General features: G+C 44.1%; 43 protein-coding genes. 11 read left to right on the top strand and 32 right to left on the bottom strand.

Translation table 11 applies throughout. The annotated features are described in order from the left end of the window. Positions 1–255: 255 nt before the first annotated feature. The 7 genes from AB6E54_RS20280 to dusA form a co-directional block, all read right to left on the bottom strand. Positions 256–1032: a phosphoadenylyl-sulfate reductase gene (locus tag AB6E54_RS20280; RefSeq protein ID WP_017059954.1), complete on the bottom strand. Its 777-nt coding sequence runs from the start codon at positions 1030–1032 to the stop codon at positions 256–258. Continuing rightward, positions 1025–2752, bottom strand: coding sequence for an assimilatory sulfite reductase (NADPH) hemoprotein subunit (gene cysI, locus AB6E54_RS20285; protein ID WP_065584776.1), 1728 nt, complete (start codon positions 2750–2752; stop codon positions 1025–1027). The genes AB6E54_RS20280 and cysI overlap by 8 nt, the downstream gene beginning before the upstream one ends. Then, on the bottom strand, positions 2752–4617 hold the full coding sequence (locus AB6E54_RS20290) for an assimilatory sulfite reductase (NADPH) flavoprotein subunit (RefSeq protein WP_065584778.1): 1866 nt from the start codon (positions 4615–4617) through the stop codon (positions 2752–2754). Before AB6E54_RS20290 ends, cysI begins: the two co-directional genes overlap by 1 nt. A 123-nt stretch (positions 4618–4740) precedes the next feature. Continuing rightward, positions 4741–4971, bottom strand: coding sequence for a hypothetical protein (locus tag AB6E54_RS20295; RefSeq protein WP_004735813.1), 231 nt, complete (start codon positions 4969–4971; stop codon positions 4741–4743). Positions 4972–5163: 192 nt separating this feature from the next. After that, on the bottom strand, positions 5164–5835 hold the full coding sequence (locus AB6E54_RS20300) for a TIGR04219 family outer membrane beta-barrel protein (protein WP_102333451.1): 672 nt from the start codon (positions 5833–5835) through the stop codon (positions 5164–5166). 135 nt (positions 5836–5970) lie between these two features. After that, positions 5971–6192, bottom strand: a complete 222-nt coding sequence (gene pspG, locus AB6E54_RS20305) for an envelope stress response protein PspG (protein ID WP_017059950.1) — start codon at positions 6190–6192, stop codon at positions 5971–5973. A gap of 206 nt (positions 6193–6398) precedes the next feature. Beyond that, positions 6399–7400 carry a tRNA dihydrouridine(20/20a) synthase DusA gene (gene dusA / locus AB6E54_RS20310; RefSeq protein WP_017069030.1) on the bottom strand — a complete coding sequence of 334 codons (1002 nt, stop codon included), beginning with the start codon at positions 7398–7400 and terminating at the stop codon, positions 6399–6401. A 110-nt stretch (positions 7401–7510) separates the two neighbouring features. Here dusA and AB6E54_RS20315 point away from each other — a divergent pair, with 110 nt between their 5' ends. The 4 genes from AB6E54_RS20315 (at position 7511) to AB6E54_RS20330 (ending at position 10116) form a co-directional block, all read left to right on the top strand. Further along, positions 7511–8572 carry a site-specific integrase gene (locus AB6E54_RS20315; RefSeq protein WP_372107182.1) on the top strand — a complete coding sequence of 354 codons (1062 nt, stop codon included), beginning with the start codon at positions 7511–7513 and terminating at the stop codon, positions 8570–8572. Positions 8573–8845: 273 nt separating this feature from the next. Beyond that, entirely contained in the window at positions 8846–9412 is a 567-nt protein-coding gene (locus AB6E54_RS20320) for a hypothetical protein (protein WP_233894044.1), read from the top strand. Positions 9413–9428: 16 nt separating this feature from the next. Next, complete coding sequence (locus tag AB6E54_RS20325) at positions 9429–9692, top strand: hypothetical protein (RefSeq protein ID WP_233894046.1); 264 nt, start codon at positions 9429–9431, stop codon at positions 9690–9692. 4 nt (positions 9693–9696) lie between these two features. Then, positions 9697–10116 carry a protein-export chaperone SecB gene (locus AB6E54_RS20330; protein ID WP_233894048.1) on the top strand — a complete coding sequence of 140 codons (420 nt, stop codon included), beginning with the start codon at positions 9697–9699 and terminating at the stop codon, positions 10114–10116. 81 nt (positions 10117–10197) lie between these two features. Here AB6E54_RS20330 and AB6E54_RS20335 read toward each other — a convergent pair whose 3' ends face one another. From AB6E54_RS20335 to AB6E54_RS20360, 6 genes are all read right to left on the bottom strand, one after another. Next, positions 10198–10350 carry a hypothetical protein gene (locus tag AB6E54_RS20335; protein WP_372107185.1) on the bottom strand — a complete coding sequence of 51 codons (153 nt, stop codon included), beginning with the start codon at positions 10348–10350 and terminating at the stop codon, positions 10198–10200. Beyond that, positions 10350–10481 (bottom strand): hypothetical protein, encoded by a 132-nt coding sequence (locus AB6E54_RS20340; protein WP_346763020.1) that lies wholly within the window; start codon positions 10479–10481, stop codon positions 10350–10352. Before AB6E54_RS20340 ends, AB6E54_RS20335 begins: the two co-directional genes overlap by 1 nt. A gap of 85 nt (positions 10482–10566) precedes the next feature. Continuing rightward, on the bottom strand, positions 10567–12930 hold the full coding sequence (locus AB6E54_RS20345; RefSeq protein ID WP_372107187.1) for a hypothetical protein: 2364 nt from the start codon (positions 12928–12930) through the stop codon (positions 10567–10569). Positions 12931–12973: 43 nt separating this feature from the next. Further along, positions 12974–14449 carry a glycerophosphodiester phosphodiesterase gene (locus AB6E54_RS20350; RefSeq protein WP_136974909.1) on the bottom strand — a complete coding sequence of 492 codons (1476 nt, stop codon included), beginning with the start codon at positions 14447–14449 and terminating at the stop codon, positions 12974–12976. Between the two features lie 216 nt (positions 14450–14665). Then, positions 14666–15820, bottom strand: coding sequence for a hypothetical protein (locus tag AB6E54_RS20355; RefSeq protein ID WP_017059943.1), 1155 nt, complete (start codon positions 15818–15820; stop codon positions 14666–14668). 24 nt (positions 15821–15844) lie between these two features. After that, entirely contained in the window at positions 15845–16054 is a 210-nt protein-coding gene (locus tag AB6E54_RS20360; protein WP_017059942.1) for a hypothetical protein, read from the bottom strand. A 433-nt stretch (positions 16055–16487) separates the two neighbouring features. Between AB6E54_RS20360 and zur the strand changes: the two genes are divergently transcribed. After that, positions 16488–16946, top strand: coding sequence for a zinc uptake transcriptional repressor Zur (gene zur / locus AB6E54_RS20365; protein WP_017059941.1), 459 nt, complete (start codon positions 16488–16490; stop codon positions 16944–16946). 17 nt (positions 16947–16963) lie between these two features. Further along, positions 16964–17425: a chemotaxis protein CheX gene (locus AB6E54_RS20370; protein WP_017059940.1), complete on the top strand. Its 462-nt coding sequence runs from the start codon at positions 16964–16966 to the stop codon at positions 17423–17425. 153 nt (positions 17426–17578) lie between these two features. Here AB6E54_RS20370 and pgi read toward each other — a convergent pair whose 3' ends face one another. Then, positions 17579–19231: a glucose-6-phosphate isomerase gene (gene pgi / locus AB6E54_RS20375; RefSeq protein ID WP_017065622.1), complete on the bottom strand. Its 1653-nt coding sequence runs from the start codon at positions 19229–19231 to the stop codon at positions 17579–17581. Between the two features lie 326 nt (positions 19232–19557). On the opposite strand from pgi, the gene AB6E54_RS20380 reads away from it, so the two are divergent. After that, a complete protein-coding gene (locus tag AB6E54_RS20380; protein ID WP_017059938.1) occupies positions 19558–19977 on the top strand; it encodes a secondary thiamine-phosphate synthase enzyme YjbQ in 420 nt (139 codons plus the stop codon). A gap of 117 nt (positions 19978–20094) precedes the next feature. On the opposite strand, the gene AB6E54_RS20385 is transcribed toward AB6E54_RS20380, so the two are convergent. The 3 genes from AB6E54_RS20385 to AB6E54_RS20395 are packed head-to-tail and all read right to left on the bottom strand — an operon-like array spanning position 20095 to position 23807. Continuing rightward, positions 20095–21300: a BamA/TamA family outer membrane protein gene (locus AB6E54_RS20385; protein WP_065584773.1), complete on the bottom strand. Its 1206-nt coding sequence runs from the start codon at positions 21298–21300 to the stop codon at positions 20095–20097. Between the two features lie 23 nt (positions 21301–21323). Next, the gene (alr, locus tag AB6E54_RS20390) at positions 21324–22409 is read right to left on the bottom strand and encodes an alanine racemase (protein WP_017065624.1); all 1086 of its coding nucleotides are present in this window, start codon (positions 22407–22409) and stop codon (positions 21324–21326) included. A gap of 6 nt (positions 22410–22415) precedes the next feature. Continuing rightward, entirely contained in the window at positions 22416–23807 is a 1392-nt protein-coding gene (locus tag AB6E54_RS20395) for a replicative DNA helicase (RefSeq protein ID WP_016767560.1), read from the bottom strand. A 176-nt stretch (positions 23808–23983) separates the two neighbouring features. Here AB6E54_RS20395 and AB6E54_RS20400 point away from each other — a divergent pair, with 176 nt between their 5' ends. Further along, positions 23984–24868, top strand: a complete 885-nt coding sequence (locus AB6E54_RS20400) for a DUF481 domain-containing protein (RefSeq protein WP_372107189.1) — start codon at positions 23984–23986, stop codon at positions 24866–24868. A gap of 180 nt (positions 24869–25048) precedes the next feature. On the opposite strand, the gene rplI is transcribed toward AB6E54_RS20400, so the two are convergent. From rplI to rnr, 5 genes are all read right to left on the bottom strand, one after another. Further along, entirely contained in the window at positions 25049–25501 is a 453-nt protein-coding gene (gene rplI / locus AB6E54_RS20405) for a 50S ribosomal protein L9 (protein ID WP_010434182.1), read from the bottom strand. Between the two features lie 38 nt (positions 25502–25539). Next, positions 25540–25767 (bottom strand): 30S ribosomal protein S18, encoded by a 228-nt coding sequence (rpsR, locus tag AB6E54_RS20410; protein ID WP_000090472.1) that lies wholly within the window; start codon positions 25765–25767, stop codon positions 25540–25542. 112 nt (positions 25768–25879) lie between these two features. Then, entirely contained in the window at positions 25880–26269 is a 390-nt protein-coding gene (gene rpsF / locus AB6E54_RS20415; RefSeq protein WP_004741278.1) for a 30S ribosomal protein S6, read from the bottom strand. Positions 26270–26546: 277 nt separating this feature from the next. Continuing rightward, positions 26547–27287 carry a 23S rRNA (guanosine(2251)-2'-O)-methyltransferase RlmB gene (gene rlmB / locus AB6E54_RS20420; protein ID WP_017063180.1) on the bottom strand — a complete coding sequence of 247 codons (741 nt, stop codon included), beginning with the start codon at positions 27285–27287 and terminating at the stop codon, positions 26547–26549. A 176-nt stretch (positions 27288–27463) separates the two neighbouring features. Beyond that, a complete protein-coding gene (gene rnr, locus AB6E54_RS20425; RefSeq protein ID WP_017059933.1) occupies positions 27464–29965 on the bottom strand; it encodes a ribonuclease R in 2502 nt (833 codons plus the stop codon). 247 nt (positions 29966–30212) lie between these two features. Here rnr and AB6E54_RS20430 point away from each other — a divergent pair, with 247 nt between their 5' ends. Next, a complete protein-coding gene (locus tag AB6E54_RS20430; RefSeq protein WP_372107191.1) occupies positions 30213–31622 on the top strand; it encodes an amidohydrolase in 1410 nt (469 codons plus the stop codon). Positions 31623–31765: 143 nt separating this feature from the next. On the opposite strand, the gene motX is transcribed toward AB6E54_RS20430, so the two are convergent. Further along, entirely contained in the window at positions 31766–32401 is a 636-nt protein-coding gene (gene motX / locus AB6E54_RS20435; RefSeq protein WP_017063177.1) for a flagellar protein MotX, read from the bottom strand. Between the two features lie 298 nt (positions 32402–32699). Next, complete coding sequence (locus tag AB6E54_RS20440; protein WP_010434108.1) at positions 32700–34016, bottom strand: adenylosuccinate synthase; 1317 nt, start codon at positions 34014–34016, stop codon at positions 32700–32702. Between the two features lie 172 nt (positions 34017–34188). On the opposite strand from AB6E54_RS20440, the gene AB6E54_RS20445 reads away from it, so the two are divergent. Beyond that, the gene (locus AB6E54_RS20445; RefSeq protein WP_010434105.1) at positions 34189–34377 is read left to right on the top strand and encodes a DUF2065 domain-containing protein; all 189 of its coding nucleotides are present in this window, start codon (positions 34189–34191) and stop codon (positions 34375–34377) included. 172 nt (positions 34378–34549) lie between these two features. Here AB6E54_RS20445 and hflC read toward each other — a convergent pair whose 3' ends face one another. The 8 genes from hflC to tsaE all read right to left on the bottom strand — a co-directional run bounded on the left by hflC (position 34550) and on the right by tsaE (position 44085). Then, the gene (gene hflC, locus AB6E54_RS20450) at positions 34550–35527 is read right to left on the bottom strand and encodes a protease modulator HflC (protein ID WP_017059930.1); all 978 of its coding nucleotides are present in this window, start codon (positions 35525–35527) and stop codon (positions 34550–34552) included. A gap of 2 nt (positions 35528–35529) precedes the next feature. After that, on the bottom strand, positions 35530–36732 hold the full coding sequence (gene hflK / locus AB6E54_RS20455; RefSeq protein WP_017063176.1) for an FtsH protease activity modulator HflK: 1203 nt from the start codon (positions 36730–36732) through the stop codon (positions 35530–35532). Between the two features lie 27 nt (positions 36733–36759). After that, positions 36760–38067: a ribosome rescue GTPase HflX gene (gene hflX, locus AB6E54_RS20460; RefSeq protein WP_017059928.1), complete on the bottom strand. Its 1308-nt coding sequence runs from the start codon at positions 38065–38067 to the stop codon at positions 36760–36762. 44 nt (positions 38068–38111) lie between these two features. Then, a complete protein-coding gene (hfq, locus tag AB6E54_RS20465; protein ID WP_017059927.1) occupies positions 38112–38375 on the bottom strand; it encodes an RNA chaperone Hfq in 264 nt (87 codons plus the stop codon). A 193-nt stretch (positions 38376–38568) separates the two neighbouring features. After that, entirely contained in the window at positions 38569–39501 is a 933-nt protein-coding gene (gene miaA, locus AB6E54_RS20470) for a tRNA (adenosine(37)-N6)-dimethylallyltransferase MiaA (RefSeq protein ID WP_017059926.1), read from the bottom strand. Positions 39502–39598: 97 nt separating this feature from the next. After that, positions 39599–41809, bottom strand: coding sequence for a DNA mismatch repair endonuclease MutL (gene mutL, locus AB6E54_RS20475; protein ID WP_372169014.1), 2211 nt, complete (start codon positions 41807–41809; stop codon positions 39599–39601). A gap of 102 nt (positions 41810–41911) precedes the next feature. Next, positions 41912–43627 (bottom strand): N-acetylmuramoyl-L-alanine amidase, encoded by a 1716-nt coding sequence (locus AB6E54_RS20480; RefSeq protein ID WP_017067933.1) that lies wholly within the window; start codon positions 43625–43627, stop codon positions 41912–41914. Then, positions 43621–44085: a tRNA (adenosine(37)-N6)-threonylcarbamoyltransferase complex ATPase subunit type 1 TsaE gene (gene tsaE, locus AB6E54_RS20485; protein ID WP_017059923.1), complete on the bottom strand. Its 465-nt coding sequence runs from the start codon at positions 44083–44085 to the stop codon at positions 43621–43623. Before tsaE ends, AB6E54_RS20480 begins: the two co-directional genes overlap by 7 nt. A gap of 240 nt (positions 44086–44325) precedes the next feature. On the opposite strand from tsaE, the gene queG reads away from it, so the two are divergent. Beyond that, positions 44326–45504, top strand: coding sequence for a tRNA epoxyqueuosine(34) reductase QueG (queG, locus tag AB6E54_RS20490; RefSeq protein ID WP_372107194.1), 1179 nt, complete (start codon positions 44326–44328; stop codon positions 45502–45504). Positions 45505–46193: the final 689 nt, after the last annotated feature.

Genomic DNA, 46193 nt, shown 5'->3' on the forward strand with positions numbered 1-46193 from the left:
TCTCGCTGAAGCCTTGTGGCGTCTGCCGTGTCAGTGAGGCGGCATTATAGAGATGTTCATCACATTGGCAAGTGTTTATTAAAGAAAGATGCAAAAATAACGATTACATGGCGAATAAACACTCAAAGCCTTATTTGTGCAAGTTTAACTACAGAGTACTTACAAAATAACCACAGACTTATCCACAATTGATCTAATTTTCATCCTAGAAAACAAAAAAGCTGCCTCATGGCAGCTTTTTAAATGGCAACGAGTCTAAATCCCAGAACCATATTGCTCTCCATCATCTTCATGGAGACCACATTCGCGTTTCAACCCATTAAAACGAGTTTCCTCTTCAGTCATACCCGGTTCCCACTTCTTAGTTGTATGTGTATCTCCAACAGAAAGGTAACCCTGCTCTCGAAGCGGGTGATAACCGAGACCATGCTCTTCTAGGTAATAGTGAACATCTTTATTCGTCCAATCGATTACCGGCAAAAATTTAAACACACCATTTTGGATAGATAAGATTGGCAAATTTGCACGCGATTGAGATTGCTCTCTTCTTAAACCGGAAAACCATGTCCCAGCCTCGAGCTCATCCAACGCTCTTCTCATCGGTTCAACTTTATTAAGCTTGTTGTACTTCTCTATCCCTTCTATACCTTGATCCCAAAGTTTTCCATATTGCGCTTCTTGCCAATTAGGGCTCTGTTGGGCGCGAAAGACTTGAAGGTTTAGAGTCAACTTCTGACTTAACTCATCAATAAAGCGATAGGTCTCCGGAAATAGATACCCTGTGTCAGTCAAAATAACCGGAATATCTGGTTTTGCTTGGGTCACTAGGTGCAACATCAATGCTGCTTGGATTCCGAAACTAGAAGACACAACATGTGTCCCTTCTAAATTATCTAAAGCCCACTTAACTCTTTCTAATGCGGTTAGCTGCTCTAACTCTGCGTTGATTTGTCCAAGACGAAGTATTTGCTCCGTCTTAGTCAATGCGAGTAGCTCTGCTAACTTCAATTTTGAAGCGACAGAATTATGCATGCAGATCCCTCTTGGAAATGATCACCTCTTCGATGATGCCAGCTCGGATTGTAAAATCACCGAACCCTTCTTTGTCGTTGCGTTCTGTAGCCCAACGTCCCACCAGCGCATCAATCTCTTCTAAGATCTGAGCTGATGTGATGTTCTCTTTATACATCTTAGGGATACGAGTTCCGGCCTTGTTGCCACCTAGGTGCATGTTGTAACGCCCCGGAGCCTTACCCACTAAACCAAGTTCAGCCAACATTGCACGACCACAACCGTTTGGACAACCTGTGATTCGAAGGATGATGTTATCTTCTTCTGGTAATCCATGTTTTTTCAGAATGTCTTCAACATCCGTTACAAACTCAGGAAGAAAGCGCTCAGCTTCTGCCATTGCTAAAGGACATGTTGGGAAAGCCACACACGCCATTGAGTTTTTACGTTGCTCTGAAACAGCATCATCCATCAAGCCATATTGACGCGCCAGTTTTTCAATCTTGGCCTTTTGACTCGTCGACACACCCGCAACAATTAGGTTTTGGTTTGCAGTCATGCGGAAGTCACCTTTGTGGATCTTCGCTATTTCAGCAACACCTGTTTTCAGAGCTTTACCCGGAAAATCAAGTAAACGACCATTCTCGATGAATAACGCCAAGTGGTGCTTACCATCAATGCCTTCCGCCCAACCAATGCGATCACCACGGCCAGTAAACTCATAAGGACGGCTTTCAGAAAATTCTACGCCTGCACGCTTTTCTACTTCTGCTTTGAATACATCAATACCAACACGGTCTAGTGTGTATTTGGTTTTTGCATTCTTACGGTTTGAACGGTTACCCCAGTCACGCTGAGTCGTTACCACCGCCGCTGCTACATCTAACGTTTTATCTAATGGCACAAAACCAAAGTCGTCAGCTTTACGTGCATAAGTAGAGGTATCACCATGTGTCATAGCAAGACCGCCACCGACTAACACATTAAAGCCCACCAGCTTTCCGTCTTCAGCAATAGCAACAAAGTTAAGATCGTTAGCATGGACGTCCACATCATTTTGCGGAGGAATGACAACCGTCGTCTTGAACTTACGCGGTAGGTAGTTGCTACCAAGGATAGGTTCTTCATCCGTTGTTTCTAGTTTTTCACCATCTAACCAGATTTCTGCATAAGCACGAGTCTTCGGTAATAGATGTTCACTGATCTTTTTCGCCCACTCGTAAGCTTCTTGATGAAGTTCAGATTCAACCGGGTTTGTCGTACATAGAACATTTCGGTTTACATCACCCGCTGTCGCAATTGAATCAATGCCAATGCTATTTAGCGTTTGGTGCATCAACTTAATGTTCGGCTTCAAGACACCGTGGAACTGAAACGTTTGACGAGTTGTTAGACGAATTGAACCGTAAGAGGTACTTTCGTCTGCGAACTTATCAATCGCCAACCACTGCTTAGGGGTAATGATGCCACCAGGCATACGAGCACGAAGCATGACGTTATGTAACGGTTCGAGCTTTTGTTTGGTACGTTCGTTGCGAATATCACGGTCGTCTTGTTGATACATACCGTGGAAACGAATCAACTGAAAGTTATCAGCAGTAAAGCCACCTGTTATGCGGTCTTGGAGATCTTGTTCAATCGTACCGCGTAGGTTATTACTTTCACGCTTAAGACGCTCATTGTCAGCCAAAGGTCCAAGTACTTGACCTAGCACTTCTTGCTCTATTACTTGCTTGCTCATTAGTACACATCCCTTTGGTAACGTTTCGCTTTACGTAAATCATTAATATATTGTTCAGCTTGCTCGCGGCTCTGGTTGCCATGCTTTTCCGCTATCGAAACTAACGCTTCATGAACATCTTTAGCCATTCGAGTCGCATCGCCACAGACATAGAGGTACGCGCCCTCTTGCAGCCATTGCCACACCTGCTCTGCTTGTTCGATTAAACGGTCCTGAACATAAACCTTTTCTTTTTGGTCACGGCTAAAGGCAACATCGAGCTTAGTTAGCGCGCCAGACTTGAGGTACTTTTGCCATTCAACTTGGTATAAGAAATCTTGAGTAAAGGTACGGTCACCAAAGAACAACCAGCTTTTTCCTTCAGCATCATTGTTTTCACGCTCTTGAACAAAACTGCGGAACGGTGCGATACCGGTACCCGGGCCGACCATGATGATTGGTGTATTGTCGTCTTGTGGTAATTTGAAGTTATTGTTGTTCTCAACAAACACCTTCACTTCACCACCCTCTTCAAGACGTTGAGCTAAGAAGCTAGAAGCTCCGCCTAAACGAGACTCTTCGCCTTTTTGGTATTCAACCAAACCAACCGTCAAGTGAACTTCTTCATCTACTTCTGCTTGGCTTGATGCAATAGAATAGAGACGCGGTGTCAGCTTACGTAACAGGCCAATTAACTCATCAGCCGATAGCTTAGTTTTCTTCTCAGCTAAAACATCGACAACTTGAGTATTACCCGCGTATTCACGAAGCTTGTCTTTATCTTCCACCAGCTTGATTAACTTCTTGCTGCCCGATAACTCAGCAAACTTAGTCACAAGTTGAGGGTTTGAAGTGGTAATCTCAAATTTACTCACTAGCGCACTATGGATAGATAGATTCTCACCATCGACATCGACACTTTCGATACCCGATAACCCAACCTTAGAAAGAATCTGATTTGCGAGTTCTGAACTGTTTTCATACCATACGCCTAGCGCATCGCCGGGTTGGTAGGTAATGCCCGACTCATCAAGATCAATCTCGATATGACGAACATCTTTACCCGAGTCACGACCCGTGATCTTTTGACTGGTTAATAGTGTCGCTGTATATGGATTTTGTTTGGTGTATTGCGAATGACCGGCAGCTGCTTGGCCTACTGGTAACTGAACGATATCAGCCTCGGCACCTGTCGATAGCGTCTCTTTTACTTGCTCTAATGCTTTAGCGCGCCATTCCGTTGCTGATTCTTCGTAATCAACATCACAATCAAGGCGATCGACAAACGATTTCGCACCAAGCTTAGCGAGGAAGTTATCGAAGTCTTTAGCCGTTTGGCAGAAGAACTCATAGCTTGAGTCACCTAAACCAATCACACCGTATTGTAGGTTTGATAATTTTGGCGCTTTCTTCGATTGAAGGAATTCATGCAACTCAATCGCGTTATCAGGGGCTTCGCCCTCACCATTGGTTGAAGCGACGAAAATGACGTGTGTCTCTTTGGCTAAGTTCTTACCTTTATAATCACTCGCATCGAAAAGCTCGACGGCGATACCTAAGGCTTTTGCTTCTGCCTCGAGCGATTCAGCGACGCCTTTAGCATTACCGGTTTGAGAAGCGAAGATAATGCTGAGCTTACCCGCTGGCTTAGCCGCTACTGCAGCGGCCGCTTGAGCGATTGGCGCAGCAGCACCGACAGGCTGAGCTTGGCTCACTCCCCAAAGGTAACCACTGACCCATGCCAGTTGCTGTGAAGACAGTTCAGAAACAGTTTGCTGAAGATGACCCAATTGTTGGTCATTAAGTGGTGCTGCTAGCCCAGGTAACTCATTAGCCCCAGACTGTGCATTATTATTTTGTGAAGACTCTTTCTTATTTAAAGACATGGTCACGACATCCCTAATCATTGCGTGACGATAGATTAACCACTCCTTTTAATAACAAGAAAGAATAGAAAAGTATGTTTTATAACTTTTTGGAAGTAAAAACCGATTGAAACGCAAATTGACTTACTGGTTTTCAATACGCACTTGCTGAAAGCCAACCGCCATTGCCGATTTAGATGCTAGGTCTAAATCCGCGTAATGGCACTCTTCACCATGAACATCAGTAAGCAGAACAAAGCCACCTCCCATATGGCGAAACTCCACAACCCAAGACCCTTCTTGAATTGAGGGCTCTATGATCGCTTCAACTAACAGATTTTCTCTATATAAATTTCGTAATTCATTGAGTGTCATATTCCATCCCTTGCTTTGACCTCACTACATAGACCTTATAAGAATAGACGCAAATTGGCTCTCTGTATTAAGGATGGTCGAAAGTGATGAATGTGCTAACTAATTCCAGAAAGATATAATCAATAGATATAAAAAAACGCCACTTAATAAAGTGGCGTTCTTAAAATTCGTTCTAAATTTGCTTTATATGGCCTAGAAGCGCACTTCAGCACCAGCAAACCAACCATCGACCATGACAAAGCTCTTGCCTAGTTCTGAGCTAAAGAACTCATCCGAATCTAAATCGATAACACGGTAACCACCACGCAGGGCAATTTCAGATTCTGATACTGGAATTCGGTACTGAACACCCGCCATCAAGTCAGTGCTCTTAATACCACTGCTATCACCGAACTCCATCGTACCAATGATATCGAAGTTAGTGTCCGGCACATTGATCTCTGCGTTACCGTAGAAGCTCCACGTGAACTCATCAAACGTCGATGTTTTCGCACCTGTTGCTTTTGGTTCAATGTAATTCGAGTTTGAGTATTGAGTAAACGTCACACCCGCATCGAAGTTCATCTGCTTGTGATCTAACAACGTGTAATAGAAGGTGTAGTCGTATTTATCGAAAGCCAATGAATCTGCATCAACAGAAGTATAGCGAAAGCTAGCGTTTGGTAGCATCGGGGCATTATGCTCAAATGCGAAATACAACGAAGGTGAGTTAGAATCGTCATCTTGTCTAACTTCGTTTAGCTTTGTACTTCCCCACCACATATCGGCACCGACTTTAGCCGTGTAAGAAAACTCTTCTTCAGCAGACACTGCTGAACTTAAAGATAGCATTCCCACTAAAGCAATTAATGGCATTTTATTCATTTGAGATAGCTCCAATTCCATATCGTAGTGCTAATTGTATGCACATTCATAGATTATTGGGGAAAATTCTACCACACATCTTAGATTCTAAAACGATAAACCGCTGACGAGTAAAGATTTGACGGCACGATGACCTTAGTAACGTCTCTGGTTAGAACTGTGTACAAAATTTTTGAAAAACCACACACCGATTGCAATCACGATCAACCAAGGCAGTAACTTAAACACGACGCCCATCATACCTAAGACCAACATGACTAATAACGCCACTCCGGTTGCAGCCAATACCGTCATAAACGTAATACCAGTGACAAGTAGAGTCGCAACGAAAATAAGAACAAATATTAATTCAAACATAATGGTCTCCCTAATGAGTTAATGACCTATCTTTCCTACTTTCTAACATTGCAGCTTCCATACCAAGTATGCCAACCCTATAAAATCCTTATTTATCAGATAAATAAAAAGCCACACATCTTCATGCGTGGCTTTTCGGAAACTTATAGTGGTAAATTTAACCTCTAGTGGCGAATTTAACCTTAAGTTTTTAACTTAGAGGGAGCTTAAACATTTAGCTCTTTAGGGATCTTAGCCAATGCTGTTTGCATCACTTCAATACCTGCACCTTTCTTATGTGCGTTTTCACTGATGTAGCGACGCCATTGTCTTGCACCAGGCATGCTTTGAAACAAACCAAGCATGTGACGAGATATGTGACCTAAGCTTGCGCCATTTGAAAGTTCACGCTCGATGTACGGGTACATCTCTTCGACAACCTGTGAGCGCTTCTTAATTGGTGTGTCTAAACCAAAGATCTGTTGATCAACTTCAGCCAAAATAAATGGGCTATGGTAAGCCTCACGACCAATCATCACACCATCAAGGTGTTGCAAGTGCTCCTTAGTTTGCTCAAGAGTAGTAATGCCACCATTCACGGCAATCACCAGATCAGAGAAATCTTTCTTGATTTGGTATGCACGATCATAATCTAGCGGTGGGATCTCACGGTTCTCTTTCGGGCTAAGGCCACTCAACCACGCTTTACGCGCGTGAATAGTAAATTGCTCACAGCCACCTTTTTCAGAAACCGTCGAAACAAACTTAGTTAGAAACTCATAAGAGTCTTGGTCATCGATACCGATACGCGTTTTCACGGTAATTGGAATATCAGTGACTTCTTTCATCGCTGAAACACAATCTGCCACCAACTCGGGCTCAGCCATCAAGCATGCACCAAATCGACCATTCTGAACTCGGTCTGAAGGGCAACCTACGTTAAGATTCACTTCATCGTAACCACGCTCACCAGCAAGCTTGGCACAAGCCGCAAGATCAACCGGGTTTGAACCACCGAGTTGAAGTGCAAGAGGATGTTCTTGCTCGTTATATTCTAGGAAGTCGCCCTTACCATGTAAGATCGCGCCCGTTGTTACCATTTCCGTGTACAGAAGAGTCTGCTGAGAAAGCAAACGGTGAAAGTAACGACAGTGGCGGTCAGTCCAATCGAGCATGGGTGCAACGGATAAGCGGTTAGCCGCGTATTTACTAGTATTGTCAGGTTTCATAAGGTGTTACTCGAAATCTATATACTGTATATATATACAGCAATTTGCTAGAGTTGCCCCAAACTCACCCTTTCAGTACGCATATAGTACGTATCGATGGAGTAGGACGAATGGCATCATTTAGCATTAAAAAAAGAACACTAAAAAGCGGTGAATCACGCTTCACAGTGGACATTGTAGTCAAAAAGAATTCGGCGATTATACACAGGGAATCGAAAACATTCAGGAAAAAAGAACTCGCTAGAACCTATGCAAACAAGCGGGTTCTTGAGCTAGAAAACCCTGACGAATCCGGACAGAAATCCGTACCGTTGTACGTACTTCTGGACAAGTTTATGGAAGAGCCTGATTTATGGGATAAAACAGGACGAACGAAGCAATACGTAATTAAGCTTCTTCGTGACTGTGACATATCCAAGGTTGAAAGCGACAAGCTAAGAACTAGCGACTTAATCCAACACTGTAAAAACAGGAAAAGTGGAGGCGCTGGCGGTGCAACGGTCTATCACGATGTTGCTTATCTCCGTTCTGTGGTGAAAAAAGCAAAGCCTGTGTTCAACATCGCGGCCAACTTTCAGATATTTGATGAAGCAATTCCGGTTCTCATTGATATGGCGTTAATCGGTAAAAGCCAGAAGCGAACACGCCGCCCAACCTCCGAAGAACTAAAACGCTTAAAGCTTGGATTAGAACAACGTGAATCTTTCCGGCCAAACGGCAAAACTCGAATACCATTTACCGACATTCTTGAATTCAGCATTCTCACTTGTATGCGAATTGGCGAAGTCTGCAAGCTGCGTTGGGAAGACCTCAACCAAGAACATAAAACAATACTCGTCAGAGACAGAAAAGACCCAAGGAAGAAAGAAGGTAACCACATGATTGTTCCACTACTTGGTGAGTCATTTGAGATCGCACTCAAACAACCGAACAAAGGCGAACTCATTTTCCCATACAACTCACGAAGTGTTAGTGCAGGCTTTCAGCGAGTAAGGAACGAATTAGGCATTGAAGACTTGAGGTATCACGACTTACGCAGAGAAGGTGCAAGTCGACTGTTTGAAAAGGGCTACTCAATTGAAGAAGTCGCGCAGGTCACAGGGCATAGGAATTTGAACATTTTGTGGCAGGTATATACTCAGTTATACCCCCACAAATTACATAGAACTTAATCCACAGAGCTAATAGTTACTAGTATTTAAAGGCTACCTATTGTTTAACTAATATCAGTATGCGTATTGCTAAATATTCATGACATGCCATGCTTTGAGTGTACTTGACATGAAATTTTGTGTATAAAATGACTAATGTGAAGCAAATATCGACAATGTGAGGATTGTCTGAATTCCTTGCTTAATGTATAGTGCCGGGCCTCAGATAAGGTATATATTGCTATGCAACAACTTTACTGAACAATTCGGATTAACAACAAACTATGCTCACATATGACTCAACAAACATATAAAGGGTTTCATACTTGTAAAGATAGGGGTGGTTACGAACACATCGTAAAAAACATCCCCTTTAAAAGTGGAAGTGAAGAGAACCAGTGGTTAACCGAAGGTTTTTATTTCTGGACGGACTCACCATACTGGGCCCGAGAATGGCTTGGCACACAAAGCAAAGTTATCGGGCAATTTGATATCGAACTCTGCAGAGAAACAGAATTACTTGACCTAGTCGGTAATGTCGAGCATCAACTAGAGTTCTTAAAACTCAAAGACACTGTCTTACAACGTCTTGACTTCGCAGCAAGAAAGAAAATTTGCGTACATCAAGTAATTAGTTACTTTCGAAAGCGAGAGGCTATATTCCCTTATTCAGCAATAAAAGCAGAAGATGGGAGACGACTTGAAAACATCAGGTTTGTAGATCAAAAGTTCCGATCAAGAAAGGAAACTATGGATCTAGTTACTCGACAACAGATGTGCGTTTTTGAAAAAGCAAAAAATCGTATCAAACTCACTGGCTTTGACAGGCCACCCGAGTTTACAGCACGATTCACTAGTTAAATTTAAGGGGCTAAATATGCTTAGTTTTGAAGAACGTCTAGCGTTACTTGAAAAAGAACTTGCAACCACAGCACCTGAAGCTTTACTACAAGAACTTAATTCTTATGAAGCTAAAGGTCCACTCGCTTATGGGTACCTTGAAGAAATTGAATTCAACATTGAATGTAAGCCTTCGGCAATTGTTCTCCAACCTGTAAAAATTAGGGTTAGTAGTGGTATTTCGAATAACATCGAATTCCATAATGATGCTTACACTGAAAGCCTAGCAATGGCAGCATAAACGTATGAACTTACAACTTAGAACAACATTCGTTGATTCAATGAACATATCGAAACCGGATAGCCCAATAAAACCGAGAGATGGGTTCGACCTAAACTTTGGATGCGCTTTTAGCGAACAAAGTAATGATTCGTTTCAGGTATTTTTTGATCTCAGTATCGATATCTGTGCAGCTAACCCGGCAACGAATGAACCGACTCATACGTTGGAACTAAAATATACAGCTATATTCGACTTAGATGACGAAATTACAGAAGAGTTTCGTAGCGGCCTTTTCCCTAAAGTTAATGCCCCTGCTATTGCGTATCCATTCATGCGCACTTTTCTTAGCAATACTTTACTCAATGCTGGCTTCGAACCAATTATGCTCCCAAGTGTAAACTTCCAAGCAATAGCAAACGAAAACTTAAAAGCTGATAAGTAGCAATTAAGTTTCTAAATAAAAGCCACCAACGGTGGCTTTTTTTACGACTGAAAAATGTAACTAATACCATTTATTAATGTATTAACTTTTACCTTCCAATCGCGTCAAACGCTCATCCATTTTTTCCATCATCAAGCGCAACCACTTAACATCAGTTTTGAGTGTGATGCCTACACCGACCCCGCTAGACAAGGCACTAACCACGGCAACAATTAGTGTTTGATACTCTGCCATTACTTGAACTCATTGCGTAGGGTTTCCCATAGGCCAAATACTATTGGAGCACTTACGCCAATAATGCCACCGAATTGAACACCGTCTGCAGATACACTCGCGGTGATAAGTTCAGGGTGACCAGCTACCAAAGCAGCTCCCGCGCCAAGTAACGCTAAACCCTTTTTAGTGGAAGGAGCAGATCATTTTCTTCTGTTCACTTTCTATGACGCGGACTTAAATAACCAACTTTTCAAGTTCGATTCGGTGAGAGGCTTTTCCTTTACTGTGCTTTACCCATAAACGCTTTGGTTGGTATCCATTGGCACGGAGCTCAACATCATAATTACCCTCTGGCAATCGCATACCGGCTTGGTACCTAGGCTTAATATTCATTATTCGAACCTTAAAACCCGGTTGGTTCTGTGCATTTGAATTGATGTACATAGGAAACTCCGTTTGGGCTTCATTATTGTTTTTAGCTGAACTCACCGGTTCGCTCTCAGCACGCTGAGTTAAATAACGAGCAAAAACACCATCCAACTCCGCTACCGAATGCTCCAAAGAGGCAGAAAACCCATCAGTAATACGCATACTTTTGTCTATTTGAGCGCCAAGTGGATGAATCAACGGTTGAGTATGTATCACCCAACGAACGGCATAAGAAGCCGACGGAGATAGTGTGTCACTGACTTGCTCTAAGAAAAAGCCAATCGTTGAGTCCGTTTGAGTGTACTTGGATGAAAATACATTCACAGGCACAACAAGAATAACGAATATGACGATAAACGAGCTGCCTATATTCAGAGCCTTGCTCTTCAAGTTCGGTGCAGGCCGTGGTTTATGGTAATTCATCAACACGATAAATTTTCCTGGCAGCTTAAACACCGTTAGGACAACGAGAAATAGCGATAGTCCCATTGATATTGGCGGCACAATGATAGAACGCAATGCCGCTTTGCCTTGTTCAGCATAAGGGCCATCATCAGCAAACTGAGCGCGTGACGCCTCAATATAACCTAGCCAATAATCTCTCTCACGCCTCACATTTGGAACAATAACCTGTTGGTAAAATTGCTTATTATTCCACGTCGCCATCATGGGCTCGACGTAATAACGTTCGCCCATACGATTCTTTATTTGTTGCTGAACTTCGGCTACTTTTTGAAAATCATTCCAAGATAAGTTCGGTTCAATGTCGTAACCCCGCTGCTTTGCCTCGGCATGCCAACGAGCTTTGGTGTCCTTCATAACTTTGTTTCTGACTGCATTTTTAAACACGCTAATTTGGTTTATTTGCCAATTGGAGTCTAAATGGATCCCCTTTCGATGAACTTGAGTACGAACCTTACTTGCTGTTGTAGAGTGGGAGCGAAACTCCGACATAGAGTCGATTCCCATAGGATAACCGGTCTCTTTTAAGAACTGTTTTTGCCACACTGCCAGTATTCGTGGTGTGTAATGAGCGACACTATTGGTATACGTTTTATCTTGAATGGCTTCTCCAGCTTGCCCTGTCGCCTGCTCAATACCGGCTTGGATAACTGATAAGCCTAGAGAACCGAATGCTTCCCCCCAAGATGTTTCACCTTTCGTTCGTCGAAAGGTTTTCTCTAACCAATAATCCATCGGTTGGTGGGGAATCGAGTTATCTTTTAATAAGCGTTCATAGCGATCTTCAATGCGGCTGATACAATTGGCTCTTGAGCTTCCTTTGCGTTTATAACAGCGTTCTTTATCATCAAATAGGTCAAAAATAGGTTGTGCAACTCTTTGTGCTCTCGCCTCTGCTCTCGTTAAATAGGCCTTACTCGCCTGTTGATAATCACGATACCCCGTCGCGACGGTCGACTCGACCTCTTCCCACGCTTGATTGGCCTTTTGATGGCGAGACTCTACCGTCTGATTATACGCCCCAACATGTTTTTGATATTGATGCCACGATTGCTGAACTTCACTCCGTAATACTTTATAGTTCGCATAGTGCTCATCGAAATTGGCGTTTGCTCGATTTTGAATATAACGATCCAAAATTTGAACTTTCTTATCATCAATATGACTTAAGAATGCATCATTGCTGTAAACCAACCCACCGATCAAAGCGAGAAAAGTCATTTCTGACGACTCGGTACTCGCCTCTGAGTTATAAGGGATCCCTTCGATATTAATCGCATTCATCGCTAAACTAGATCGCAGTACAGAGGAAAAGAAAGCCTCCTGTCTCTGCTTTGCACTACTCGGTTCAATCAACCATTTATCTATGACTGCCTTTTGACCAAAAAACACCGTTGGCCAAACCAAAGCTGTAATCACGACCAACGATGAAATAGCGCGAAACTTCGTCGTGGTCAGCCATCCTTTAAGTAGAAAATCCGCAACAATTAAAGTCACCCCGATCCCTGAGATGGTTCGGCCAAATAGCTCCGTTTTATGTAATTGAGCATCACTAACATCGATTCCACCCGCAATTTCAACCAACTTGGCGTTGAAAGCGACTTCAGGAAAAAGATAAAGAAGTGAACAAAAAAACAACAAAACAGCCAACCATTTCGGCTTCTTATTATTTGTGGTTATTACGTCCTGGCTAGGAACTGGTTTCATCTTAACGCTTCCATAATTTGTCTATCCCTGTTCTCATCAAACATCATTTTTCTGTCGGCATCGAAATGCTGATCGCATCGTTACTTAAATTTAAATCTTCATCTTGAATATCAAACAGCACTGCTGGCTTCGCGCTCTGCGTTGTTTGCGTTCTTTTTTTCACACCTTTCACGCTAGCAGGCTTGGAATATGACACACTCCTAATGAGACCTCGGTTAGTGATGTAATGGCCATCTTTGAGGTAATCTATTTGTTCATAGAGTCGGTGAAAATCAGCGTCATTGGGTAGGCCAGCAACGGTTTCGCCTGCTAACGTTGTGGGTTGGTAGCCATTTGATTGAACGACAAGCTGTGGAGCAAGCTGCTGACAAATAGAGAACTTACTGGTATCCATGATCGCCTCATCTGGCAGAGGTCGACCTGCCTTAGCTAACGAGACCAATTGATCTTGGTGGTAATCCGTTCCGTTAATCGTATAAGTCACCACCTTCATGCCTTGCGCTTTCGCACGGCTGTAAATTGTCGCATATTGTCGGTAACTTCTTATATCAACATGTAATCCACTATTGGGGCCAAGTATTCGTTTTACCGTTTTAGCGGAATGTTTGGGCTTATGCTTACGATAACGCCCCTCCATAGCAAAGGCGCGATCGATATTCTTTTTATTTTTCTGATAATAATCATCAGATCTCATCCCTCGCTTTGCATCTTTTTTAAATTTAGCAACCGACGTTGAATGCGCTTCCCACACATACCCAAGATAAACACTTGGATTGATTTCCCGCATTTTTTTCAGAACGTCCATATCCATTGATGAATAAAAATAGTTTCTATAGGGGAGACTTTGTCTGGCCATTTCGTCGAGTTTAAACAAATCTTCCATGGAGCCATCTGATGTTTTTATTTCAATATTAAGGGGTTGTTCAATCGTTGCGTAATGGTACCAATCATTCACGGCTTCATTGAAATAAGCGGGACGATACCCATCTAATGTTCCGTCAGGGCTCCTTCCACTCAGAGAGTTCCACTCACTACTCTTCATACGACTCACGCGATATCGCTTACCATCACTTCGAGCGGTTGCTCTTCCTGTTTCTATGTCGTGATGTACAACCCAATCTTTATCACGCGTCAGCATCACATCAATTTCTGCTCCATCAAAACCACTTACCGCCGCCATTTGAATCGCATTACGAGAGTTTTCAGCATAATTAGAGCTGCCACGGTGGGCGATAACATCAATAGGGCACTGTCCTTTGATGTAAGAGATATCCCCTCCCATGGTTTGATAAAGATTGCGCGATTTTAACGCCAACTGCATATCACGAAACATTTCTCGCCCCTCTGCTGAGTTATGATTCGAGATTAGTTTTGCATCTGCAGGTAATCCAAGCCCTCGCTCCAAGGTTGGTTGTGGTGGTGTTACTTTATCTGTAGATGAACATCCCTGAATAAGAGCAATAGTAGTGACAAGCAGCCCTCTTGAAAGCGTGGTTACACGTGAAGGTGGTGAAAACATGAGATCCTTATCCGTTGGTAGCTTATATGTGACATAACTGGGTTTCACACGCTGAGCACGACAAAGTCGGCCTCCAAGCACGGAGACCGCAAAGTGCTAATATATGATGACTCCAACCATTGATTTCGATTGTTGATATGTTGTTGGAATGGACGTATTTAATGGTTTAATTTGATTGAAAGCAAAGGCTCAAAAACTCATAAATACAAATCATGATTACATTATTTCATCAAATAATAATTGAATAAGCCCTTGTTCATCTGGGATGTCATACCCCTTTCGACATGGATAAGCCAAACCATCTGTGAAGTTCAAAAACGAAAAGCTATTGTCTATGCTTTCGCTCCCCTCTTCATCCTGCCATGGTTCAATAGTACTGTTCTGTTTAGTCACGATATAACCACACGAATTGACAGGCATCTCGGTCTTACGATTTAAGACTATCTTATGATTGGAATTATTGTAGTGATTTACTCGAATCTTACCGGCTAACGCTAGATATATCGCCCCTGCGGCGCCCAAAAGCAAAGTATGGCCGATAACTTTACCTGTCGCACTCGCTACGGCGATTCCAACATTAGCAGTCGCACTCGCGATGCTTTGACCTCGGTTTCCATAACGGTCTGTAGAATACACGTAATCCACGCTATGTTTTCTTTCAACGCGAGCACGTTGTCTGACAGGAGTATGGTTTATGTACTCTTGACCACCAAAAGCATCAAAGTTGTGTATTAATACCGGAACACAATGATAAGTTTCTCCATTCCAGTTCACTACACGAGCCTTCATTTGCCATGGATAATACTCTTCATCTAAATATTTCTTACATAAAGCTGGTAACAAATGGCTAAGTAACGCTGTGTTGTGATCGCTCTGCGCCATGTTGTACAGTTCTTGCGTTATTGATCGGGCCTGCTCTTGATCTCCTGATCTTGCGGCAACGATAAAGAGAATGACCTCGCCCCAAAAAGTATCGTTGATCAAGTAGTCAACCGGCAAATTATCGATTTCGATTAAAGCTCGTGGAACATCTTCATCGGACAAAGCCTCCAATACTGCAGACAAGTGATGCACGCGATCTTGAGGCTTTGCAATAGGTTCGTAATATGCGTCCCATCGTTCAACAAAGGTCTTCCAACGCATTATTTTTTTAAACTCCTCAGTTACTCCTTCCGTGGTGAGTAACTTAGGTTCAATATATTTTGCAATGTGCTTTTTATGACCGTCTCGCTTTTTCATCGCCTTTGTGTAAATTTTGCTATCAGACTTGAATAAGTGCAGTGCTAAACCATAGCTTTCATACCATTCACCAAGGTTAAGATGACTACTTTCTAATGAAGCTTTAGCCAAAGCGTCAAAATGCTTTTTCATTTTATTCCCTTCCAATTTGACGACTTAAATAAAGATAAAGGCGATGACTAAAATAATAGCTGCGGCTATAGCCAGTTTGATGTATAGCTCATTTTTTTTAACTCTTGGTTCTTCCACTTCTTCAAGCTTATCCCTCATGGCCTTAAAGTCATCCAAACGTTGTTGATAACGTTTTTCTCTTTGATTATAGATGGACAACAGTTTCAGAAATGATTCTTTGTTTACTTGCTCCACAGCTTAACTCCAAGCATTTGAAATTAAAGACTAAAACTACAATACACCATGACAAGCTCATGTTGACAGGAGGGGTCAATAGTCTTCTTCTAGTCTATATTAGGCATCGATTTTAGCGAATAAGGAACAATATGCGATAAGAAATGTGATTTAAAACAGCACATTATTGTAAGAAAAATTAATTGAGCTAAATTGAACTCAAATGAAGATGTCATATCAACTTTACCTCATACTTTTTTATAAACCTATTCACCAGATCTCTAATTCAACCTCATTAATCAGTTATGCCTTGAGTCACACTGTCATTTTGAGTTACCTTGTCTTATTCAAAGTCGTGGGTCACAATACGCTCTGTACCTGACTTTAATAGAAATCATTGGCTCCCAAAACGTAGTAACCTAGAAATAAGGTTTGATTAGGGATGTCCGATTGAATGGTGAAAAATTTGGACCACACATTAATAGAGCAAGTTGAAGGGATATGCGCATCGCGAGGCGTTAGATTAACACCTCAAAGAAAGCGAGTGTTTGAGCTCATCCTCTCTAATAAAAAAGCCTCCAGTGCTTATGAATTATTAGAGCAGTTGAAAGTCAGTGAACCGCAAGCCAAGCCACCTACAGTATATCGCGCTTTGGATTTCTTGTTGGAGCAAGGTTTCATTCACAGAGTTGAGTCAACCAATAGCTTCATATGCTGCTGCTCTTGCAATGCCAACAAACATTTCTCCCAACTACTGATCTGCGATAAATGTGGCACTGTGATAGAACTGCAGGACGATGCGCTTGTCACCCTACTCGCCAGTAACGCTGAGAAGCATGGCTTTCAATTGACGAATCATGTCATTGAATCGCATGGCATTTGCCAATCTTGCTCCTCCGAGATGAAAGAATAAGATTATAGAAGAACATTATGCGCGCTGAATTTGTAAACCCGTTTTTAGCTTCTTTGATGAACGTATTAAAAACGATGGCTTCTCTAGAATTGAAGCCACAAAAACCGAGAGTTAAGAAAGATGAAATCGCTCGTGGTGATGTATCCGGCCTAATTGGTATGGTGGGTACACAATCTCGTGGCTCTATGTCGATCACCTTTGATGAAGGTCTCGCTCTCGAAATCATGGAAAACATGCTTGGTGAACGACCAAACGGCCTCAACGAAGAAGTGACCGATATGGTGGGTGAAATCACTAACATGGTGACTGGCGGTGCGAAACGTATTCTTGCGGAAAGCGGTTTTGACTTCGATATGGCAACACCAATCGTGGTTTCCGGTAAAGGTCATACGATTCGTCACAAGTGTGATGGGGCAATCATCATCATGCCTTTCTCATCTCAATGGGGTAATGCTTTCATCGAGATCTGTTTCGAATAACAGCTGTTTATTTCTAGCAGTACTGAGTATCAAATCAAAGAAGGTTGGCATCATGCCAGCCTTTTTTATTACCTGCGATTTAACCAATGCTTGCTATACAGATACAAAAGCGCCAACCCGAAGGTTGGCGTTTTTTTGGTGCTATCAACTCAATTAAGCTTTAAGCGCTTTAAATGCGTTGATTAGACCGTTAGTTGAGCTGTCGTGAGACGTTACTTGAGCATCGTCAGCAAGCTCTGGAAGAATTTGGTTTGCTAGTTGCTTACCAAGTTCTACACCCCATTGGTCGAAGCTGAAGATGTTCCAGATAACGCCTTGAACGAAGATCTTGTGCTCGTACATCGCGATTAGGTTACCTAAAGAGCGAGGGTTGATTTGCTTAACAAGAATAGAGTTCGTTGGACGGTTACCTTCAAATACTTTGAAAGGTACAAGCTCAGCCACTTCTTCAGCTGTTTTGCCAGCCGCTAGGAATTCAGCTTCCACTGTCTCTTTTGTCTTACCGAATGCTAGTGCTTCAGTTTGAGCAAAGAAATTAGACATCAACTTCTGGTGGTGATCAGATGCTGGGTTGTGGCTGATAGCAGGAGCAATGAAGTCTGATGGGATCAGCTTAGTGCCTTGGTGAATCAGTTGGTAGAAAGCATGCTGACCGTTTGTACCAGGTTCGCCCCAGATGATAGGACCTGTTTGGTACTCTACCGGGTTGCCTTCACGGTCTACAAACTTACCGTTTGATTCCATGTTGCCTTGCTGGAAGTAAGCTGCAAAACGGTGCATGTACTGGTCGTAAGGTAGAATTGCTTCTGACTCAGCGCCGTGGAAGTTGTTATACCAAATACCGATAAGCGCAAGGATTACTGGAATGTTGCTTTCAAACTCAGTTGAAGCAAAGTGGTTATCCATCTCGTGAGCACCTTCTAGTAGCTCAACGAAGTTATCGAAGCCAACAGATAGTGAGATAGAAAGACCGATTGCAGACCATAGTGAGTAACGACCACCAACCCAGTCCCAGAATTCGAACATGTTGTCAGTATCAATACCAAACTCAGCTACCGCAGTTGCGTTAGTTGATAGTGCTGCGAAGTGTTTAGCTACGTGTGCGTTGTCACCCGCTTCAGCCAAGAACCAATCACGTGCAGAGTGCGCGTTAGTCATTGTTTCTTGAGTCGTGAATGTTTTAGATGCCACTAAGAATAGCGTTGTTTCTGGGTTAAGAGGCTTAAGTGTCTCAACGATGTGAGTGCCATCTACGTTAGAAACGAAGTGCATGTTTAGGCGAGTTTTGTATGGCGTTAGTGCTTCAGTCACCATGTATGGACCAAGATCCGAACCGCCGATACCGATGTTTACAACATCAGTGATCTCTTTACCTGTGTAACCTTTCCACTCACCAGAAACGATGCGGTGTGTGAACAGTTCCATTTTTGCTAGTACAGCGTTAACTGCTGGCATTACGTCTTTGCCGTCAACCATTACTGGCTTGTCGCTACGGTTACGTAGAGCAGTGTGAAGTACTGAACGACCTTCAGTCTTGTTGATTGCATCACCACCGAACATTGCTTCGATTGCAGACTTAACTTCAGTCTCGTTCGCAAGAGCAAATAGGTGCTGCATAGTTTCAGCATCGATAAGGTTCTTAGAGTAATCCACTAAGATGTCAGAACCGAAACGAGTAGAAAAGCTCTCGAAACGCTTTGCATCTTGAGCAAACAGCTCTTTCATATCCATATCTTGAGCAGACTCAAAATGTGCCGTTAGAGCTTTCCACGCTTGTGTTTGCGTTGGGTTGATATTTTTCAACATGGTATCTATCCCGATGTTACTGTAGGTTTTATTCTAAACGTCACCTGGGTGATGAATAGAACCCCCGATTAGGCGAAAGTTTATATTTTTCTGTGATGACCAAACCGCGTCACCACTGAAAGATTCTTTGTAATTTTTTTTCACGACGTATTATGCCGTATATGAAGAGCGCCACCTTGAGATAAATCAGGATTCGATTTCCTGATAGAGAGATCGATGCTGACTCAGGCTCTAACATAATTAAATGTGAGCGATAGCTGATAAATTCAAGTTCAAAAGATAGCGTTAAACCACTTTTTTTCCAAACACATTATAAAGGATGGCGTATGTGGATTCAGAAGACTATACACCTAAATGCAAGAAAGCGTGGATTTCATCTCATTACTGATGAAATTGAACAACAGATACACGATATCAATTCTCTATCTGTTGGTTTATTACATCTTTTTATCCAACATACCTCTGCCAGCCTCACGCTAAACGAGAACGCTGATCCTACCGTCCGTACCGATATGGAGTCGCACTTTAATAAGTTTGTCCCAGAGCGAGCGCCCTACTACAGACACACCTATGAAGGTGATGATGACATGCCTGCCCACATTAAAGCATCGACACTTGGCACCAGTGTGACAATACCAATTAGCAATGGTCGTTTAGCTTTAGGAACATGGCAGGGTATTTACTTAGGAGAGCACCGAGATTGTGGTGGAAGCCGAACTGTGATTGCTACGATGCAAGGTGAGTAGACTGCTTGAAAACAAGATCTCCTTAATAAAAACAATATCTTGTTAATAAAAAAGAGTGGTGTGTTTCCACGACCACTCTTATAAAAATAGTATTTGGCCTACTGTAGGCCGAAAGGTTTAGAAGGGCTGGTTTATCATAACCCTAAAGGCCCCTTCGTCACCACCTCGCGCCAACTCAGCACGTACAACAATACCTTCCACTTGGAAACGCACCGCGCCACCTAAGCTCCATTTCATGTCCGAGTGCAGTGTTTTGATGTCGTACTCATCGGCAACGCGCCCTAATTCAGCAAACGCTACCCATTGCCACCAAGGCAAATCGTAGTAGTTTATCAGTGGGATATCGCCAAGTGGTTGCCAGTCAGGAAGTACTCGGTACTCAGCAGAATAATGAACTGCAGAGCGACCGTGATAACGACCTCCGGTATAACCTCGTAAACGATACAAGCCACCCAATCGAGCTTGCTCCGTTTCTGGTGGGCGAGCACAATCCTGCCCAGAACAGTTATCCCAGGTTGGTGTATCAGCAGTATAGAAATCGAGTGCCACAACTTGTTGATCGAATAAGTCCCCTAAAGGACCTAAAGCAAAGTACTGGCTATTTTGGAAGGTCCACTTAAGCCACAAGTCATCGTTAGACCAACTCTCTGCGCCAGTGGTGAACTCAAGGTTAGTGTGAGAACCTCTGGTCGGGTTGCGTGTGCTATCACGGTTATCCCAATCAAACGCCAAACTAAAGCCTGTTGCCTCCTCGGTATTATTTAAACCTTCCAACTCACGAGCAGTATAAAAAGGCGTAAATAGAATCGAACTGACACCCGATTCGATTGGCGAAGCAAAGCTCACATCTTTGATTGGCTGAAAAGCACCGAGTAAACCGTGTTCTGCAACGTTGCCCCAAGGTAGCAAATACTTAAACTCAAACTGATAGTTTTGCTCTAAGCCATCAGCAATGGTTTTGTCATCGATAGATGAATCATTATCGCCTTGAGAACCAATGTAATACGGGTTGTCGTTGAAGCGCGCTTGATACATCTGAGTGCTAAACAATACGTTCTCAGACAAGGCATAGTTAAAAGCCGATAGAAAACCGACGTAACTGTCTTTGTCTGAATAGAGTGCCATACCAAACAGAGCGGCTTGAGGTTGCCAAACACCCTTTGCGACACCCGCAACCCCAAAGGTGTTACCCATGGTTTCGGTGCTGAAGTAGAAAGGGACAAAAGCTGAATCTTTTTCTTCACTCGCAGCGGAAGAAGAAAAGCTGACACCGAGTAATGTCATTGCAGACATTAGCCAGTTTCGAGTCGTTCGCTTGAACATAATTTACTTATCAAGATCCATGATTACTTCACATATTCCATCGCAACACGCGAAGTCAGCTTAGTGACTAACTCGTAAGCGATAGTGCCGATATGTTCAGCCACTTCTTCTGAAGGTAAATCTTTACCCCACAGAGTCGCTTCATCGCCGACTTTATCTGCCGCATCAGGGCCTAGATCAACCGTTAGCATGTCCATTGATACACGTCCTGCGATCGGTACTTTTCGACCGTTAACGAACACTGGAGTACCGTTAGGTGCAGTACGAGGATAACCATCACCGTAACCAATCGCGATAACACCAACCTTGGTATCACGTTCACTGGTCCAGTTTCCGCCATAACCCACACTTTCACCGGCTTTCACATCGCGAACGGCAATTAGGTGTGAGGTCAGGGTCATCACAGGCAAAAATCCAAGCTCTTGCGCTGATTTATCAACAAACGGAGAGACACCGTAAGATATGATTCCCGGACGAACCCAATCAAGGTGGCTGTCTGGCCAAGCGAGTAAACCCGCAGAGGCAGCAAGTGAACGCTCCCCTTCACAACCTTCAGTAAGCGACAAGAAAAGCTCTGTCTGTTCAACGGTGGTTGCTCTATCCAGTTCATCAGCACAACCGAAGTGGCTCATGTAACGTAGAGGTTTGGCAACATTCGCACATTGATGCAAACGCTCAACAAAGTTTTGGTATTGCTCAGGGCGAACACCTAATCGGTGCATACCACTGTCGACTTTTAGCCATACCACAACGGGTGTTTCCAAATCCGCATTCTCTAGCGCGCTTAATTGCTCTTCACAATGCACCACCGTTTGAATGTTATTGGTCACCAAGATTGGCAAATCGCCCGAAGAGTAAAATCCTTCCAGCAACAAAATAGGTTTAACAATGCCACCAGCACGAAGTTGTAACGCTTCTTCAATACGCGCCACACCAAAAGCATCAGAGCTTTTTGAATGCTTGGCTATATGCAGTAAGCCGTGTCCGTAGCCATTGGCTTTCACAACAGACATGACCTTGCACTGAGGAGCCTTCGACTTTATCTGGTTCAGGTTATGTTCGAGCGCGTTTAAGTCAATGCTCGCCGTCGCCGCTTTCATGTAAGTCATTAGCGATTACTCATCATCAAATGCAGGGCCTGCATAGTTATCAAATCGGGAGTGTTGGCCTTGGAACGTAAGACGAACAGAACCGATCGGACCGTTACGTTGCTTACCAAGGATGATCTCAGCAATGCCTTTCAAGGAACTATCTGGGTTATAAACCTCATCACGATAGATGAACATGATCAAATCGGCATCTTGCTCAATCGAACCTGATTCACGCAAATCCGAGTTTACTGGGCGCTTATCAGCACGTTGCTCTAGGGAACGGTTAAGCTGAGAAAGTGCCACAACCGGAACGTTGAGCTCTTTTGCTAACGCTTTCAATGAGCGAGAAATCTCGGCGATTTCAAGAGTACGGTTATCAGATAACGAAGGTACACGCATTAATTGAAGGTAATCTATCATGATCATAGAGATACCATCGTGTTCACGAGCGATACGTCGAGCACGAGAACGCACTTCTGTTGGCGTTAGACCCGAGCTGTCATCGATATACATATTCTTCTTATCCATCAGAATACCCATACTCGACGAGATACGAGCCCAATCTTCATCATCTAGCTGACCAGTACGAATCTTGGTTTGGTCTACGCGAGAAAGTGACGCAAGCATACGCATCATCAGCTGTTCGGCTGGCATCTCTAGCGAGAAGATTAAAACCGGTTTGTCTTGCTTCATCGCCGCGTTTTCACACAAGTTCATCGCAAATGTGGTTTTACCCATCGATGGACGAGCAGCAACAATAATTAAGTCAGAGCCTTGTAGACCTGCTGTTTTCTTGTTGAGGTCGTTGAAGCCAGTATCGACACCTGTCACACCATCTTGCGGCGTTTTGTATAGGATCTCGATACGTTCTAGCGTCTTCTCTAGAATGCTATCAACGTTTTGTGGACCTTCGTTTTCACTTGCACGGCCTTCGGCAATCGCGAAGACTTTACTTTCAGCAAGATCAACCAGCTCTTCCGAAGTACGACCTTGAGGGTCATAACCAGAATCAGCAATCTCATTCGCGACACCAATCAGGCTACGAACAAGTGCACGTTGCGCTACGATATCCGCATACGCATTGATGTTTGCGGCACTTGGTGTGTTTTTCGCTAAGTCAGCAAGGTAAGCAAAGCCACCCACTTCTTCAAGTTGCTCACGCAGCTCTAAATGTTCAGAGAGTGTAATAAGATCCAGAGGAGAACTTTCTTCAAGGATATCCTTTACCGCTTCAAAGATCAGACGGTGAGGACGGCTATAAAAGTCTTTGGCCACAACCTTTTCGGCAACTGTATCCCAGCGTTCGTTATCTAATAACAAACCGCCAATAACAGATTGCTCAGCTTCTAATGAATGTGGCGGGACTTTGATGGCGTCCACCTGATCGTTGGCTGATTTCTGACTTTTGGTATCCACTATGACTACACTCAATAACTAATAATGATCGTTCATTATACCCAAGAACATCCGTTTGTAATCCGATCCTATGAGTTTGTTTTATTCTTCAGGAAGAATTTACCTATTGCTGACGGAATTAACCAAGGGTAGCATTACGATCCTGCCATTCACTCACTGTATAACTAGAGGTATGCGTGTCCAAATTATTGGCTCTGAGCACTGGTCTTCTGAGCACTGGTCTCCTGAGCGCTCCGATGGCCTTAGCTGATGATGCTAAAGACTCTGTTGATGCAATCCTCGACTCTATAGTAGTTTCAGAACCTACTGCTGAGCCGATCGTCGTTGCACCGACACCTGAAGAAAAAGAGTTGGATATCGCACCAAGTGATACGGCTGATACAGAACTGCCTAACCCACTAAAGACTGAGGTCGAATTTGGATATCAGTCGCATACTGGTAATTCGGATTCACGATCGCTTAACGCACGCCTGAACGGTGAGTATACAGCTGGTCGTCATAGAACCAGTGGCGAATGGAAATACTACAATCTCTATAAAGATGGTGAGGAAGATAAAAGGCAATCGACTTACTCGGCTCAGAGTGACTACAAGTTAAGCCCTAAAACCTACCTTTACGGCAGTTTCAAAGGAGTCGACTCGAGATACAGTGCTTACTTTAAGGACTACACAATTTCGAGTGGTCTGGGTTACCAGTTTTCGAATACCGAAGAGTTTGTGTTGGAAGTCGAAGTGGGACCAGGTTTTCGTTACCAAGAACCGAACCTTGATGAGATTGATGATGATGACATCATCTTCCCAGAGATTGTTGAAGAGGCAATTTTCCGTGGCAACGTGAATACGTCATGGCAGGTGTTGAAGAATTTGCAGCTCAAGGCAGACGTGACGCTTGTCTCTGGTCACAGTAACCTAAAGTTTGATACTGAGTTAGAAGCCATCAACGATATTACTGACAATATCGCGCTGAAGATCGCTCACTCTCGCCAGTACCACGATAAAGTGCCTGAAGGCTTAAGCAAACAAGACTCTGTTCTATCGATCAACTTGCTCTTCCAGTTCTAATCTTAGGCCACCTCTAACCTTGAGAACAACTTGTTCAGCAATAACAGCTTATGGATCACCGTAAGCTTTTTACCTACTGTAGCCCTTCCTTGTACTTTCCTATATTCCAGACATAAAAAAACACCAGCCGAAGCTGGTGTTTAAAACTTTCAAAAGAAAGAATTCGTCTTGGTACTGAAATTACTCAGCTGCAACGATAGCGATTTTCGCAGTAGCAAAAACTTCAGAGTGAAGTTGGATGCTTACTTCGAATTCGCCGATGTTACGTAGAGCGCCTTCAGGTAGGCGTACTTCGCTCTTAGCTACTGCAACACCTGCCGCTGTAATAGCGTCAGCGATGTCACGAGTACCGATAGAACCGAATAGTTTACCTTCGTCACCAGCTTTAGAAGCGATTGTAACGCCTTCTAGAGTGTTAACGCTCTCTGCACGAGCTTCAGCAGCAGCTAGTTGCTCAGCAACTTTAGCTTCTAGTTCAGCACGACGAGTTTCGAACATAGCAACGTTGTCTTTAGTTGCCATAACTGCTTTACCCTGTGGGATAAGGAAGTTACGAGCGTAACCAGATTTAACGTTTACTTGGTCGCCAAGGCCACCTAGGTTACCGATCTTATCAAGTAGAATAACTTGCATTATCTTAGTCCTCTTAAACTATTATTAACTATTACCGATTACTGATGCTTGTCAGTGTACGGTAGTAGAGCTAGGTAACGAGAACGCTTGATAGCGCGAGCTAGTTGACGCTGGTACTTAGCGCTTGTACCAGTGATACGGCTAGGTACGATTTTACCAGCTTCAGTGATGTAGTTTTTAAGAGTTGCTACGTCTTTGTAGTCAATCTCTTGTACGCCTTCTGCAGTGAAACGGCAGAATTTACGACGACGGAAGAAACGAGCCATGGGCTATCTCCTGATCTTAAATTTAGTAAAGCGGTCTTTCACAATTATCGAAATAACTATCAATGACCTAAAACAAGTTGAGAATTTTTTAAGGCGTTAAGCCAAAAAAGAATTACTCAGCAGCTGCTTCTGGTTTAGCTTCTGTACGCTCTTCGCGACGAGGAGCACGCTCTGCACGCTCTTCTTTTTGCTTAAGCATAATAGATTGCTCAGTCACAGCGCCTTTAGTGCGCATGATCATGTTACGTAGAACTGCATCGTTGAAACGGAAAGCAGTTTCTAGCTCGTCAATCACTTCTTGACCAGCTTCAACGTTCATAAGAACGTAGTGAGCTTTGTGAAGCTTGTTGATTGGGTAAGCCATTTGACGACGACCCCAGTCTTCTAGACGGTGGATAGTACCGCCAGCTTCAGTGATAGAACCAGTGTAACGCTCGATCATGCCAGCAACTTGCTCGCTTTGATCAGGGTGAACCATGAATACGATTTCGTAATGACGCATTTGGTTGCTCCTTACGGATTATTAGCTTCCACGAGTGGCCCGGTCGTCCAGAGGAAGCAAGGAACTAAAGATAAATGACCGAGTTTTAAGGACGGCAAATGTTATAGAAAGAACCCGGTATTGGCAAGCGCTATTTGGTGAATAATGAAACAGTTTTTCTGTCGCCATCTAGCCATCCGACAAACCGATGGATTTTGCTATAACAGCCTAAAAAGAAACGCCCACCAGCAAGTGGTGAGCGCTAATAAATTCATAGACTTAAAGCAGCGTTAACGCATTACTGAGCTAAACGCTGTCTTACCGCTTCGAACAGGCAAATACCCGACGCCACAGAAACATTTAAGCTCGATACGCTACCTGCCATTGGAATCTTAATCAGATCATCGCAAGTTTCACGAGTTAAACGACGCATACCGTCACCTTCTGCACCCATAACTACCGCAAGAGGACCCGTTAGCTTCGCTTGATAGATATCATGCGTTGCTTCACCTGCCGTACCCACAAACCATACGCCCTGCTCTTGCAGTGCACGCATTGTGCGAGCTAGGTTGGTTACGCGCACGAGAGGAACCGTTTCAGCTGCGCCACATGCAACCTTGCTTACCGTTGCTGTTAACGGCGAAGAGCGATCTTTAGGTACGATAACAGCAGCGACACCTGCGGCATCCGCGTTACGTAGACAAGCGCCTAGGTTATGAGGGTCTGTTACGCCGTCTAGAACTAACAGCAAAGGCTGTTCGTGCTGCGCTAGGATATCGTCTAGGTGAGTTTCATTAAGCTGCTTAGCAGGCTTCACCTTAGCAATAAGACCTTGGTGATTCGCACCTTGTGCTTTTTCATCCAACGGCTTACGACCCATCTGTTGAATCGACACACCAAACTGTTGCAGTTGGTTCAGTAATGGAAGAAGACGCTCGTCTTGGCGACCTTTCAATACGTACGCTTCGATAAAACGTGCAGGATCTTTTTCTAGTACGGCTTTCACCGCGTGAATACCGTAAATAAATTCGTTACTCATTGTCTCAAGTTACTCTTATTGCTCAGAGAAGAATGACATCAATGCCGATGCATCCCTCTCTGTGTTGTTCATTTCGAGAGTAGCGTCTTACGCCTGATACTCTCGCATTAAATTAAATCAGTTAGGCGCTAAACCTGATTAGCACAGCGCCCTATTAGCCTTAAGATTTATCAGTTTTAAGACTTATCAGCCTTTGGCTTACGGGTTGCAGCACGCTTTTTCTTAGCGCGAGCTTTAGCAGCACCGGTTTTATTCGCTGGCTTTTTCTTCTTAGCAGGGCCTTCGCTGCTTCCGTCAGGTCGCTTAGTTGGCTCAACCATAGGCTTCGCTGATACACCTGGCTTATTACTCTTCACTGCTGAGCGCTTCTTGCTTTTCGCCTTTTTCATCGCTTCGGCTGCACGCTTCTTGGCTGTTTTGCCTTTGCCACGCGGCTGACGATCAGTGTCTTCTAAGTCAAAGTCGATTTGGCGAGTTTCTAAATTAACCGCAGAAACCTTCACTTTAACCGAATCACCCAAGCGGTAGATATTACCTGAGCTTTCACCCACTAGACGCTGACCAACAGCATCAAATTGGTAGTAATCATTCGCTAGCGCTGAGATGTGTACCAAGCCATCAATGTGCAGTTCAGTTAGACGAACAAAGAAGCCAAAACCAGTCACGTTGGCAATCACACCATCCATCACCTCACCGACATGGTCTTGCATGTATTCACACTTCAACCAGTCGTTTACTTCACGCGTTGCGTCATCAGCACGACGTTCAGTCATTGAACACTGCTCGCCGTAGAAGTCCATATCATCGAAAGTGTAGTGGTAACCACCAGTTGGCGTCCAACGTTCGCTGTTACGACCTTCTTCTTTCGCAATAAGGTACTTAATCGCACGGTGCAATAGCAAATCTGGGTAACGACGAATTGGCGAGGTAAAGTGAGCATAGCGTTTAAGAGCTAAACCAAAGTGACCCGCGTTATCCGCGTTGTATACCGCTTGCTTCATTGAGCGTAGCAGCATAGTTTGGATTAATTCACGATCTTCACGTTCATTAATCTGTTGCATCAGTTGTGCATAGTCTACTGGTGATGGCGACAGACCACCTTCCAGTGTTAAACCTAATTCACTTAAAAAGCTCTTGAAGCCCATTAAGCGCTCTTCGCCCGGAGTTTCGTGAACACGGTACAGCGCAGGCTCTTTCGCTTTTTCTACGTAAGATGCCGATGCGATATTCGCAAGAATCATACATTCTTCGATGATCTTGTGTGCATCGTTACGAATTACTGGCTCAATACGGTCAATCTTACGATCCGCATTGAAGATAAACTTAGTTTCTACCGTTTCAAATTCAATCGCACCACGTTCGTCACGCGTTTTCTTAAGCACCTTATACATCTTATGAAGCTCTTCAAGATGTGGTACTTCAGGTTCGTAACGCTCACGTAATTCTTCATTGCCATCTAAGATCGCGCCTACTTTGTTATAAGTAAGACGAGCATGAGAATTCATTACCGCTTCGTAGTGCTTGTAGCCTGACAGTTTACCTTTGTCTGAGATAGTCATCTCACACACCATACATAAACGGTCTACCTGAGGGTTCAATGAACACAAACCATTTGAAAGCACTTCTGGCAGCATTGGCACGACTTGTGACGGGAAGTATACCGAGTTACCACGGTTAATCGCTTCTTTGTCTAGCGCTGTATCTGGGCGAACGTAGTAACTTACGTCAGCAATCGCTACCCATAGACGCCAGCCGCCGCCTTTCTTCGCTTCACAGTAAACCGCATCATCGAAGTCACGCGCATCTTCACCATCAATGGTAACCAATGGCAGTTTACGCAGGTCTACACGTCCTTCTTTTGCTTCTTCAGGAACATGCTCACCTAGGTTTTCGATTTGCTTATCTACCGCTTCAGGCCACTCTTGTGGGATCTGGTGAGTACGGATCGCGATCTGCGTTTCCATACCCGGCGCCATGTTTTCACCAAGAACTTCGGTTACTTTCCCCATCATGTTACGAGAACGACCACCGCGATCCGTAATTTCAATCACAACCACATTACCCATTCGAGCACCGCCTTTATGCTCAGTAGGGATCTGGATGTCGTGACTAATACGTGAATCATCAGCAACAACGTAAGAATGGCCGTACTCTAGGAAGAAGCGACCAACAAGTGGCGTTTTACGCTCTTCAAGCACACGAACCAAGCGACCTTCACGACGGCCACGCTTACTGTTGTCAGTAGGCTGAACCAATACGTAATCACCGTGCATGATGGTTTTCATCTGATGATGCGGCAGCACGATATCATTGTCTTTACCCACACTGCCGTCTGGGCGAACCCAACCATGACCGTCTTTATGACCAATCACATAGCCTTTGATCAGTTCCATCTTCTCAGGCAATGCGTAGCACTGACGACGGGTAAAGATAAGCTGTCCATCACGTTCCATTGCACGTAAACGACGACGCAGCCCTTCATATTGTTCCTCTCCAGCAAGACCCAAAGCTTCGAATAGATCGTTGCGGTTCATCGGAATATTCGCGTCTGTTAGAAACGAAATAATGAACTCTCGGCTTGGTACTGGGTTATCGTAATTTTTCGACTCTCGGTCGGCAAAAGGATCAACAGTGGTTGTCGCTGTCGTATTTTCTGACGTTGGTGTGTTTTTTGACATAGGCGGGCCTGCTTAAGCAAGGAAGGTATATACCCCTAGTATATCTGATGCTAGGGGTAAGCTACAGATATGCTTTAGAAAACACTCAAATAACCTCAGATTGATACATATCTTCACTTTGTGAAACATCGCTTCATAGACGTGGATTATCATCAAAATTTCAAGCAAACGATAAAACAAACGTTTGCGCCATGAATGAAATACACTATTATCCACGCACTTTACCAACTCCTGTTCTGGGTATGATATGAAACTAAAACGCACTTTATTGGCTTCAGCTATGGCGAGCCTAGCGCTGTTCCCATTCGCAAGTTCGGCAATGGAAAAGGCTGACCTGATGATTACCGATGCGATGGTTCTAACCATGAACCAAGACAAAACGGTTTATGAAAGCGGTACTGTTGTCGTCAAAGACAACAAAATCATTGCGGTTGGTGATGCTTCACTAGAGAAGCAGTACCAAGCTAAGCAAGTGTTAGACGTTGATGGCGATATCGTTATGCCAGGTCTCATCAATACCCATACTCATGTATCAATGACAGTTTTTCGTTCGTTGGCCGATGATGTGCCAGATCGCCTACACCGCTACATCTTCCCGCTAGAGAAGAAGCTAGTATCGCGAGACATGGTACGCATTGGTGCCAACCTAGGTAACGTTGAAATGGTGAAAGGCGGTGTGACCACTTACGCCGACATGTACTACTTCGAAGATGAAGTCGCAAAAACCGTCGATAAGATCGGTATGCGTGCCATCCTAGGTGAAACGGTGATTAAGTTCCCAGTCGCCGATGCGGCCAACGCCGAAGAAGGCATTAAGTACGCGTTGAACTTCATTGAAGAATACAAAGATCACCCACGCATCACACCAGCGTTTGCCCCGCATGCGCCTTACACCAACACCACAGAGATCCTTCAGAAAATATCTAAACTCTCCCTAGAGTTAGATGTTCCAGTAATGATTCACCTTGCAGAATCACACCGTGAAGAAGAGAAAATCGCAGAGCGTTCTGATGGATTGTCCCCGGTTCAATACATGGACAGCATTGGCGCACTCAACAAGAACTTGGTGGGTGCACACATGATCCTTGTTGACGATCATGATATCGAACTGGTGAAGAAATCGGATATGGGTGTAGCTCATAACATGAGTGCTAACATCAAGTCAGCAAAAGGTGTATCACCTGCCCTTAAGATGTATGACGAGAACGTGCGTATCGGTTTAGGTACTGACGGCCCAATGTCTGGTAACACACTGAGCACCATTGATGAGTTCAACCAAGTCGCTAAGGTTCACAAGTTAGTTAACAAAGATCGTGCTGCGATGCCGCCGATCAAAGTGATCGACATGGCGACCATGGGCGCAGCAAAAGCGCTGCACATGGAAGATAAGATCGGCTCTCTTGAAGCAGGTAAACTGGCTGACATCATAGTGATCGATACTAAGGCGCCAAATATGGTTCCGGTCTACAACCCATACTCAGCACTGGTGTACTCAGGTAACTCAGGCAATGTTCGTCATTCCATCGTTGATGGCAAGATCATCATGCAAGATCGCGACATGCTAACGGTAGACGAAGATAAGATTCGTCAAGAAGCACTCGATTTCACCAAGGTTGTTCGTGAAACGGTGATTGAGTCTGGTGAGGTGGTTCAATAACGCTACCGAATTAGATAAATGGTTTTCCGTTCAGATCAAAAAAGGCCTCGCTGATGAATCTCAGCGAGGCCTTTTTAATACGAGTTTTTTAGATGATTAACGAGTGCAGTCATTAATCATCATTGCTCATTCAATAATCTGTCTTACCAGAACACGTCTCGACGCTTTGCTCGAGCAATAATATTGTCTGGCATTCTCTGTTCCAGGCCGCTACGAAGCACAGTGATACGTCTGTGTTGTCTTTGGTCTGCGGTTACCGAATTATACAACCAACGGTAAGCATCTTCATAATCCAATGGGCTACCGTAGTCACGTAACAAGAGTTCCGCTAAGTGAATGCTCGCACTTAAGTTACCCATCGAGGCTGCTTCACGTAGATACGGAATCGCACGCTCTTGATCTTGTTGTACCAAAGTACCACGAGAGTAATAACGACCTAACTGCTCTAATGCAGCGGGTAAACCTTGATGTGCCGCGTTCTCCATATAGTAAAGGCCAAGCTCGACATCTTGTGGAACACACACACCCCAAGCCAACATATCACCGTATAAAAACTCATAAGAAGGCAAGCTAATACGCGTTGCACGAGCAACGATATCTTCAACTAACTGGCACTTATCAGCTTTCACTCGCTCTAGATGTTGATTATTTTCGATTAAATTAATCAGTTCAGCTTCTGTATATATTGGAACGGGCTCTCCCACATCAGCCAAATTAGCATGACTCAAGGGTGAGCTCAGCGCCATTATTAATGAAGCTGCCACAATTCGTAGCTTCATACCTGCACTCTATTATCTGTCGCTAAAGTTATCTATTGAGGAATGCAGAGGATTTCTACACGCACAAAACAGGGTGAACTTCACTTTCCATGATATCTGTATCGGCAATAACCCCGACGGCTTTAGACAAAACTTGCCGCTAATGGGCAATATTTTGCCTGATGACGCTTAAAAGATCACAATCAAAGAGTGAACGGCTAAATTGCAGGTATTAAAAAGCCGACTTAATAAAGTCGGCTTTTAGAAAACTATTTTATTATCAAAGCACTGTTCGTGCCTGGTAATCACTCAGCAGGCATTATGCGCCGTATGGGTGAACCTTGATGATAGTTTCGTTACGATCTGGGCCAGTTGATACGATATCAATTGGAACGCCAGTTAGGTCTTCGATACGCTTGATGTAATCTAGAGCAGCTTGTGGAAGCGCGTCGATAGATTTAGCACCAAATGTGTTTTCAGACCAACCAGGCATTGTTTCGTAGATTGGCGTCGCTTCTTCGAATGACTCAGCAGCCATTGGAGAAACTTCTAGGATAGAACCATCTTTCATCTTGTAACCAGTACAGATTTTTAGTTCTTCTAGGCCATCTAGAACGTCTAGTTTAGTTAGACACATACCAGATAGAGAGTTGATTTGGATTGCACGACGCATAGCAACAGCATCGAACCAACCAGTACGACGTAGACGACCAGTTGTTGCGCCAAACTCGTGACCAACATCGCCGAGGTGTTTACCAACTGGGTCTTGCTTCTCAAGGCCATCGTATAGCTCAGTAGGGAATGGACCTGAACCAACACGAGTACAGTAAGCCTTAGTAATACCAAGGATGTAACCGATGTGACGAGGACCGAAACCAGAACCTGCAGCAACACCACCAGCAGTCGTGTTAGAAGACGTTACGTATGGGTAAGTACCGTGGTCGATATCTAGTAGCGTACCTTGAGCACCTTCGAACATGATCTTGTCGCCGCGCTTACGTGCTGCGTCTAGTTCGTCAGTTACGTCGATAACCATCGCAGTTAACATGTCTGCGTAGCTCATCGCTTGCTCAAGAACTTCTTCGTAGCTTACTGTTTCAGCTTTGTAGAAGTGCTCTAGTTGGAAGTTGTGGAATTCCATCACTTCTTTTAGCTTCTCAGCAAATGCTTCTTTATCGAAAAGGTCGCCAACGCGTAGACCGCGACGAGCAACTTTATCTTCGTAAGCAGGACCGATACCACGACCCGTTGTACCGATAGCTTTAGCGCCACGAGCGATTTCACGCGCGTTGTCGATTGCAATGTGGTACGGAAGAATTAGAGGACAAGCTTCAGAGATGAAAAGACGTTCACGTACTGGAATACCGCGATCTTCAAGAGGCTTCATTTCTTTTAGAAGTGCGTCAGGCGATAATACTACACCGTTACCAATAACACATTTAACGTTATTACGTAGGATGCCTGATGGAATTAAGTGAAGAACGGTTTTTTCACCGTCAATTACAAGTGTGTGACCTGCATTGTGACCGCCTTGGTAGCGAACCACGTATTTTGCATCTTCAGTTAAAAGGTCAACGATTTTACCTTTACCTTCATCACCCCATTGGGTGCCTAGAACGACTACGTTATTTCCCATCTTTCCAATTTCTGTTGCTAATTAAAAATGGATTCTAGCACTGAATCACACTTCTTGCAGTCACTTTTTGTTCATAAACGTTAACGCTGTACAAAAATAAACCAGCCATAACTGGGGGCAGATGTGTAAAGATACTGATATCATTGCTTTTTTACAGACAAAAGGCAGAACCATGTCTCAATCAATTTGGCTCGCTATTGGGCTCGTACTTATTGTGGAAGGGCTCGGCCCCTTGATTGCACCCAATGGCTGGAGAAACATGGTCGCGCAACTGAGCGAGCAACCAGACACGCAACTGCGCCGCATTGGAGGCTGTCTTGTGGTGGCTGGAGCGGTTATCGCTTTCATGACCTACCGCTAGGTTTCTATAAGTAGAACGCTGTTAAGCGCCTTCCCTCGCGCCCCAATAGTGAATCCACAAACATGTCTCCTCCTGAAAGAAGTCATAGAAAACAAAAAGGCTCCCACAATGGGAGCCTTTTAAGTTTTAACGTATTTTGCTTATTAAGCTAAGCATTCGCTAACGCATCAGCTTATTTTGCTGGAGCGCCGCTTGCTTGATTCATGTATTGGAAGAAGTCAGTCTTCGGATCCAGTACTAGAATGTCGCTCTTATCGCTAAATGATGTCTCATAAGCTTGCAATGAACGCATGAAGCCGTAGAACTCAGGATCTTTGCTGAACGCATCAGAGTAGATCTTCGCTGCTTCTGCATCCGCATCACCACGAGTGATTCGAGCTGTACGGTCAGCTTCAGCAAGAACTGTTGCCACTTCTAGCTCAGCTTGAGCACGGATAACTTCCGCTTTCTCACGACCTTGAGAACGGTGTCTACGAGCAACCGATTCACGTTCTGCACGCATACGGCGGTAGATAGATTCACTGATTTCGTCAGGAAGGTTAATCTTCTTCATACGAAAATCAACAACTTCAACACCTAAATCAGCCATCGCACTTTCTGCCGTTCCAGACAAAACGTTTTCCATGATCTTATCGCGTTCGCCATCAACTTCTAGTGCTTCTGCAGCCGCTACCGTTGTGACGACTTCGCTATCAGCAGAGTCTGGCAGGATGTCCTTGTTGCGAGGGCCTGACACGATCTGCTTAATTTCACGAGAACCAATTTCAGAACGAAGAACATCTGTCACTTTACGCTCAAGAAGTGCTTCTGCCGTCATGATATTACCGCCACCGGTACTCAGATAGAAACGTCCAAAATCAGCAATACGCCATTTTGCGTAAGTATCAATTAGAACGTCTTTTTTCTCTGATGTTACGAAACGGTCAGAACGGCCATCCATCGTTTGAATACGAGCATCAAGTACTTTTACGCGATCAAACATCGGTAGTTTAAAGTGCAGACCTGGTTCATAGATTCGTGATACGCCGTTGTCATCGAGAACTCGACCAAAACGAATTACCATGCCACGCTCACCTTCTTGAATCACAAACACTGACATCAATAGAAGGGCAATCGTCACAACTAATACAGGGATCATTAATTTACGCATTATTAGTATCTCCCTTGGCGTGAACTGTCTGAACGAGTTTGAGTGCTAGGCTTTGGATCCGCTTGAGTTTCTAACTCAATTTGATCGTAAGTTGATGATGCTTTTGCAGGGCGAGAGCCCGACTGAGAACCACCTTGTGCGCCTAGCTTATCAATTGGTAGGTATAGCAAGTTACCGCTTGATTCAGAATCAATCAGGACTTTCGATGTGCTTGAGTACACTTTTTCCATTGTATCTAGGTACATACGGTTACGTGTTACTTCAGGAGCAGCTTGGTATTCAGGTAGCAGTTTCTCGAATTGAGCAACTTGACCTAGAGCACCATTAACTGTGCGCTCTGAGTAACCCACCGCTTCTTTCTTCAAACGCTCAGCACGACCTGTTGCTTTTGGAAGAATGTCATTTCGGTAAGCTTCAGCTTCACGTTCAAAACGCTCTTCATCCTCACGAGCCGCGATAGCATCATCAAATGCATCTTTCACTTGCTCAGGTGGACGTGCTGACTGGAAGTTCACATCAACAATCAGAATACCCATATCGTAGCTATCAATAATACGGTTCAACGTTTCTTGAGTGCTTTGACGAATCTGCTGACGACCACTTGTCAGGATACTATCCATTAGTGAGTCACCAATTACCGCACGAAGCGCGGAATCGGTTGCTTGACGTAAACTGTCGTCTGCATTCGTTACACGATACAAGTACTTGTATGGGTCAGAAACACGGTATTGAACACCCATTTCAACGGTCACAACGTTTTCATCTTTCGTTAGCATCGTGCCAGCAGCACGTAGAGAACGAATCGCTTGAACGTTTACTAGTTGCTCATCACTGATTTCATCGATGAAGCGTGGGTGCCAGTTAAGACCAGGTTCTTCTATACGGTCGAACTGACCCAGTCGAAGTACTACTGCTCTTTCTGCTTCGCCAACGGTGTAGAAACCAGCGAAGAACCAGATAGCAATAGCAATAACGGCAATGACACCAAAGCCAATTGCACCGCCACCACCAATAGATGGCCCGTTACCGTTGCCACCCTTTTTACCAAACTTGCCACCTAACTTTTGACTTAGTTTATTAAACACTTCGTCTAGATCTGGCGGTCCTTGATCTCGGCCGCCGCGATTATTTTTATTACCCCAAGGGTCATTATCGCGGCCGTTATTATCGCCGTTGTTGTTATTTCCAGGCTCATTCCACGCCATTAGAAAGCTCCATCATTTGATATGACGTTATACTGTAGCAGTCTCTTTGGTAACGATAAAGTCACCTAAGAGCGCCCCTTCTCTTTTTTCAAGTTTAGACCAATCTATTTGTTGCATTCGGATATCTATCAACAAGTTACCATTTTCATCATACTCTTCCTGTTGAATACATTTCATCTCGAAGAATAAGCTGCGAATGCGACCCTGATGTTGATGTGGAATACACAACCGGAATTGAACCATCTGGCTAGCTAAACGCTCAGTTAAAGCTTCAAACAGTAGCTCAATACCTTCTCCTTCCATTGCAGAAACCCAAACAGCGCGAGGTGCGCCCTCTTCGTCTCTTTCAATTCGAGGTTTTTGGTCTTCCATGCAGTCAATTTTGTTCATGACTACAAGGGTTGGCACTTCATGAGCATCGATTTCTTCTAATACTTCATGAACAGCCTGAATGTTCTCACGAAAACGGTCATCACTGGCATCAACAACATGTAACAAAATGTCAGCTTCCTGCGTCTCTTGTAATGTTGCCTTGAACGCAGCGACCAAGTCGTGTGGTAGATGACGGATAAAACCTACGGTATCTGCGAGAATTGCAGGCCCGACATCTGCCAAATCAATCTTACGCAGTGTTGGGTCTAGGGTTGCAAACAGTTGGTCTGCCGCATAAACACCAGCACTTGTGATGCGATTGAAAAGTGTTGATTTCCCTGCGTTGGTATAACCAACCAAAGAAATTGTTGGGATTTCAGCTCGATTACGAGCACGTCGTCCTTGTTCACGCTGCTTAGCGACTTTCGCTAAACGACGCAGTATTGCCTTTATACGGTCACGCAACAAACGGCGATCGGTTTCCAGTTGAGTTTCACCTGGACCACGAAGACCAATACCACCTTTCTGCCTTTCAAGGTGAGTCCAACCACGAATCAATCGGGTAGAGATATGACGAAGCTGAGCGAGCTCAACTTGTAGCTTACCTTCATGAGTTCGCGCACGTTGTGCAAAGATATCTAAGATCAAACCCGTGCGATCAATCACACGACATTTACACAATTGCTCGAGATTTCGCTCTTGGGCAGGAGAGAGAGAGTGATTAAAAATCACAATTTCAGCACCGGTTAGCTGAACAGCTTGTGCGATTTCTAGGGCTTTACCTTCTCCAACGTAGTATTTAGGGAGTGGGGATTGTCGGCTACCAGTAATCACTTGTAGCGTTTCTACCCCCGCAGAGGAGACCAGCATTTCACATTCGCTTAGGTCTTCCCATTCTCCCTCTTGCGTGAAGTTGATATGAACAAGTACGGCTCGCTCGCCGGATTCATAACGGTCAAACAAGCAACCAACTCCTTATTACAGCGCAAGCTGTATCAATTGAACGATTAATCTTCAGTCTTCTCTGGACGATCAGATGGCGTGCGTTGCTCGCCGCTGTGGTGACTAACTGCGCGAGCAGGTACCACAGTAGAAATCGCATGCTTGTAAACCATTTGGTTTACTGTGTTCTTCAATAAGATCACGAATTGATCGAAAGACTCGATCTGACCTTGCAGCTTAATGCCGTTAACAAGATAGATAGAGACTGGAATGCGCTCACGACGGAGTGCATTTAGGAATGGGTCTTGTAGCGATTGCCCCTTAGCCATTTTATTTTCCTTATTTGTATTTTGTTGTAATTATTTAGCTAGTGGTGCACAAAAAGGTGCGGCCTTTGCATCTGAGCTAAATGAATAAAAAAACTCCGTTGTTATTGAAAGGCTGTGATTTTTTAAAAGCCTCAATAACGGATCCTTTCCAGAGTATATTCACGCAAAAGCGATCACATTATACACAGCAATACTAATCAGATGCTATTGCATCTGAAAGAGTTTCTAACGCTTGATCAATGTTTTCGCTATCTAACCAAGTTAAATCATCCCAACTGCGCAACCAGGTGATTTGTCGCTTGGCCAACTGACGGGTTGCACAGACACCACGGAAAACCGCTTCGTCTAAATCACAATTACCGTCTAAATAATCCCACATCTGCCTATAACCAACGCATCGGATCGATGGCAGTTCAGGGTGAAGATCTTCTCTGGCGTACAACGCCTTCATTTCATCTTCAAACCCAGCTTCTATCATCTTCTCGAAACGCAGCTCAATGCGGCGATGGAGTTCAGTCCTTTCCTTGGGAGCTATTGCAAATTGTTTTACACGAAATGGCAGGCTATCGCCTTTCGTTTGAGTTAGCTCTGTTAATGTTTTACCCGAAATTCGGTAAACTTCCAATGCCCTTGAAAGCCTTTGTGGATCATTTGGGTGTATTCTTTCAGCGGATACGGGATCAATCTCTCTTAATTGATCGTGCAATGCCTGCCAACCTTGTTCGATAGATTCCGCTTCAATCTGCTTACGAATCTCTTGATCCGCTGCTGGTAATGGCGATAAACCTTCCAACAATGCTTTGTAGTAAAGCATTGTGCCACCAACAAGTAGCGGAATTTTGCCTTCCGCTACAATCTTATTCATTTCATTGATCGCATCACGACGAAAATCTGCCGCAGAATACGCTTCGCTTGGATCCAGAATATCAATCAAGCGATGAGGCGCGAGCTCAAGCTCTTCCGCATCCGGTTTAGCGGTACCAATATCCATGTCTTTGTAGATAAGTGCCGAATCGACGCTGATGATCTCTACTGGGTATTTCTGACGTAAGCGGATAGCTAAATCTGTTTTTCCTGATGCCGTTGGGCCCATTAAAAACAACGCTAAAGGTAATTTTTCAGTCATGATATTTTGTATTTGCTTCTCTGTTTTAGCGCTTTTTAGCAAAGGGCTTTGTGTCGCGACGTATTCAGCTAAAAAGACAAAGGTCGTCGCGAAAAAATTAAACCGTAAACGCGGCTATAGTCGCTGAAAAGTCGATAGGATTAACAAACTCTGGATCATCTAATGGAAGTAGACCATGCCAAAGTTGTTCTAGTTCCCCAACTAGTTGAACCGCTTCAGATAAAGTGTAGTCGCTTTTTACTTGTGCGGTTTGAATCCCGATCCAGTTAACCAAAGCTGACAACATGTCATTAGGTTGCTTCACTGCACCCTGGGCATTTATTGAAGCCGCGTAAGATAACAGATCTGGGATCAAAGTTTGTAAGTTTTGCTGCCTTAAAGGAGAAGGCACGCCCATCACCATTACCGCCTCACTGTTTCGCGCCTTAAGCTCAATCCCCAGTAATGCCAATGTTTGGCTCAGCGTCTTCGCAACTTCGACAAGTTCACTACCCAGCTTAATCGATAAGGGCACCAATAGTGGCTGGCTTTTTAACGCGCCACCTCGAGTATCAAGCTGACCAACAACACGCAACAATTCAGCCTTAGCCAAAGAAACCAACACACTGCCGTTCTTATTACCCATCACCAGATACTGACGTTCCACAATCGAGACGGCTTTGCCCAAGTCCGTTACAGGTGCTCTTGGCTTCGAGTTAACGGGATTCTGTTGGGCAGGCTTAGCTTCTGTTGGCGCTGTTTGTGCCACCTGTTCTTGAGGAGGGGTGAGATCCACGGTGTGCTCATCAAAGTCTGGCGTTTTTAAAAGCTCTTTATAGGCCTTAACTTCGCGCTTTGAGGGCGCGGGTTCAGCATGATGTTGGTTGGGTTCTTTTTCTTTTCTCGGAACAGGTCGAGACTCTATCCACTCTTGGCGAGGAGAACCGGTAAAACTGGTTTCACGAGCCGACGAGCCTGTGCTAGCTGAACTCATCTTAGTTGACGAATCTAAGTTGGTTGAAGAGCTTCTGCTAGACGATGAACCTCGGTTTTCTGGTGAGCTATAGTGCTGACCGCCATCATTAACGCTGTGCTGAGAGTTATCATAAACCTGCTCAGATTCGGCTTTTCTTGGGTAGGCTGGCGTCTGCTCAATCGCATGTCGCACTCTTTCAGAAACCTGCGATTGTTCCGAATGAGCTGGGGTATCGCTTTCTGGAGCGCTAAAACTCGTCGTCTCTTCCACTTCAGGCACCGAACTATCCTGTTGATAATTAGGGGCTTCTGATTGGTGGAAAGCGGATTGATTAATAGGCGCCGCATCAATCTGCTTGCTCTGTGCTAAACCGTCACTCAATGCTTGGTAAATAAAGTCATGCACAAGGCGCGCTTGATGAAAACGCACTTCATGTTTTGCAGGGTGGACATTCACGTCCACCTGATGTGGGTCGAGTTCAATGAACAACACATACGTCGCGAATTGGTCTGGACGCAGGCTGGTTTCGTAGCTTTGACGAATCGCATGGTTGATCAGCTTGTCACGCATCATACGACCATTCACATAACAGTATTGCAGGTCGCTTTGCTGTCTGGCCCCTTCAGGTGTGGTGATCCAGCCATGAAGTTTTAAGCCTTGGTGCTCAAGTTCGATCTTAAGCATATGGCGAACAAAAGGATTGCCACATACCGCAGCGATGCGCTTTTCTGCTTGAACTTCTGTCTTGGCAGCGCGGTACTGACGAATCATCTTGCCGTTATGACGAAGGTTGATCGTCACATCAAAGCGACTTAATGCAATACGCTTGAGCAACTCATCAATATGGGTGAATTCAGTCTTCTCGGTGCGTAAGAATTTGCGGCGCGCTGGTGTATTGAAGAACAGATCCAACACCTCAACCGAAGTACCAATTGGGTGTGCTGCTGGCTGCAGTTTTACCTGCATATCACGACCTTCACTGTGTGCTGCCCAAGCTTGATCTTGAGTGGCAGGGCGTGAAGTCATGGTCAAGCGCGCAACCGAGCTAATACTCGCCAGCGCTTCACCACGGAAACCGAGGCTGACGATCGCCTCTAGGTCATCAAGAGTGTGGATTTTGGAGGTAGCATGACGACTCAGTGCCAAGGCAAGCTCATCTTTTACGATGCCCTTACCATTGTCACGAACGCGGATCATCTTGGCGCCACCTTTCTCGATATCAATATCGATACGAGTGGCACCCGAATCCAAACTGTTCTCAACCAACTCTTTTACAACAGAAGCGGGTCTTTCTACCACCTCACCCGCTGCGATTTGGTTAGCTAACCGAGCTGGCAGTATTTTGATCGTCATATTAATTGCTACCTTACTGCCATTGATGGAAACGCTGTTACGTTTGCACTAGTTCTTATTTTTTATCATTGATATACCTGAAGCTGTTTAGCATTCCCAAGACTACTTGTGAGGAATAATCAACACTTGGCCGATAGCTAGACTGTCAGATCTTAGCTTATTCGCTTGGCGAATGCTGTTGACGCTCACGCCGTATTTCGAAGCTATCTTGCCAAGGTAATCACCTCTTGCAACTTTGTGTTTGCGCAGAGGAACATCTTTAACTTCAACCGTAATACGTAACTTTTGGCCTACTCTCACCGTCTCTGATTTCAAACGGTTCTCACGTTTAATATCAGCCACCGACACTTTATAGCGGCTGGCGATCTTACCTAGGTACTCTCCAGACTTAACCGTGTGAGTGATGGTCTTCGTTTTAACCGCACTGCTTGATGATGAAGTTGAAGCACTGCCTGGAATCTTAAGTACTTGGCCAATTGCTAGGCTGCTCGATTTCAGATTGTTGAACTTCATCAACGTCTGTGTCGACGTACCATACTTGCTCGCAATCACAGACAAAGACTCACCACGAGAGACTTTATGTTGGCTCACGCTGCCCGTTGATGACGTTGCGTTAGACAAGATAATCCCTTCAGGCGGGTTAGCCTTCAAATACTTAACCACCGCTTTAGTCACTGCTCGTGCCAATTTATCTTGGTGCGAACGTTGGAAAAGAAGCTTCTCTTCCGTCGGATTCGAAATAAAACCTGTCTCTACCAGTACTGATGGGATCTGTGGTGAACGTAATACGGCTAAGCTGGTGTTAATCGGCTTGCTATTGTGCAGTTTCGCAACCTTACCCATTTCAGACAGAATTGCCGTTGCCAGTTTGTAGCCCTCTTTTTGAGAGTGGCTAAACTGCAAATCAAGCAGGGTTTGGTTTACGTTCTTATCATCAATATTGCTTGTGAACGCTGCACCGCTACCACCAAGCAATTCAGACTGTTTCTCTTTATTCTCAATCCAACGAGAGATCTCTGTATTTGCGCGTCGAGTGTTCAATACAAACACTGAACCACCTCTTGGTTGAGGCGTCGTAAAGGCGTCGGCGTGAATAGAGATCAACAGGTGAGCTTCATTCTCTCGAGCAATCGCAACACGTCGATTCAGGTTCACAAAGTAATCAGCATTACGAGTCATACGAGTTTTGATCCCCGGGACCGCATTCAGTTGAGCTGCTAACTTCTTAGAAATACTCAGAGTCGCGTCTTTTTCGTATTTACGCGTAGGACCAATCGAACCTGGGTCTTCACCACCGTGGCCAGGATCAATCACAATTAGAATATCTTTCTGGCGCTTAACCTGATTAATGTTCTTACTTACCGTTGGCTTACTCGGTGTCGATGTCGCTTTACTTGCCGCACCATGAGGTAAGTCGATCACCAAACGGTGTCCATACTGACCACCTGGAGTCGGGCTCAGTTTGAATAATTCTGCTTTAGACGACTTCTTTAACTCAAAAACCAAGCGATAGGTGTTTTTGTCTGGCGGTGAGCTCTTACGAATCTTAGATAGAACAGGGCTGTCTTTCACCTCGACCGGTAACTTAGTCGCAAGACTGGTATTTTTTAAATCAACCACTAAGCGACTCGGGCTACTCAGGGTGAAATAGCTAAAGTCCGCTTCTGATTTTAAGTCGATAACCACACGAGTTTCTTCTGGAGAAGGCCAAACCCTTAAACTTTTCAGTGAGTTTGCAGAAACAAGTGAAGAAAACAGTATAGAAAAAACAGCAGCCATCATGGCCACTGTTGAAATAAGGCGTTTAGAAATCAACATAACTCCAACTGACTAAGTAAGCGCTGTCCGTATTCACTATTAGCGGTTAAAGAAACAACACGGTGATCGTCTTGGTAACGAATATCAATATCCAAATCGGCTTCTGGTAGCATCCCATAACCTTTCTCAGGCCACTCAACCAAACAGATAGCATCCGGCGTAAAATAGTCACGAATTCCCATAAACTCTAACTCTTCAGGATCTGCTAGGCGATAAAGGTCAAAGTGGTACACCTGCCAATCTGCAAGTTGATAAGGTTCAACTAGAGTATACGTTGGGCTTTTTACATTTCCTTGATGGCCAAGTGCTTTTACAAAGCCACGACTGAAAGTCGTTTTACCTGCGCCAAGATCACCATGCAGATAAATCGTTGTCTGCTGTGAGCAAAGATTAGAAAGCTCCGTTCCTAGTTGAATCGTTGCTTGTTCATCTTTCAAAGTAAATTGTTTAGTGCTCATGAATACGTTCTCTAAAAATCGATCGTTGACTATATAAAAATCAAAAGAACAAGAATAGTAAACCGTGATGCTTTTGGGAGACAAGCACTCAAGTGTAAGTTCTATGAAAAATACTGATCAAAACGCGTCTGTTCTGGTCAACACCACTAAGATCCGTTAAGATCCGCCCCCATTTTTGCCGAACCTAATTTTAATTAGCCTTATCTCTAATTGTAAAACAGAGAAAATAAGAAATAAGCCATGAATCTAGACCATCTTGCTGAAAAAATTAAAATCTGGGGAAAAGAGCTGGGCTTTCAAAAAGTTGGCATCTGCGATGTTGATTTAAGTGAACACGAAGCCCCTCTTCAAGCATGGCTAGATGCAGGCAACCACGGCGAAATGGATTGGATGGCTCGACATGGGATGATGCGTGCACGTCCTGATGAACTTCACCCAGGCACAATTCGAGTGATCAGCGCTCGAATGAACTACCTACCACCAGAAGCTCAGTTCGCCTCTAACCTAAGCGATACCACTCAAGGCTACATCAGCCGCTATTCTTTAGGCCGCGACTATCACAAATTGTTCCGTAACCAGTTGAAAAAGCTAGGACAAAGAATTGAAAAAGAGGTCGAGGGTTTAGACTCACGCCCTTTCGTCGATTCAGCGCCCATTTTGGAAAGACCACTCGCTCAAAAAGCAGGGTTGGGCTGGACAGGTAAACACTCATTAATTCTTGATAAAGACGCTGGCTCTTGGTTCTTTCTAGGGGAGCTGTTAGTTAACATCCCTCTTCCCACGGATGAACCCAGTGTTGATGAGTGCGGCAAATGCACCGCATGTATCACTTCTTGCCCAACGGGTGCCATTATTGCTGATGGCGTAGTGGATGCTCGCAAATGTATCTCGTACTTAACCATTGAATATGATGGTGTGATCCCTGAAGAGTATAGAGATGCCATTGGTAACCGTATTTACGGTTGTGATGATTGTCAGTTAGTTTGCCCATGGAACCGTCATGCCGAACTTACAGAACAAACCGACTTTCACCGCAGAGAAGATTTCCAAGAAGCCGATCTGGTTTCACTTTCAAGTTGGGACGAAGCAACCTTCCTAAAGAAAATGGAAGGCTCAGCAATCAGACGTATCGGCCACACCCAGTGGTTACGCAATATCTTTGTTGCGATGGGCAATGCACCATTTCAACAACGCATTATTGAAACCCTGGAGTCTCATCAAGGCAAAAACGAAATGCTTGATGTGCATATTGAGTGGGCTTTGAATAAACAACTACAGCAGTTACCCAACACTAGCAGTGCGCAAGAAGATAGCTCTACGCAGAAAAATAGCTGTGTGCAAAAAAGTAACAGCAAAATCTCCACCAAAAAGCACAGACTGATACGTATAGTAGAGAAAGGACTACCAAGAGACGCTTAACGCTTTATATACCAATATATGGCAAGCGAGCCCCCACTAACAGTCCAACATTTAAGACAACTCGTTGCACATAATTTTAGAACAATGTTTGACCTTGTTCTCAATTCTAACAATGTGGAAAAAATTCAGAACTCTCGTAAACTTCCGACACCCGAGCAAAGTTAAACACAGTACCGATAAATGATTAAGATCAAAAAACAACAAGTTAACGATCTTTTATTAAATCCAAGATAGGCATCCAACTTGATAAAAAACAACAAGTTACGATCGCTGCAATTTATCTAATATATTGAAAACAAGAAAGATCTTTTAGGGATAGGTAAAGAATTAAGCCTGAAACAACTTTATCAACCAAGTTATCCACACATAACATTTTGTGGATAAGTCTGTTTATAGATGTGAAAAACCTCAAGTGTCTGCTTCAGAGACCTGATATTTACTAGCATTCCAGTTGCTAAGAAAAATTTAAGACAAAAAAATATCCACCATGATGGAGGATTATTTGCTTTTTTGGGGGGATTATGCTTCGCAGCATTAAAGAAAGAGCGTGACCTTTGTGGTCGCCTTTAAACTCTGTGATCTAAAGAAAAACACGGTGGTTTAAAGAGTCTTAATAGCTTTTTTAGAAGAAAGCTGGAGCGATACATCGGGTTCGAACCGATGACCTCAACCTTGGCAAGGTTGCGCTC

Origin of the sequence: Vibrio sp. 10N.247.311.49 (genome assembly GCF_041467655.1) — a bacterium.
Lineage (GTDB): Bacteria > Pseudomonadota > Gammaproteobacteria > Enterobacterales > Vibrionaceae > Vibrio > Vibrio crassostreae_C.

Coding starts and splice junctions, on each gene's coding strand:
- AB6E54_RS20295 (WP_004735813.1), bottom strand. CDS start 4,971: ATGACACTCAATGAATTACGAAATTTATATAGAGAAAATCTGTTAGTT.
- AB6E54_RS20330 (WP_233894048.1), top strand. CDS start 9,697: ATGAACTTACAACTTAGAACAACATTCGTTGATTCAATGAACATATCG.
- motX (WP_017063177.1), bottom strand. CDS start 32,401: ATGAAGCTACGAATTGTGGCAGCTTCATTAATAATGGCGCTGAGCTCA.
- AB6E54_RS20325 (WP_233894046.1), top strand. CDS start 9,429: ATGCTTAGTTTTGAAGAACGTCTAGCGTTACTTGAAAAAGAACTTGCA.
- AB6E54_RS20320 (WP_233894044.1), top strand. CDS start 8,846: ATGACTCAACAAACATATAAAGGGTTTCATACTTGTAAAGATAGGGGT.
- pgi (WP_017065622.1), bottom strand. CDS start 19,231: ATGTTGAAAAATATCAACCCAACGCAAACACAAGCGTGGAAAGCTCTA.
- AB6E54_RS20370 (WP_017059940.1), top strand. CDS start 16,964: ATGCGCGCTGAATTTGTAAACCCGTTTTTAGCTTCTTTGATGAACGTA.
- hflK (WP_017063176.1), bottom strand. CDS start 36,732: ATGGCGTGGAATGAGCCTGGAAATAACAACAACGGCGATAATAACGGC.
- rpsR (WP_000090472.1), bottom strand. CDS start 25,767: ATGGCTCGTTTCTTCCGTCGTCGTAAATTCTGCCGTTTCACTGCAGAA.
- hfq (WP_017059927.1), bottom strand. CDS start 38,375: ATGGCTAAGGGGCAATCGCTACAAGACCCATTCCTAAATGCACTCCGT.
- AB6E54_RS20385 (WP_065584773.1), bottom strand. CDS start 21,300: ATGTTCAAGCGAACGACTCGAAACTGGCTAATGTCTGCAATGACATTA.
- AB6E54_RS20300 (WP_102333451.1), bottom strand. CDS start 5,835: ATGAATAAAATGCCATTAATTGCTTTAGTGGGAATGCTATCTTTAAGT.
- AB6E54_RS20335 (WP_372107185.1), bottom strand. CDS start 10,350: ATGGCAGAGTATCAAACACTAATTGTTGCCGTGGTTAGTGCCTTGTCT.
- tsaE (WP_017059923.1), bottom strand. CDS start 44,085: ATGAGCACTAAACAATTTACTTTGAAAGATGAACAAGCAACGATTCAA.
- rpsF (WP_004741278.1), bottom strand. CDS start 26,269: ATGCGTCATTACGAAATCGTATTCATGGTTCACCCTGATCAAAGCGAG.
- AB6E54_RS20440 (WP_010434108.1), bottom strand. CDS start 34,016: ATGGGAAATAACGTAGTCGTTCTAGGCACCCAATGGGGTGATGAAGGT.
- pspG (WP_017059950.1), bottom strand. CDS start 6,192: ATGTTTGAATTAATATTTGTTCTTATTTTCGTTGCGACTCTACTTGTC.
- mutL (WP_372169014.1), bottom strand. CDS start 41,809: ATGACGATCAAAATACTGCCAGCTCGGTTAGCTAACCAAATCGCAGCG.
- AB6E54_RS20290 (WP_065584778.1), bottom strand. CDS start 4,617: ATGTCTTTAAATAAGAAAGAGTCTTCACAAAATAATAATGCACAGTCT.
- rnr (WP_017059933.1), bottom strand. CDS start 29,965: ATGTCAAAAAACACACCAACGTCAGAAAATACGACAGCGACAACCACT.
- hflC (WP_017059930.1), bottom strand. CDS start 35,527: ATGCGTAAATTAATGATCCCTGTATTAGTTGTGACGATTGCCCTTCTA.
- AB6E54_RS20280 (WP_017059954.1), bottom strand. CDS start 1,032: ATGCATAATTCTGTCGCTTCAAAATTGAAGTTAGCAGAGCTACTCGCA.
- alr (WP_017065624.1), bottom strand. CDS start 22,409: ATGACTTACATGAAAGCGGCGACGGCGAGCATTGACTTAAACGCGCTC.
- AB6E54_RS20350 (WP_136974909.1), bottom strand. CDS start 14,449: ATGTTTTCACCACCTTCACGTGTAACCACGCTTTCAAGAGGGCTGCTT.
- AB6E54_RS20345 (WP_372107187.1), bottom strand. CDS start 12,930: ATGAAACCAGTTCCTAGCCAGGACGTAATAACCACAAATAATAAGAAG.
- rlmB (WP_017063180.1), bottom strand. CDS start 27,287: ATGAGTAACGAATTTATTTACGGTATTCACGCGGTGAAAGCCGTACTA.
- AB6E54_RS20480 (WP_017067933.1), bottom strand. CDS start 43,627: ATGTTGATTTCTAAACGCCTTATTTCAACAGTGGCCATGATGGCTGCT.
- zur (WP_017059941.1), top strand. CDS start 16,488: ATGGTGAAAAATTTGGACCACACATTAATAGAGCAAGTTGAAGGGATA.
- AB6E54_RS20445 (WP_010434105.1), top strand. CDS start 34,189: ATGTCTCAATCAATTTGGCTCGCTATTGGGCTCGTACTTATTGTGGAA.
- cysI (WP_065584776.1), bottom strand. CDS start 2,752: ATGAGCAAGCAAGTAATAGAGCAAGAAGTGCTAGGTCAAGTACTTGGA.
- queG (WP_372107194.1), top strand. CDS start 44,326: ATGAATCTAGACCATCTTGCTGAAAAAATTAAAATCTGGGGAAAAGAG.
- rplI (WP_010434182.1), bottom strand. CDS start 25,501: ATGCAAGTTATTCTACTTGATAAGATCGGTAACCTAGGTGGCCTTGGC.
- AB6E54_RS20355 (WP_017059943.1), bottom strand. CDS start 15,820: ATGAAAAAGCATTTTGACGCTTTGGCTAAAGCTTCATTAGAAAGTAGT.
- AB6E54_RS20380 (WP_017059938.1), top strand. CDS start 19,558: ATGTGGATTCAGAAGACTATACACCTAAATGCAAGAAAGCGTGGATTT.
- miaA (WP_017059926.1), bottom strand. CDS start 39,501: ATGACTGAAAAATTACCTTTAGCGTTGTTTTTAATGGGCCCAACGGCA.
- AB6E54_RS20315 (WP_372107182.1), top strand. CDS start 7,511: ATGGCATCATTTAGCATTAAAAAAAGAACACTAAAAAGCGGTGAATCA.
- AB6E54_RS20430 (WP_372107191.1), top strand. CDS start 30,213: ATGAAACTAAAACGCACTTTATTGGCTTCAGCTATGGCGAGCCTAGCG.
- dusA (WP_017069030.1), bottom strand. CDS start 7,400: ATGAAACCTGACAATACTAGTAAATACGCGGCTAACCGCTTATCCGTT.